The sequence below is a fragment of the Kiloniella majae genome (assembly GCF_002118315.1).
GTDB classification, from domain to species: Bacteria; Pseudomonadota; Alphaproteobacteria; order Kiloniellales; family Kiloniellaceae; genus Kiloniella; species Kiloniella majae.
The window spans coordinates 977,333-1,035,003 of record NZ_MTSZ01000001.1; the positions used below are offsets into that span (position 1 = coordinate 977,333).

At 45.2% G+C, this 57,671-nt stretch carries 55 protein-coding genes (1 of these 55 cut by a window edge); 27 read left to right on the forward strand and 28 right to left on the reverse strand.

Translation table 11 applies throughout. The annotated features are described in order from the left end of the window. The first annotated feature begins 83 nt into the window (after positions 1 to 83). From BKB51_RS04625 to chrA, 6 genes are all read left to right on the forward strand, one after another. Positions 84 to 437 carry a GFA family protein gene (locus BKB51_RS04625; protein WP_085899896.1) on the forward strand — a complete coding sequence of 118 codons (354 nt, stop codon included), beginning with the start codon at positions 84 to 86 and terminating at the stop codon, positions 435 to 437. A 398-nt stretch (positions 438 to 835) separates the two neighbouring features. Then, a complete protein-coding gene (locus BKB51_RS04630; RefSeq protein WP_085899897.1) occupies positions 836 to 1,711 on the forward strand; it encodes an MBL fold metallo-hydrolase in 876 nt (291 codons plus the stop codon). Positions 1,712 to 1,864: 153 nt separating this feature from the next. Continuing rightward, positions 1,865 to 2,359, forward strand: a complete 495-nt coding sequence (locus tag BKB51_RS20870; protein ID WP_198946629.1) for an ArsR/SmtB family transcription factor — start codon at positions 1,865 to 1,867, stop codon at positions 2,357 to 2,359. A 107-nt stretch (positions 2,360 to 2,466) separates the two neighbouring features. Beyond that, positions 2,467 to 3,528: a permease gene (locus BKB51_RS04640; RefSeq protein ID WP_085899898.1), complete on the forward strand. Its 1,062-nt coding sequence runs from the start codon at positions 2,467 to 2,469 to the stop codon at positions 3,526 to 3,528. 196 nt (positions 3,529 to 3,724) lie between these two features. Next, on the forward strand, positions 3,725 to 4,558 hold the full coding sequence (locus BKB51_RS04645; protein WP_085899899.1) for a chromate resistance protein ChrB domain-containing protein: 834 nt from the start codon (positions 3,725 to 3,727) through the stop codon (positions 4,556 to 4,558). A 3-nt stretch (positions 4,559 to 4,561) separates the two neighbouring features. Then, the gene (gene chrA, locus BKB51_RS04650; protein ID WP_218043948.1) at positions 4,562 to 5,914 is read left to right on the forward strand and encodes a chromate efflux transporter; all 1,353 of its coding nucleotides are present in this window, start codon (positions 4,562 to 4,564) and stop codon (positions 5,912 to 5,914) included. Between the two features lie 173 nt (positions 5,915 to 6,087). Here chrA and BKB51_RS04655 read toward each other — a convergent pair whose 3' ends face one another. After that, on the reverse strand, positions 6,088 to 6,972 hold the full coding sequence (locus tag BKB51_RS04655) for an NmrA family NAD(P)-binding protein (protein WP_085899900.1): 885 nt from the start codon (positions 6,970 to 6,972) through the stop codon (positions 6,088 to 6,090). Positions 6,973 to 7,069: 97 nt separating this feature from the next. Between BKB51_RS04655 and BKB51_RS04660 the strand changes: the two genes are divergently transcribed. Further along, positions 7,070 to 7,981 carry a LysR family transcriptional regulator gene (locus BKB51_RS04660; protein WP_085899901.1) on the forward strand — a complete coding sequence of 304 codons (912 nt, stop codon included), beginning with the start codon at positions 7,070 to 7,072 and terminating at the stop codon, positions 7,979 to 7,981. A 100-nt stretch (positions 7,982 to 8,081) separates the two neighbouring features. Here the strand turns inward: BKB51_RS04660 and BKB51_RS04665 are convergent, their stop codons facing one another. Further along, the gene (locus tag BKB51_RS04665; RefSeq protein ID WP_085899902.1) at positions 8,082 to 8,981 is read right to left on the reverse strand and encodes a LysR family transcriptional regulator; all 900 of its coding nucleotides are present in this window, start codon (positions 8,979 to 8,981) and stop codon (positions 8,082 to 8,084) included. 147 nt (positions 8,982 to 9,128) lie between these two features. Here BKB51_RS04665 and nthA point away from each other — a divergent pair, with 147 nt between their 5' ends. The 3 genes from nthA to BKB51_RS04680 are packed head-to-tail and all read left to right on the forward strand — an operon-like array spanning position 9,129 to position 10,835. Beyond that, the gene (gene nthA / locus BKB51_RS04670) at positions 9,129 to 9,773 is read left to right on the forward strand and encodes a nitrile hydratase subunit alpha (protein WP_085899903.1); all 645 of its coding nucleotides are present in this window, start codon (positions 9,129 to 9,131) and stop codon (positions 9,771 to 9,773) included. 46 nt (positions 9,774 to 9,819) lie between these two features. After that, positions 9,820 to 10,482, forward strand: a complete 663-nt coding sequence (nthB, locus tag BKB51_RS04675; RefSeq protein WP_085899904.1) for a nitrile hydratase subunit beta — start codon at positions 9,820 to 9,822, stop codon at positions 10,480 to 10,482. Further along, a complete protein-coding gene (locus BKB51_RS04680) occupies positions 10,479 to 10,835 on the forward strand; it encodes a nitrile hydratase accessory protein (RefSeq protein WP_085899905.1) in 357 nt (118 codons plus the stop codon). Before nthB ends, BKB51_RS04680 begins: the two co-directional genes overlap by 4 nt. A gap of 17 nt (positions 10,836 to 10,852) precedes the next feature. Here BKB51_RS04680 and BKB51_RS04685 read toward each other — a convergent pair whose 3' ends face one another. After that, positions 10,853 to 12,016, reverse strand: coding sequence for an MFS transporter (locus tag BKB51_RS04685; protein ID WP_085899906.1), 1,164 nt, complete (start codon positions 12,014 to 12,016; stop codon positions 10,853 to 10,855). Positions 12,017 to 12,087: 71 nt separating this feature from the next. Here BKB51_RS04685 and BKB51_RS04690 point away from each other — a divergent pair, with 71 nt between their 5' ends. Next, a complete protein-coding gene (locus BKB51_RS04690) occupies positions 12,088 to 12,609 on the forward strand; it encodes an Lrp/AsnC family transcriptional regulator (RefSeq protein WP_085899907.1) in 522 nt (173 codons plus the stop codon). Here BKB51_RS04690 and BKB51_RS04695 read toward each other — a convergent pair. Further along, positions 12,606 to 13,007, reverse strand: a complete 402-nt coding sequence (locus BKB51_RS04695) for a hypothetical protein (protein WP_085899908.1) — start codon at positions 13,005 to 13,007, stop codon at positions 12,606 to 12,608. The two genes, BKB51_RS04690 and BKB51_RS04695, sit on opposite strands and share 4 nt — an antisense overlap. 107 nt (positions 13,008 to 13,114) lie before the next feature. Here BKB51_RS04695 and BKB51_RS04700 point away from each other — a divergent pair, with 107 nt between their 5' ends. Both BKB51_RS04700 and BKB51_RS04705 read left to right on the forward strand, forming a co-directional pair. Beyond that, positions 13,115 to 13,921, forward strand: a complete 807-nt coding sequence (locus BKB51_RS04700; protein ID WP_085899909.1) for a helix-turn-helix domain-containing protein — start codon at positions 13,115 to 13,117, stop codon at positions 13,919 to 13,921. 147 nt (positions 13,922 to 14,068) lie between these two features. Next, a complete protein-coding gene (locus BKB51_RS04705; protein WP_198946630.1) occupies positions 14,069 to 14,587 on the forward strand; it encodes a DUF2867 domain-containing protein in 519 nt (172 codons plus the stop codon). Here the strand turns inward: BKB51_RS04705 and BKB51_RS04710 are convergent. The 5 genes from BKB51_RS04710 to BKB51_RS04730 form a co-directional block, all read right to left on the reverse strand. Beyond that, the gene (locus tag BKB51_RS04710; RefSeq protein ID WP_085899910.1) at positions 14,569 to 15,522 is read right to left on the reverse strand and encodes an AEC family transporter; all 954 of its coding nucleotides are present in this window, start codon (positions 15,520 to 15,522) and stop codon (positions 14,569 to 14,571) included. The two genes, BKB51_RS04705 and BKB51_RS04710, sit on opposite strands and share 19 nt — an antisense overlap. A gap of 115 nt (positions 15,523 to 15,637) precedes the next feature. Then, positions 15,638 to 16,369: an SCO family protein gene (locus tag BKB51_RS04715; protein WP_085899911.1), complete on the reverse strand. Its 732-nt coding sequence runs from the start codon at positions 16,367 to 16,369 to the stop codon at positions 15,638 to 15,640. 3 nt (positions 16,370 to 16,372) lie between these two features. Then, on the reverse strand, positions 16,373 to 16,900 hold the full coding sequence (locus BKB51_RS04720; protein WP_085899912.1) for a hypothetical protein: 528 nt from the start codon (positions 16,898 to 16,900) through the stop codon (positions 16,373 to 16,375). A gap of 4 nt (positions 16,901 to 16,904) precedes the next feature. Next, on the reverse strand, positions 16,905 to 17,390 hold the full coding sequence (locus BKB51_RS04725; protein ID WP_198946631.1) for a hypothetical protein: 486 nt from the start codon (positions 17,388 to 17,390) through the stop codon (positions 16,905 to 16,907). 171 nt (positions 17,391 to 17,561) lie between these two features. Further along, on the reverse strand, positions 17,562 to 18,770 hold the full coding sequence (locus tag BKB51_RS04730) for a response regulator (RefSeq protein WP_143445817.1): 1,209 nt from the start codon (positions 18,768 to 18,770) through the stop codon (positions 17,562 to 17,564). 254 nt (positions 18,771 to 19,024) lie between these two features. On the opposite strand from BKB51_RS04730, the gene BKB51_RS04735 reads away from it, so the two are divergent. From BKB51_RS04735 to BKB51_RS04750, 4 genes are all read left to right on the forward strand, one after another. Then, positions 19,025 to 20,422, forward strand: a complete 1,398-nt coding sequence (locus BKB51_RS04735; RefSeq protein WP_085899914.1) for an aspartate aminotransferase family protein — start codon at positions 19,025 to 19,027, stop codon at positions 20,420 to 20,422. Positions 20,423 to 20,564: 142 nt separating this feature from the next. After that, a complete protein-coding gene (locus tag BKB51_RS04740; protein ID WP_085899915.1) occupies positions 20,565 to 21,104 on the forward strand; it encodes a GNAT family N-acetyltransferase in 540 nt (179 codons plus the stop codon). A gap of 330 nt (positions 21,105 to 21,434) precedes the next feature. Then, a complete protein-coding gene (hemA, locus tag BKB51_RS04745) occupies positions 21,435 to 22,646 on the forward strand; it encodes a 5-aminolevulinate synthase (RefSeq protein ID WP_085899916.1) in 1,212 nt (403 codons plus the stop codon). A 118-nt stretch (positions 22,647 to 22,764) separates the two neighbouring features. After that, a complete protein-coding gene (locus BKB51_RS04750) occupies positions 22,765 to 23,301 on the forward strand; it encodes a hypothetical protein (RefSeq protein ID WP_085899917.1) in 537 nt (178 codons plus the stop codon). Between the two features lie 110 nt (positions 23,302 to 23,411). Here the strand turns inward: BKB51_RS04750 and BKB51_RS04755 are convergent, their stop codons facing one another. Next, positions 23,412 to 24,182 carry a carbon-nitrogen hydrolase family protein gene (locus BKB51_RS04755; protein WP_085899918.1) on the reverse strand — a complete coding sequence of 257 codons (771 nt, stop codon included), beginning with the start codon at positions 24,180 to 24,182 and terminating at the stop codon, positions 23,412 to 23,414. Positions 24,183 to 24,361: 179 nt separating this feature from the next. Here BKB51_RS04755 and BKB51_RS04760 point away from each other — a divergent pair, with 179 nt between their 5' ends. Continuing rightward, positions 24,362 to 24,787 (forward strand): Lrp/AsnC family transcriptional regulator, encoded by a 426-nt coding sequence (locus tag BKB51_RS04760; protein ID WP_085905253.1) that lies wholly within the window; start codon positions 24,362 to 24,364, stop codon positions 24,785 to 24,787. Between the two features lie 61 nt (positions 24,788 to 24,848). Here the strand turns inward: BKB51_RS04760 and BKB51_RS04765 are convergent, their stop codons facing one another. After that, positions 24,849 to 27,020, reverse strand: coding sequence for a CHASE3 domain-containing protein (locus BKB51_RS04765; protein WP_158090149.1), 2,172 nt, complete (start codon positions 27,018 to 27,020; stop codon positions 24,849 to 24,851). A gap of 303 nt (positions 27,021 to 27,323) precedes the next feature. On the opposite strand from BKB51_RS04765, the gene BKB51_RS04770 reads away from it, so the two are divergent. Further along, on the forward strand, positions 27,324 to 29,084 hold the full coding sequence (locus tag BKB51_RS04770) for a methyl-accepting chemotaxis protein (protein ID WP_085899921.1): 1,761 nt from the start codon (positions 27,324 to 27,326) through the stop codon (positions 29,082 to 29,084). Positions 29,085 to 29,092: 8 nt separating this feature from the next. Here BKB51_RS04770 and modC read toward each other — a convergent pair whose 3' ends face one another. Genes modC through pdxH form a run of 6 tightly spaced genes read right to left on the reverse strand, consistent with a single transcriptional unit; the run spans position 29,093 to position 34,220 of the window. Next, positions 29,093 to 30,208 carry a molybdenum ABC transporter ATP-binding protein gene (gene modC / locus BKB51_RS04775; protein ID WP_245813213.1) on the reverse strand — a complete coding sequence of 372 codons (1,116 nt, stop codon included), beginning with the start codon at positions 30,206 to 30,208 and terminating at the stop codon, positions 29,093 to 29,095. Continuing rightward, positions 30,205 to 30,870, reverse strand: coding sequence for a molybdate ABC transporter permease subunit (modB, locus tag BKB51_RS04780; protein ID WP_085899922.1), 666 nt, complete (start codon positions 30,868 to 30,870; stop codon positions 30,205 to 30,207). Before modB ends, modC begins: the two co-directional genes overlap by 4 nt. Positions 30,871 to 30,913: 43 nt before the next feature. Then, positions 30,914 to 31,723 carry a molybdate ABC transporter substrate-binding protein gene (gene modA, locus BKB51_RS04785; RefSeq protein ID WP_085899923.1) on the reverse strand — a complete coding sequence of 270 codons (810 nt, stop codon included), beginning with the start codon at positions 31,721 to 31,723 and terminating at the stop codon, positions 30,914 to 30,916. Positions 31,724 to 31,768: 45 nt separating this feature from the next. Continuing rightward, the gene (locus BKB51_RS04790) at positions 31,769 to 32,560 is read right to left on the reverse strand and encodes an SDR family NAD(P)-dependent oxidoreductase (RefSeq protein WP_179188063.1); all 792 of its coding nucleotides are present in this window, start codon (positions 32,558 to 32,560) and stop codon (positions 31,769 to 31,771) included. 16 nt (positions 32,561 to 32,576) lie between these two features. Further along, on the reverse strand, positions 32,577 to 33,578 hold the full coding sequence (locus BKB51_RS04795) for a cation diffusion facilitator family transporter (RefSeq protein WP_218043949.1): 1,002 nt from the start codon (positions 33,576 to 33,578) through the stop codon (positions 32,577 to 32,579). 36 nt (positions 33,579 to 33,614) lie between these two features. After that, positions 33,615 to 34,220: a pyridoxamine 5'-phosphate oxidase gene (gene pdxH, locus BKB51_RS04800; RefSeq protein ID WP_085899924.1), complete on the reverse strand. Its 606-nt coding sequence runs from the start codon at positions 34,218 to 34,220 to the stop codon at positions 33,615 to 33,617. Positions 34,221 to 34,586: 366 nt separating this feature from the next. On the opposite strand from pdxH, the gene BKB51_RS04805 reads away from it, so the two are divergent. The 3 genes from BKB51_RS04805 (at position 34,587) to BKB51_RS04815 (ending at position 36,685) form a co-directional block, all read left to right on the forward strand. Beyond that, positions 34,587 to 35,054, forward strand: a complete 468-nt coding sequence (locus BKB51_RS04805) for an RT0821/Lpp0805 family surface protein (protein WP_085899925.1) — start codon at positions 34,587 to 34,589, stop codon at positions 35,052 to 35,054. A gap of 236 nt (positions 35,055 to 35,290) precedes the next feature. Beyond that, the gene (locus tag BKB51_RS04810; protein ID WP_085899926.1) at positions 35,291 to 36,244 is read left to right on the forward strand and encodes a DnaJ C-terminal domain-containing protein; all 954 of its coding nucleotides are present in this window, start codon (positions 35,291 to 35,293) and stop codon (positions 36,242 to 36,244) included. A gap of 117 nt (positions 36,245 to 36,361) precedes the next feature. Beyond that, positions 36,362 to 36,685, forward strand: a complete 324-nt coding sequence (locus BKB51_RS04815; RefSeq protein WP_085899927.1) for a chaperone modulator CbpM — start codon at positions 36,362 to 36,364, stop codon at positions 36,683 to 36,685. 65 nt (positions 36,686 to 36,750) lie between these two features. On the opposite strand, the gene BKB51_RS04820 is transcribed toward BKB51_RS04815, so the two are convergent. Both BKB51_RS04820 and BKB51_RS04825 read right to left on the reverse strand, forming a co-directional pair. Continuing rightward, positions 36,751 to 37,740 (reverse strand): questin oxidase family protein, encoded by a 990-nt coding sequence (locus BKB51_RS04820; protein WP_085899928.1) that lies wholly within the window; start codon positions 37,738 to 37,740, stop codon positions 36,751 to 36,753. A 45-nt stretch (positions 37,741 to 37,785) separates the two neighbouring features. Then, a complete protein-coding gene (locus BKB51_RS04825) occupies positions 37,786 to 39,042 on the reverse strand; it encodes a YihY family inner membrane protein (RefSeq protein ID WP_085899929.1) in 1,257 nt (418 codons plus the stop codon). A 184-nt stretch (positions 39,043 to 39,226) separates the two neighbouring features. On the opposite strand from BKB51_RS04825, the gene fabI reads away from it, so the two are divergent. The 3 genes from fabI to BKB51_RS04840 all read left to right on the forward strand — a co-directional run bounded on the left by fabI (position 39,227) and on the right by BKB51_RS04840 (position 43,668). After that, positions 39,227 to 40,066: an enoyl-ACP reductase FabI gene (gene fabI, locus BKB51_RS04830; RefSeq protein WP_047764497.1), complete on the forward strand. Its 840-nt coding sequence runs from the start codon at positions 39,227 to 39,229 to the stop codon at positions 40,064 to 40,066. A 91-nt stretch (positions 40,067 to 40,157) separates the two neighbouring features. Beyond that, positions 40,158 to 41,240 carry a chorismate synthase gene (gene aroC / locus BKB51_RS04835; protein ID WP_085899930.1) on the forward strand — a complete coding sequence of 361 codons (1,083 nt, stop codon included), beginning with the start codon at positions 40,158 to 40,160 and terminating at the stop codon, positions 41,238 to 41,240. 121 nt (positions 41,241 to 41,361) lie between these two features. Next, positions 41,362 to 43,668 (forward strand): spermidine synthase, encoded by a 2,307-nt coding sequence (locus tag BKB51_RS04840; protein ID WP_125911789.1) that lies wholly within the window; start codon positions 41,362 to 41,364, stop codon positions 43,666 to 43,668. A 7-nt stretch (positions 43,669 to 43,675) separates the two neighbouring features. Here the strand turns inward: BKB51_RS04840 and hemH are convergent, their stop codons facing one another. Both hemH and rlmD read right to left on the reverse strand, forming a co-directional pair. Next, positions 43,676 to 44,707, reverse strand: coding sequence for a ferrochelatase (gene hemH, locus BKB51_RS04845; RefSeq protein ID WP_085899932.1), 1,032 nt, complete (start codon positions 44,705 to 44,707; stop codon positions 43,676 to 43,678). 190 nt (positions 44,708 to 44,897) lie between these two features. Continuing rightward, positions 44,898 to 46,229 carry a 23S rRNA (uracil(1939)-C(5))-methyltransferase RlmD gene (gene rlmD, locus BKB51_RS04850; protein ID WP_085899933.1) on the reverse strand — a complete coding sequence of 444 codons (1,332 nt, stop codon included), beginning with the start codon at positions 46,227 to 46,229 and terminating at the stop codon, positions 44,898 to 44,900. A 246-nt stretch (positions 46,230 to 46,475) separates the two neighbouring features. Here rlmD and sppA point away from each other — a divergent pair, with 246 nt between their 5' ends. Next, positions 46,476 to 48,284, forward strand: coding sequence for a signal peptide peptidase SppA (gene sppA / locus BKB51_RS04855; RefSeq protein ID WP_085899934.1), 1,809 nt, complete (start codon positions 46,476 to 46,478; stop codon positions 48,282 to 48,284). A 2-nt stretch (positions 48,285 to 48,286) separates the two neighbouring features. Here the strand turns inward: sppA and BKB51_RS04860 are convergent, their stop codons facing one another. From BKB51_RS04860 to BKB51_RS04890, 7 genes are all read right to left on the reverse strand, one after another. After that, positions 48,287 to 49,732, reverse strand: coding sequence for an ATP-binding protein (locus BKB51_RS04860; RefSeq protein WP_085899935.1), 1,446 nt, complete (start codon positions 49,730 to 49,732; stop codon positions 48,287 to 48,289). 397 nt (positions 49,733 to 50,129) lie between these two features. Continuing rightward, a complete protein-coding gene (locus BKB51_RS04865) occupies positions 50,130 to 50,879 on the reverse strand; it encodes a TlyA family RNA methyltransferase (protein ID WP_085899936.1) in 750 nt (249 codons plus the stop codon). Next, on the reverse strand, positions 50,872 to 52,305 hold the full coding sequence (locus tag BKB51_RS04870) for an MATE family efflux transporter (RefSeq protein ID WP_085899937.1): 1,434 nt from the start codon (positions 52,303 to 52,305) through the stop codon (positions 50,872 to 50,874). Before BKB51_RS04870 ends, BKB51_RS04865 begins: the two co-directional genes overlap by 8 nt. A 188-nt stretch (positions 52,306 to 52,493) precedes the next feature. Beyond that, on the reverse strand, positions 52,494 to 54,431 hold the full coding sequence (gene dxs / locus BKB51_RS04875) for a 1-deoxy-D-xylulose-5-phosphate synthase (RefSeq protein WP_198946633.1): 1,938 nt from the start codon (positions 54,429 to 54,431) through the stop codon (positions 52,494 to 52,496). Positions 54,432 to 54,574: 143 nt separating this feature from the next. Then, the gene (locus BKB51_RS04880) at positions 54,575 to 55,462 is read right to left on the reverse strand and encodes a polyprenyl synthetase family protein (protein WP_085899939.1); all 888 of its coding nucleotides are present in this window, start codon (positions 55,460 to 55,462) and stop codon (positions 54,575 to 54,577) included. Between the two features lie 38 nt (positions 55,463 to 55,500). Next, positions 55,501 to 55,776 carry an exodeoxyribonuclease VII small subunit gene (locus BKB51_RS04885; protein ID WP_085899940.1) on the reverse strand — a complete coding sequence of 92 codons (276 nt, stop codon included), beginning with the start codon at positions 55,774 to 55,776 and terminating at the stop codon, positions 55,501 to 55,503. A 111-nt stretch (positions 55,777 to 55,887) separates the two neighbouring features. Continuing rightward, positions 55,888 to 56,823 carry a histone deacetylase family protein gene (locus tag BKB51_RS04890; protein ID WP_085899941.1) on the reverse strand — a complete coding sequence of 312 codons (936 nt, stop codon included), beginning with the start codon at positions 56,821 to 56,823 and terminating at the stop codon, positions 55,888 to 55,890. 375 nt (positions 56,824 to 57,198) lie between these two features. Between BKB51_RS04890 and BKB51_RS04895 the strand changes: the two genes are divergently transcribed. Next, positions 57,199 to 57,671: the beginning of an efflux RND transporter periplasmic adaptor subunit gene (locus tag BKB51_RS04895; RefSeq protein ID WP_085899942.1), read on the forward strand. The gene runs 730 nt beyond the window's last position; the window shows 473 of its 1,203 coding nt (coding positions 1-473); the start codon lies at positions 57,199 to 57,201; the stop codon falls past the right edge of the window.

Here is a 57,671-nt window from a genome sequence, read left to right on the forward strand (position 1 = left end):
TTTATGAGCTGAAAATTAGAGGAAACCCTTGCTTCTCGTGGATCATCTTAATGATCAGGCACTGATAAAAAGGAGTAGAGAAAATGGAAAAACACTATTCTGGTGGCTGCCAATGCGGTGCAGTATTGTTCGAAGTTGACGTTAATCTCGATCAATCGATCACATGTAACTGTTCAAGATGCCAACCACTGGGTGTCGTGTTGGCCTTTGCTCCACGGGACAAATTCATCCTGCATAACGGCGCAGAAAACTTGACCGAATACCGGTTTAACAAACGTGAAATTGCTCACTTATTCTGTAAAATATGTGGAATTCAGAGCTTCTCTTACGGTCAAATGCCGGACGGAACCAAGATAGCGGCGATTAATGTGAACACCCTCAAAGATGTTAAGCCTTCTGAATTGTCGCCAACGCATTTCGACGGCCGTTCAATTTAATTTGAATATGGTGAGGTAAAACCTCAGTCACCATAAATGAAAGAACTTTAATTCCGCATATGCGGATAGTTCCTGCCGGGACGAAGGGATGCTGACCTAGTAAGGATCGTTGAGACTTATTATTCAATCTTGTGGAGTGACAATGAGGCAGTTTCCCAACGAAGCCCATAATGTGGCGGTGTATACCGACCCCGTAAGGAACCATGTACACGGTGGAGATTAATAAAATAGAAATGATAAGCACCTAACAAGTGAACGATTTTGCTTGCCTTCTCCTAAGCAGCCGTTCGAGAAAATATGACGAATACGGGCATTGAGCCCAATGTGGGCATGATTTTGATTTTTGCCTTCCATTTTTGTCACAATCAAAACTTAGAATATGGGTGACTTGAAATACTATGACACAACGACAAAAGGATGAAACTATTATCCATCGACCGCAGATTGTTGCAGTTGATGATGATTGGTTCGATGTTCAGAAAGTCAGTAATAGGCTATATACTATATCTGAGCCGCGACACTATGAGCACACCGTCATGAATTTGTTGGTCGGCAAGCAACACGCCGTACTTATTGATACCGGTTGTGGAATTGGAAATTTAAGCAGAGTCGTTGAACAACTCACTAATCTTCCTGTTACAGTTGTTAACACACATACACATCTTGATCACCTCGGTAGCAATCATCAGTTTTCCGATATCATTATGTTCGATCACCCAAACTCGCGAAATGTTTCGCAGAATGGTGCGCTTAAAGAAGATTTTGTCAGAGAGCTTCTCGACGAGAAATTCGTGACCCCGCCATGGCCGCGCAGCTTTGAACTTGCAAGCACAACATTGCCACCATTCAAGGTATCACGGTGGATTAAGCATGAAGATATATTAGAACTCGGCGATATTTGCTTGAAGGTTTTACATACACCCGGCGAGGCATCAGACCATATATGTTTACTGGAGCAGAATGACCGCATCCTTTTTACAGGTGACATATTGCTTCATGGTGCTGTTTGGTCGCATCTGGATGGTGGGGATATAGAAGAATTGTCTCATAGCTATGAACTGCTCATGCAATATTACGACGAAATCGATTTTCTTATGCCGTCTCATAACACTTCTTGTTTGGAGAAAAACCTTCTCCCTATAGCCTTGGCGGGTGTGAAGGAGATATTGGATGGAAATGTAGTACCAAGGCAAGGAAAGGATGCTTGGGGCAGATTTTATAATGAGTATGATTTTGGACGAATTTCAATTTTAACAAGGCAATTATCTCGTTAACCGAAAGTGTCTGCCAGTAGGCTGAGAATAGCTTATCCGCGACTGGCCGAACTTGGTCGGTTTGTCCCAACACCTGCCGTTAATTAAGGCTTTCTTTGAAGTCTGCTTTACTTAAATACTCCCACTTGACAATAGGATCGTTGTCAAGGAACTATGGCTATAGCCAATAAGATCAATTTACACCGTGTCTTCACAGAAAAACGCGAAAAAAAATCTGTTGAGCCTTCGTCGAGCCCGATGCTATTGCCAGTTGGTTACCACCTTTTGGTTTCATCTGCACTGAACATGAGCTTGACAAACAGTCCCTCAGACATTATTTCGATAAATGCAGAAATAATGTCTGAGGGTGATATGGAACTGGATAAAGCAGCAGTCTGTCTTTCAAAACTAGGTAACCCGGCACGCCTGGCAATGTTCCGTCTGTTGGTTAAAGCCGGGGACGAAGGGCTTGCTGTTGGCGACATTCAAAAAGAACTGGATATGCCGCATTCCACACTCTCACACCATATCTCCCACATGATGACATCTGGCCTTTTGATCCAGTCGCGCGAAGGTCGGGTTTTGCGTTGCCGACTGGATTATCAACTGACAAACAGTCTGTTGGAGTATCTGATGGAAGATTGCTGCAAAGGGCTTCAAGAAGCTTAGCCTCAGAGCTTAAGCCCGGAACGAATAAGAATATAATTTAAAAGAAGAGATCATGTTGAATAAAGCTTGTGAAAATATTTCGATAATTACAGAAATAAGGTAATGTAATGTCTTTCCTTGAAATCACAAAATGGAACAGCTTGCGGCTGGATAAGGTTATCCTCGCATTTTTTCTCACCCTCGCGTTGATTGCCATTCTTGATCAAAACCAGCTATGGCCTTCGATCGTCTTTGCCGTAAAGAACATTGTTGCCATCCTTCCCTTTATTGCTCTTTCTATTGGTGTTGCGGCCTATACAAAGGCAAGTAACCTCGACAGTAAGATCAATACAACAACATCAGGAAACCCCTTAGTCAGCATTGGCATTGCTGCATTATTTGGCACACTATCTCCCTTTTGCTCCTGTGGAGTTATTCCTTTAATTGCCGGCCTACTCCGTGCCGGTGTTCCTCTGGCTCCTGTTATGGCATTCTGGATCTCCTCTCCCCTGATGGATCCGGAAATGTTTATTCTGACCAGCGCCGTTTTTGGTCTGGAGTTCACAACTTTCAAAACCATCGCTGCCTTTTTGATGGGAACGACAGGCGGCATTATTGCCTATTTGATGGTTCGGGCAGGTTATTTTCAGGAAATCATGCGTCCGCAAACAGCAAGTGGATGTGGATCATCATGCGCCACAAGTTGTGGCGACGATCAAAAAGATGGTGACAAAAAACCAAACACAACTGTTTATTGGAAATTCTGGCAGGATCCCAAACGAACTGAAGCCTTTAAGACCGAGGCCATGACCAATGGTTGGTTCCTTTTCAAATGGTTGGCACTCGCTTTCTTATTCGAAAGCCTGATGGTCGCTTATTTGCCTGTTGATAAAGTTGCCCTTCTTTTTGGGGATGAGCAATGGTGGTCTATTCCACTTGGGGCTCTCATCGGTATTCCGGCATATCTGAACGGCTATGCCGCTATCCCAACCATCAACAGCCTGATTGAACTCGGTATGGGCGCAGGCACAGGCATGACCTTTATGCTTGCAGGATCAGTCTCGTCAATTCCGGCCGCAATGGGGGTATACGCACTGGTCAAAAAGCCAGTCTTCATCCTCTATCTTCTGCTCGGCCTTTTTGGGGCAATCCTATCGGGGTATGCTTTTACGGCTTGGTTAACCCTCTAGGGTTTCCGAACAAGAACAAGGGCCTTAGTTCCAGCTAAGGCCCTTATTCAATTTCCAAACTTAAAATTTCATCAAAGCACGATTGACCTTAGTAAATAACCGCGTAGAATTATGACATGGGGTTGCGAACACCCCGTGAGGCGACAGCCTAAGTTTCGCATCCTAATTCAACACCTAATGTGTGAGAGGATGCGCTATGCCATCACCGAATGAAATTAAAATATCTCAATTGTCACGTCTCGTCGGCACACCGGACTCTCCGGTTATTATCGACTTGCGGATTGACGAAGACTTTGCAGAAGATCCACGATTAATTCCTCAATCTTTTCGTTACCCTTTTCAGAATATCGCTGCCTTGGCACCATCCCTGCATAATCAGCATGTGGTCGTAAGCTGTCACAAAGGAAAAAAGATCAGTCAGGGAACGGCCGCTATCTTGCGTGACCATGGTGTACGAACGGAAAGTCTGGAAGGAGGATTTCTCGGCTGGAAAGAAGCAAACAATCCGCTGGTTCCTATAGACAAGATTCCCGACCGAAACATCGATGGACGAACCGTATGGGTGACCAGATTACGCCCAAAGATTGACCGCTTGGCTTGCCCCTGGTTAATCCGCCGCTTTATCGACCGCAATGCCCAAATTCTCTATGTAACAGCCTCTGAAGTTTTGGACGTCGCAGAAAAGTTCAATGCCACTCCCTTTGATGTTGAAGATGTATATTGGAGCCATCGTGGCCAGAAATGCACATTCGATACGATGATTGAGGAGTTCTGCCTTGAAATAGAATCTCTCAAGCGACTGGCAACAATAGTCCGCGGCGCAGATACAAACCGACATGATCTGGCCCCGGAAGCTGCGGGACTTCTCGCCGCATCACTGGGATTATCGCGTATGTATCGCGACGACCTCCAACAACTGGATGCTGGCATGGCACTCTATGACGCCTTTTACCGCTGGGCACGGGATGCCACCGATGAAAGCCACGATTGGCCAGCCCCTAATTCCCAACGCCCCTCAAAGGGGGACTAAGCCATGTCTTCAATAGAAAATAATATGTCAAAAAATAGCAGTACATCACCCGAGCTCCCCTCTCATGAGGCTGTACCAGCGACCTCTGCTCATCCATCAATGGGGGAACTATTTCATGTCTGGCTTAAAATTGGGCTGCTGTCATTCGGCGGTCCAACAGCTCAAATTGCGTTAATGCATCGCATGATTGTCGAAGAACGGAGTTGGTTAAGCGAACGCCAATATCTCAATGCCCTCAGCTTTTGCATGCTGCTGCCCGGACCAGAAGCCATGCAGCTTGCCACCTATACAGGGTGGCGCTTGCACGGCTTTCTTGGGGGCTTATTGGCAGGATTACTTTTTGTTATCCCCGGTGCGCTGGTCGTGCTGGCCTTTGCCACGATCTATGCCCTTTTTGGAGATGTTCCGCTTGTAAACGCTTTATTCCTTGGCGTGAAAGCCTGTGTCTTGATTATTGTTATCGAGGCCCTTCATCGCGTCGCCAAAAAAGTCCTGCATTTACCAGAACACTGGATTATTGCAGGACTGGCGTTTATCGGTATTTTCTTTTTAAATCTTCCCTTCCCCGCAATCATCATCGTTGCAGCCTTGTTTGGTTTATTGCGTAACAATGCTGATACCACCGCCACTGAAGAAATCAAGAAGCGTACCCGTAATCTTAAGCAAACTTTTGCCACCATTACGCTGTGGCTTGCCATATGGGCGATCCCGCTTGTCCTGCTAGACGTCTTCGCGCCACAGTCAATCCTCAATGATATCGGAATCTTCTTTTCCAAACTCGCAGTGGTTACATTCGGTGGCGCTTATGCTGTTCTTGCCTATATGTCACAGGACGTCGTCATTCATTTTGGCTGGTTAACAGCAGGAGAAATGATGGATGGACTGGGGCTAGCTGAAACCACCCCCGGCCCCTTGATTTTGGTGACAGAGTTTGTCGGGTTCATAGCCGCTTTCCGTGAAGGCGGGTTAGGCCTTGGCCTCCTCGGCGCCCTGGTGACACTGTGGGTGACCTTTGCCCCCTGTTTCCTCTGGATCTTTGTCGGTGCCCCTTACATCGACTGGATCGGGAATCAACCAAGATTACGTAGTGCCTTGAGTGGCATTGCAGCCGCAGTCGTTGGCGTAATCTTAAACCTGTCTATCTGGTTTGGCTTACATGTTTTCTTCTCCAAAGTAGAAGCCGAACCATACGGTCCCTTCACTGTCTGGATGCCTGATTTAAGTTCACTGGACTGGCGGGTTATTTTACTCTCGTCAGTTTGTGGCCTACTAATCCTCAAGCTTCATTGGAGCCTCACCCGGGTTTTACTGATCTCGGCTCTCAGCGGAGCTGGCTTGGTCTGGATTGGGGCATAATAAATACCTCAACAAATCTAAGGCCGATGCTCTATGACAAATGAACATCGGCCTTTGATAAATGCCCCAAAAGATCTGAAATTATGTGCCAAAAATTATACAATTGTGCCTGAGCATAAAAAGCTGAAACCATTGATCAAGCGCATTCTGGGTTTCAAATCAATGAAACAAGCTTATGAGAATATTTGAGTCACGATCTCCTCAAGAGTAATACTGCCTTTCCGGCGATCAACTTTAGTGCTCTCGGAAAAATCAATGTGGCCCGAATTAAGAGCTTGAGTCATTGTAATAAAACCATCTATAGCTGCTGCAGACATTCCTGAACCCAATAGCGCCTTGGCCCAGTCTGATTCAGCAATAGCTTTTACATCCACAGCTTTCCCCAAGCTTTGAGTTAAGCTATTTGATAAATCATTGGGAGAGTATGGCCTCGGACCTTCCAGTTCAATTACTCGTACTTTGTCCCAATGCTCACTTAAAGCTTCGGCAGCAATACGGCCTATGTCATCAGTTGCGATCATAGGAATTTTTCTGTTCAATGGTGCGAGGAAACTGGACAAACTCCCCTGTTTTAATGCCGATTCAATCATAGGGATCCAATTCTCCATAAAATAGGCTGCGCGAAGAAACGTGACGGGTAATCCTGTTTGTTTTAAGCTTTGCTCTAGTGTTCTGTTCATGCTTATCAACCCGACACCTTTTGATCTGTCAGCTCCAATAGAGGATAAGGCAACCAGTTTTGGTAACTGTGCTTTAATTGATGCTTTGGCAATAGTATCAGCCATAATCTCAGCTTGTTTAAAAAGATCATCCTGTGAATATTGTGGTGGGCTAATAATGTAGGCCCCCTCAACACCCGACAGTGCGTTACTTAATGTTGATATATCTGTAAGGTTTGCGACAGCGACCTCAGCGCCCTGATTGGCCCAAACAGCACCATTGGCTGGGGTGCGTACTATCACTCGCACACGTTTACCCGCAGCTAATAAAGTGCGAGCAACGGCAGCTCCGGTACGCCCGGTAACGCCAGTCACCGCATATAATTCAGTTTTAATCATGATTTTCTCTCAATATGATATAATCGTAATAGATTTCGTTTTAAAAAACATATAGATAATACCCCTATTACCCTAATGCATAGAATGAATACCAAAAATGCGCGAAGTGAATTTCTCTCATGTTGACCTTAATCTTCTCAAGTTATTTGACGCTTTAATAAAAGAGCGCAGTGTCACGCGAGCAGGTCAAAAACTTGGCCTCAGTCAACCAGCTGCAAGTCGTGGCTTGGGGCGTCTTCGACGTATGCTGGGAGATAAGCTGGTTATTCCCACAGCTCAGGGTTTAGAGTTGACGCCACGGGCCGCGTTCTTATCAGAGCCTGTAGCAAAATTACTAGAGGAAGCGAAACAAATCGTTGCCCCATCAACTTTTTTGCCTAGTGAGGCTTCTGGCCATATCTCCATTGCGACTACTGACCATATGACATTGTTACTAATGCCAAAATTACTGTCAAAGTTGGTACAGTCTGCACCAAAGCTTAATTTAGAAATTTCCGCACCCTCAGGTGATAATGTAAAATTGGTTACGAAAGGAGAGGTAGATTTAGCAATTGGAGTTTATGATAAATTACCCGCTCGTTTCCATCAGCGATCACTATACAATGAAGATTTTGTTTGCCTTGTTCGACGTGATCATCCTGTACTTGCCAAGCACTGGAATTTGGAATACTTCATCGCTTTATCACATATATCAGTAATAATTACAGGCCATGGTAAAAATGTCGTGGATGAAGCTCTAGAGCAGCTAAATCTGAGTCGGAGAATAGCAGTACGGCTCCCTCACTTTCTTGCCGCCCCGATGTTAGTTACCGAAAGCGATATGATTTTATCTCTTCCACGTCGTCTCGCCTATCGAATTGCAATGTCAATGCCAGTAGAAGTACTTGAATTACCGCTAGAAATAGAGAGTTTTAGCCCATCAATAATCTGGAGTGAGAGACGACACAATGATCCGGCCCATATTTGGTTACGTAACTTGATCATCGAAATAAGCTCTAAAATGAATTGACCCACAAATTGCCCAATAGCAAAAATATCAATTCTCAGCAGGGCTGGATTGGTATGGATTAGGGTATAATAAATACCTCAATAAATCTAAGGCCAATGCTCTATGACAAATGAGTATCGGCCTTTAATAAATGCCGTAAAAGATCTGAAATAAAATCAGAGATCCTGACTAGATTAGCATCGCGCAAAGATGTTTTGCTCACAGCCAGTTCAATCGGATATGGCTTCAAAGGGACAGGACAGTCAGAAAGAAATAAGCGGGACCTCTGCACCAAAACCCGGGCCGCATGTGCAGGAATAGTCGCAACATAGTCCGTGCCAGCCAGTAAAAGATCTGTCGTTGCGAAATGTGTTGTTGAAGCGGCAATTTTACGTCGTCCTCCAGTTACCTTTAAAGCTTCATCAACGGCCCCCACCAGACCTCCAGAAGAGATCAAGAGATGCTCGCGTTCCAAAAACTCCTCTCTGGTGAAACTACTGCCGTTTGCTGCCGGAGTTTCACTTATTGTCAAATAACATGACTGCCCAACGGATTGGCGCTGAAGACGTGAATTTGAAAGTCCGCCAGAACCGATGGCAATATCAAACGATTTATCCAACAGCAAAGTCGCCGTCACATCGCTGAAAGACTGTTTTATAATGGGGCGTATTTCAGGAAACTCTTCTCTCAATGCTTTGATAATTATAGCCCCATAGGCAATTTCAATATCATCTGACATCCCCAGTTTAATAAAGCCAATCGCTTTATCAGCTTGAGACAATTCCAGACTTTTAGAGACCGAGTTTAAAACATCCTGTACATGAGGTTTAATTTCTATTGCCCGCGATGTTGGTGTCAATCCACCTTGGACGCGAACAAATAGTGGATCATTATAAACACCACGCAACCGCCCCAAAGCAGCACTTACCGCCGATTGACTTATGCCAAGCTTCACTGCTGCGCGTGACGCATTTTCCTCTTCGATCAATGCATCAAAGACTTTGAAGAGATTCAGGTCCATGATTTAAACTTCACATTATAAATCAAATTAATAATAGTTATTTACCACAGTTGTTGTATTTGTGAAAATTTTCTCCGCATACTTTCACCAGCTTTATCCCGAAAACAAAAAACCAATACCATAAAACACAGTTAAACAGGATGTACTATGGGGCACGATCACTCACACGACCATACCGATCCACCTTCTGATCCCGCACTCAGAGTCAAAGCCCTTGAATCCCTTCTTGTGGAAAAAGGGTTGGTTAATCCAGCTGCAATAGATGAGATTATTGAGACTTATGAGACCAAAGTCGGGCCAAGAAATGGTGCCAAAGTTGTTGTTCGTGCCTGGACAGACCCAGACTTTAAATCCCTGTTACTCTCGGATGCGAACAAAGCCATTCATTCAATGGGTTATACAGGTCGTCAGGGAGAACATATGAAAGTGGTTGAAAACACAGCCACTCAGCATAACCTCGTCGTATGTACTCTTTGTTCTTGTTATCCTTGGACAGTTCTTGGCTTGCCACCTGTTTGGTATAAGTCTGCCCCCTATCGCGCACGAGCTGTATCTGACCCCAAAGGCGTTCTGGCCGAATTTGGAACAACACTTCCCAAAGGTATGAAAATTTCCGTCTGGGATTCAACGTCAGAAATGCGTTTTCTTGTTCTTCCCCAGCGCCCGGAAGGCACGGATGGCTGGACAGCAGAAGAGCTTGAAAAATTAGTATCACGTAATTCTATGATAGGTGTCGAACAAGCGTTAACTCCCGAAAAACTGCAAGCTATAGAAGCAAACGAAAAGTTCTGATCATAAACATGCAAAAACCAGAAATATTCATGACAGGAGAAACTTTATGAACGGCGCACACGATCTGGGTGGGATGCATGGATTAGGACCAATCAATCCGGAACCAGAACGGGAAGAACCTATTTTCCATGAAGAATGGGAGAAACGTGCCCTTGGCTTAACCTTAACGGCGGGTTGGCTTGGTCAGTGGAACATCGACATTTCCCGCTTTGCCCGTGAACGCCAACACCCCGTGGCTTATCTTTCAAACAGTTATTATGAGAACTGGCTAACTGGTCTGGAAACACTACTGGTGGAACGCGGTGTTATCTCACCTGAAGAACTGGCACAAGGAAAAGCACTTAAGCCAACACCCGTAGAGCTTAAAGAGAAATGCGCCCCCGCTTCAGCGGTTCAGAGTATCCTTTCATCCGGGGGGCCATGCGATATGGCAACTGATGATCTTCAAGAATTTCAGATCGGCGATAAAATCAAAGTCGTACAATTCAACCCCACAGGTCATACGCGCGTACCAAGATATATTCGTGGACATGAAGGTATGATTACCAACTACTACGGCAGCTTTATTTTTCCAGATGAAAATGTGCAAGATAACAAAATAGGCCAGCACCTCTATAATGTATCTTTTGACGGCAACCAATTGTGGGGTAAGGGCAACGATACAACCATACACGTTGATCTCTGGCAAAGTTACATGGAACCAGCATGAGTAATACAACCCAACACTTTTGTAGCAATCTTCCGCAAATTCCAACAGACGAAGATGGGCCTGTTTTTGCCGAACCTTGGCAAGCACAGGCCTTTGCCCTAGCTGTCCGCCTTTGTGACGAAGGCCACTTCACTTGGTCAGAATGGGTAGATATATTCAGTCAGGAAATCAAACTTGCACAAGCAAATGGTGACCCCGATCTAGGTAATACCTATTACAATCATTGGCTCAATGTACTAGAGAAAATTGTCACGCAAAAACAAGCGATAAAGTCAGAAGAAATGATCGCTCGCAAAGAAGAATGGCGACAAGCATACCTTCGCACACCACACGGACATCCTGTTGAATTATAGTGCCCTATATATAGGTTTTAAGTCGGCTTTTCCTCTGTCGCCATGGCTTCGCGCCTGTTAAGAGCACCATCAATAATGGCAGGAACAATACAAAGAGCTGAGAGCAAAGCACAAATTGAAAAGCCAACACTGTCAAAAACAGGTTTGAAAGAAACAGCTCCGATAAAAACACAAAGATATGTCACAGATGAGTTCATTCCAAGAATTGCGCCCTGTTGTGTTTTATCCAAGGCAACCAAACGCCCGACGACAAGGTTTAACCCAAGGTGGTTAACCCCTCCCCAAACAAGACACAGGAACACAAGAGCATAAAAAGAGTATGAAACGAAGGCTAGGGATAAATAAGTCAAAGCCAAACCTGTAAAGACATAAAGAGCAATACGATCTGCTCCATAGCGATCAATAAACCTATCAAACAAAACGGCGCCACCAAAACCGATACCATAAAAGAGAGTTGTAAGTCCTGATGCTGCAGTTGATCGCCCCAAGGCTTCCTGTAGGTGTCCACCAAGATATGTATAAAGACCATAAAAGGCGACCATGTAAGAAGCGCAAACTAATAATCCCCGGCCGATACCGGGAACCCTAAGTGCCGTCAAAGGAGAGGTCGGCAATCCTTTGACGGCAGGGTTTCCCCAAGCTTTTGTTGCAAAAATGCTCAAGGTAACCAAAGCTGCCAGAACAGCCATAAACGTATAGACACCACGCCAATGTACATACTGGGCAATGACAGCTGAAATACTCACCCCCACAATCAAACTGAGTGTCCATCCAGTCAGGATCACACCAAGAGTTTCACTTTCTTTTCCCTTAGGAGCCACCAGTGTTGCCAGGCCATAAGCAGCAGGAAGCGCCATTCCGGCTGCAACACCAGAAAGCCCTTGGGCAAAACACAAAATGGTAAGGGTCGGCGCCATTGCCGATACACCCAATGCTACAGAAAGCAGCAACAAGGACAGCATCAACATCAACTTGCCACCAAACCGATCAACTAATGGCGCAAGAAAAAGCGCTGAAATTGCGGTAAAAACACCATAAACAGCAGAGGCTATCATCACCTCTGAAGCTGTTGCTCCGTCATATGATTGTGCCACCGATCCCGCAATTGGGCTCAAGACCAGGGAATTTGCCCCCACAATCGCCACAGACAGCATAAGGAGTAAAATTGGAAGAGTAAGCATAATTCCAAATCCTTGATAAATAATCTGCTATGAACAATAATTGCAGAATAATTTATTGTTAAGAGGTCAAAATGCAGAATGAAGAAAAAACAGATAAAATTCAGAATTCTACCCAACCTACTCGTGCTCTCGATGTAATTGACCGAAAAATATTAAGCGAATTAACAAAAGATGCCGATACCAGTTACGCTGATTTAAGCACAAAAGTCGGTTTATCAGCCCCAGCTGTTCATGAAAGAGTGAAGCGTCTCCGTTCTTCTGGACGCATAAAGCAAACAGCGGCCTTATTGGATGGGTCAGCAGTAGGAAAACCTCTGCTAGCATTTGTGCATCTGGATACAGAAGGATGGGGCAAAACAGAAGAACTAATGGCTCTCGGCAACCTCCCCGAATTAGAAGAAATGCATTCTATAACGGGCGATTCCTGTATGCTTCTAAAAGTTCGGCTTGAAAACAGTCAGGCTTTAGAAGGTTTCTTAGCGAAACTATATCAGCTACCCGGCGTTCGAAGCACAAAAAGTTACGTTGTTTTAAGTACATACCTCGAACGCCCTGTTCAAGCTGACATCTCAAAAGAGCTAGTAACAACTTAGGCAAGTGCAGTTACCCGTGCCCCCATAAATTGGCCTAGGGCAAAAATGGAGACAAAAATATTCACCCCAACAATAATAGCCACACCTTTAAGCGCGAGAAAATCGTTGAACAGTAGTACGACAACACAGCTGCTCACTACCCACCCAACATCGGCAGCAGAAATAGACATGATTTTTGGTTTGGACAAATATCGGTCCCGAATCAAAACAATCAGACTAATGGCAAAACCCAACAGCAAAACACCCAGTCCGATAAAAACTTCGGTGATCCAGGACACTTCTTTTGTCAACATTGTCTCGGCGATAAGGCCTGGAAAGAAAATCAGAACCAATCCAGTTAAAATAGAAAAACCAGCATTAAGTCCCAAAAAGATACGGGCCCATAAATAGTTTGGCATTTATCTTCTCCTAAATTTATTTCTGCCAACCATTCATGATCTGAAAACAGGATTCAATTACCTCAGAAGTAATAGACTTTAGGTTATTATCCCGAAATAATGCCATCATGAGTTACCAAGCCCCCCATACCTCACAAGCTTTTCCCGAGCTATTAAAAAACTGGCGCAAGAAAAGCCGGTTCAGTCAACTTGATCTGGCGTTAGAAGCAGGTCTGTCACAAAGGCATGTAAGTTTTCTGGAAACCGGAAGGTCAAAACCAAGCCGCTATTCGATCCAACAGCTTGGGCAAGCAATGAATTTACCCGCATCCGAAATCGATATTCTGATGCTAACGGCTGGCTTTGCCCCACGTACAAACAACCGAAACTGGTCAGAGGCAACACGTACCGCTGTCAATTCATCTATCGATCATATTCTGGCAAGCCATAACCCCTACCCGGCTGTTGCCGTTGACCGGATATGGAACCTGCAAAAAGCAAACTCTGCAGCAGGTGTTTTCTTTCAGATGCTTGGCCATGATGGCGACCCCAATATGCTAAGGGCCCTTCTAAAACCGGGAAAGGTGCGCGACAGTCTGAATAACTGGAAGGAAAAAATACAAAGCCTGATGCGCTTGTTTGAACTGGAAGTAGCTCGCCGCCCAAATGACCACGAAGCTTTCGAACTTCTTCAGGAACTAAAGAACCTTCCTGATGTCAATGCCGCTTTGGATCTAAAGACCAAAGAAGATCCACCGCCCCTGCTGACCATGCAATTTAAACTTGAGGAGAACGACATCACATTATTTTCAATGATTACCACCGTCGGCCTGTCAAACGATGCCACGATAGAGGATATTCGAATGGAGACCTTTTTCCCTGCAGATAAGCCAACGGAACAGTGGTTTCAACACAACATCGCACCGCATTTATAAAGCACAATACTTTCAACACTACATTTAACTAATGGGAATAGCTAAATCTATCCAGAGCAGACATTGATTTCAGAGACAAAAGATCATTGAAATTTTGAACGGCAGGCATAGATATAGATTTCAACTCTCATACCTACAGCTAATCTTTTGATAACAAATCACGTTTTTCTTTCCGAGAACTCAAATATTCAACTGCTGGCCCCACGAGAGCAGCTCAATTTTTATGATGCACAATCTGTCGTTCTGCCCGAGGAAATTACGGTGTCAGATGCATGGCGGATGATTGTCTCAAATCCTCTCCCGATAATGAAACTTGCCTTTCAAATTCGTGACAGAATATCGTCCTGTTTTGGCGTCAAACCAATCAAAGGTTTTTCAGGTCAATGGCCGGATAACTTACAAGTCGGTGACCAACTCGACTTCTTTCTGGTCGAGCACATCTCGCTAAGTGTTTTGACGTTAACCGCAAGAGACAAACATCTCGATGTGATGACCTGCATAACAACGGATAAAACCGAACTAACCATTACATCATCAGTTAAAACCCATAACCTGTTTGGGCGTCTGTATATGTTACCAGTCGCTATTGCTCACAGATTGATTGTTCGGTCAGATCTAAAGCGTCTAAAACATAAAATGATTAAAGATCAAAGTCCGCTGGCGTAGGTTTTAGCCAACCATAAAACCAGAGGAATACTAAAGAAGGATACGACAGTCTGTACCGTTGACGTCGCCGCGTAGAGATCCGCATCACCCCCCATTTTCTTGGCCAACAAATAACCGTTCATTGCTGTTGGTACGGATGCGCAGACCATAAGGACGGAGAACGACAGGCCAGAGATTCCGAACCACAAAGCCCAACCAGCCATAACAACCGGCGTGATAAACAGCTTGCCAATCAATCCCACCAGTAACTCTCTTGAGGGCTTGAGAGCGGCCTTTAGACTTAACCCGGCCCCCAAAGCCAATAGCGACATGCTCAAAGCAGCACGCCCCAGAAGGTCCGCCATTGTCATCGCGGGCTCCCAAACCGTTACATCAAGCAGGTTAAGAACAAGACCAGTCAAGACCCCCCATAGAATAGGATTAATGACGATTGTTTTTGTAATTTTTGAAAGTGACGGTCCGGACTGACCATCTGAATCTGAAAAGGTAGCCAGAATAAAAATATTCGTAATCTGTAGAAATGGCACCATGATCGCCATTGCCAGCGCAATCAAGGCACCGCCTTCTTGTCCGTAAAGCTTCAGAACAATTGCCAACGCAATAAAACCATGCCAGCGGGTTGCCGTCTGATAGACCGTGGAAAATTGCCCTCGCCTAGTTCCCCATAATCTTTGAAGTATCGGCCAAAGAGCAAGCGTAAAAAGGCCAAGACTTACCATCATGGCAAGTGCTGTAAAGACATAAGGGCCTAACTCAATCGCAGAAAGATCAGCCTTGATCAGCGTTGTTGCCAGAATACACGGGAAGAATATCCAAAAACACAGTTCTTCGAGAACCCGCCAGTGTTCCTTGGGAACAAAGTTACTTTTGCGCAGGCCAAATCCAAGCAGAATAATTGCGAAGATCGGAAAAATACTCTCGAAAACAACTAGCATAGAGAAAGCCTGAATCGTGCGACAGGGGAAAAGAATACCCCTAACCTTAGATCAGCTTTTCATTTTCACTTCAACCACTTCCAGAATATCCCGACATTAAGAGAATATCCGCACGTTAAGAGCTTCCCGGAAGATACCCTCTAAGACGTTCAGCCATAACATCCCCCTTGGTATCGTAAGGGAAGAGCGTCAGGAACTTACCGTCCCGATCCATCAGGTATGTGAGCGTACTGTGCACAGCGTCATAATTAATCTCAGTATCATGCCCAGATCCATGATTGGTCCCGTGATTAGAATGATCTTCTTCAGACAACAAAATCTTGTGACGCTGTACCCGATAGCTTTTGGCGACCTGACTGATCTTTTCTTCTGTACCAGTCAAACCAACCAAATTTGGGTGAAACGCTGTAACATAATCAGCGAGAACTTCCTGTGTATCTCTTTCAGGATCAACCGTAATAAAGATTGGCTGAATATCCTTGGCAGACTCCCCCAATAGATCTAGGGCATCCGTAATATCGCCTAAAGTTGTCGGGCATATCGCCGGACAGTTTGTATAGCCAAAGAAGATTAACTTAAACTGACCGTCCCAATCACTATCGCGTCTCGTTTTGCCCGTGTGATCTTCAAGCTCAAAAGGACCGCCAAACAAAGCATCCAAGGCTGCAGGCCCTTTGAGGACTTTCTTATCATGTGATGTTGGCTTTTCTTGTGTTGTTGAATGACTTTCGTGGGTCACACTGGTTTCAGCAGCAAAGGTAAAACCTGTAGTCATAACCAATACTGAAAAAGCTGACACAACAGAATATTTCCAACAGGAATATCCCGATATAGAACTACGTTTCATCAATCACTCTTCCACATAAACCAAACCGGGAATGCCAAGCTTGCCGCTTTTCTCAACAATCTTTGCAACGCGAGGATCTTCACGAAACCAGCGCCCAAGCTTTTTGCCCGGATTGGCTGCTTTCCAATTTTTGCCCCATTGGTTGGCTTTCGACCACTCGCCTGTTTCTTCGGATCTGACACGCTGGACAAAATAGATGGTCATCAGAGGATCTTTGATCAAAAGACCATCCACATGCACCATCTTACCGCACTGACCAATCAAATCATCGGTTCCACCGGCAAAGTTTGTTCCGCCTTTAACAACGGGATAAAGCGTCCCGTCTGGCAGAAGAAGACCAAGCTGCCTTTTGCCATCACCACAATTAGACGGGCAATTTCCGGATAACTCGCAAGCCAGATCAACAACTTTACCATCAAGTTCTTTGGCTTCTTCATGCTCTATGCCCCATTCATTCGCGGCATGGGCGGTTCCAAGAGCAACAGAAAGGGAAAAAACTGATGTTACGAGTAATTTTGAAAGGGCTTTCATGTCTCTATTCTCCGAAAGGAATGATGCCATAATCTTCGTGGTTCAGGTTCACCACACCTTTGTCATCAGCAACCTGATCAACAAAAAGATACTTCACACCATCACGTTCATAGAGGTCTCCATCAACCACCACTTTATGTGTTTGAATATTGACAATGGTAGGGTTGGCAACATTTGTATCTTCGCTCTCAACACGCAAAACCATATATACCTGCCCATCATCGCCCAGAATACTGACAGGAATGCCACCAATCGCACACCAGACCGCACAGAGATGATGTGCCGTTCCCTGCGCATCCCCCATGATTTCGGTGACATAGCACCAGGTATCAATAATTTCACCTTCGATTTGTACACGTTGGGGGGCTGTTGCGGCCACCGCAGCAGTCCAAAAAGAAGATAAGACACCTGCAGCAACGACAAAGCCAACAGGTAACAATTTCAACTTTCGTAGCGATGAATGGAAAACATCTGAAACGGTACTAATCATCAAATCACCTTTTTAAAAAGGAGGCCACGCACAAAATTCTACGTTGTTACTCTACTACTTAACTTACCAAATTATTCATTCACATCGCATAAAGTTTCTGTGTTCTTTCCTGAACGCCTTACTTAAGGATATCTTGAACTTAACCCCTACAATCTCATCTGGCCTAATATATTAGTTTGTCAGGTTATTGATTGCCTGTAATAAAGCTTCCGGTGTGATCGGCTTACCAATACACTCATCCATACCCGCTTTTTTATAATTTCTTTGGTGCTCTGCAGAGTAGTCAGCGGTTAAGGCAATGATCGGCATGTTTTGAGCCCATGGCTTATCGAGTTTACGAATAGTTTCCGTTGCCTCAACTCCACCCATTTTAGGCATCATGACATCCATAAGAATAATATCAAAAGCCTTTTCCTGGCAGGCCTTGACGGCATCAACACCATTTTCAACCAAAGTCACATTAAAGGGATGCTCATCCAGAAAACGCTGCACAAGAATTTGATTAATACGATTATCTTCGGCAAAGAGAATTTCAAGGCGTTCCGACCTGGAAACAACTGTCTTCGGAGGAGAAACTTCAGGAACAGAGACAGATGATTGAGGTGAGAAAACATCAATAATATGCTGCACGTCCTGCACAAAGCCTTTCCCTGTAGAGATAAACTCCACGCTATTAGCAAGATCTCTAAAATGATTGTGAGTTTTAGGACGACTGGTTAAGATTGCAACAGGCACATGTTTAAGTTTATCCAAAGCTTGGAAAACCCGCGCCAACTCAATACCGGAAACGAGTGGCAATTCACCGGAAACGATCACGCCATTTGGCGGACTTGCTAAAGCATTTTCCAGAAGATCCAGTGTTCTCCCAAAAGAGATCAATCGCCACCCCGGCTTGCTCAAAGCACTTTCCAGTCGATGGCGATGCAGCTTACTGGACGTTACAGCCATGATCTCTACATCTTCAACGATTGCTTTCTTCTCAAGCTGACTATGCCCAGCAAACCCAGATTGTGGAAGAGATCGCAGAAGTTCATTGGTTTCAGCTTCAGTTAGTAGTTTATCGCGAAAAACGATCCCCCTGATATGATCAAGGTAGATATTCACGTCATTAATTTTATCAATATCCAGCGTTTTTTCTTTCGCCAGATAATCTTCAAGACGATGCGCAATCATTGAGATAACGGGATATCCAAAAACGCTCCCCTGCCCCTTGAGGTTATGCATTTCGCGCCGAATAAGCTCTATGGCGCTTGGAACATCCTGGTTACCATCATAGACGTGATTCAACAGATTTTCGAGTTCATCTGTTACCACTTGGCATTGATCAACAAACTCTATTCTTAAGCGTTCATAGCCTTCGTCCATGGTTTTTGAAATCACCAATGCCTAAAACTTTCGAATCCTGAATAAATTTCAACCGCAGATCTACCTTAAACTTAATACAAAAAGTGTTACCAGAGTTATAAGGTCGGATACTTCTTTTGAAAAAATGAATGCTCGGGAATATTTTATTTAAAGAAGGGAAGACCTCTCCAAAATAAAAGTAAGATCCTGTGATTTCTCAACTTGATGTCTGCACTTGTCTCGGGTGTAATAATATTAAGAAAACAAACACCTTTGAACAGGATTCCAAGATGAGTAATACACCGAGCACCATTGCCCCCAACTCTACCGCAGGTCGCGATGTTGCCTATTGCCTTCATCCCTATACCAATGCTCGTGCTCACGAAGAAAAAGGGCCATTGGTCATTACTCATGGGCAAGGTGTAAATGTATTCGATGATCAGGGAAAATCTTACATAGAGGCAATGGCGGGACTTTGGTCAACATCATTGGGATTTGGGGAAGAACGCTTGATCGAGGCTGCCAACAAACAGATGAAAGAGCTGCCTTATTATCATAGCTTTACCCATAAAACCCCAATCCCTCCGATTGAATTATCAGAAAAACTTCTTTCCATGGCACCTGTTCCCATGTCGAAGGTTTTCTTTGCCAACTCCGGATCAGAAGCCAATGACACAGTGGTCAAGTTGGTCTGGTATTACAACAATGCTATCGGTCGCCCAGAGAAGAAAAAGATCATCAGTCGCATCAAAGGCTATCACGGTGTGACTGTTGCCAGTGCCAGCATGACAGGTCTTCCTGCAAACCACACTGATTTTGATCTGCCGATCGCCAATATACTTCACACGTCCTGCCCCCACTATTGGCGCTTTGGACAGGACGGTGAAAGTGAAGAAAACTTCTCAACCCGTATGGCAGATGATCTGGAAAAGATGATCCTTGAAGAAGGCCCAGAGACCATTGCTGCCTTTATTGGCGAGCCCGTTATGGGGGCCGGCGGTGTCATTGTTCCGCCAAACGGTTATTGGGAAAAGATTCAGGCTGTTCTAAAAAAATACGACATCCTGTTAATTGCTGATGAGGTCATTTGTGGATTTGGCCGTACGGGAAATGCTTTTGGCTGCGAAACCTTTGGCATGAAACCAGATATTATCTCCGTTGCTAAAGCCTTGAGTTCTTCTTATCTACCTATCTCTGCCGTCATGATTACGGACAAGCTTTATCAAGGTATCGCAGATAACTCTGCCAAGATTGGCGTACTTGGACACGGTTACACCTATTCAGGACATCCTGTTTGTGCCGCCGTTGCACTGGAAACATTGAAAATATACGAAGAGCGTGATCTCTTTGGTCAAGCCGCCAGTGTCGGGGCGCACCTGCAAAAGGGACTAGCCCAATTTAAAGACCACCCTCTTGTTGGCGAAGTAAGAGGTGTCGGTTTGATCGCCGCAGTTGAACTCGTTCAAAACAAAGCGACAAAAGCAAGCTTTGATCCCGTAGGAAAAGTGGGAACCTATCTGAACGAACGCGCAATTGAAGAAGGGCTGATTATCAGAAACATGGGGGATTCAATTGCCTTCTGTCCCCCGCTGATCATCACAATGCATGAAATTGACCAAATAATTGACCGTTTCAGGAGAGCTTTGGATAAAACCCTGGATTGGGTAAAAGCAGAACAAATGATCTGATTATTCTTCAAATCTCTTACGCCACAGAAGCCAGTTATTGCTCTGTGGCGTAAAGACCATTGAACGAAAATTTGGGTTAATCAGCGATCTTTGACCAAACCGTAACACGATTAAAACAGCTTTTTTGATGGAGAGAGCGTGCATGAATTATGCTTCTGGTTACCAAGGTCAAGAAGCTGATCTTTATGATCTTTTCTCAACAACTTTTACCGTTTCCGAAGGTGCCGATGAAGGGCGCGTCATTGATAACTTTGTTCAGGATTTGATGAAGACAACACCAGAAAGAGACCTGTTTTGCTTTTCTGCACATGATAATGATTATTTGGTTGGCAGCGTTTTCTTTTCATCTTTGAAATACAAACAAGATGACCGCACAGTTTTTATCTTGTCCCCTATGGCGGTAAAACCTGACAGGCAAAAAAATGGTATCGGCCAAAAATTGATTATCTACGGATTGGAAGAGTTACGCAAAAAAGGTGTAGATATCGTGGTAACTTATGGTGATATTAACTTCTATTCCAAGGTTGGCTTTCAGCAAATTTCAGAAGAATTCGCCCAAGCACCACTGAAGCTCAGTTACCCGGAAGGCTGGCTGGCGCAATCGCTAACAAAGCAAAATTTCAAGACAATCCCTGGCTCACCAACCTGTGTTGATGCTTTGAACAAACCCGAGCTTTGGTAAGCCCGTCCATAACGTCATCTTTTTTGTTCGGGACAAACGCTTCTATTGCGGCCTGCAAAGGCCATAAATTTGCGCCACATGAACAAAATTGACATCGATCAATTACGACCCCTTCAAACTTCGATAACACTGTTGTGTATAGAGAAAGTAAAACTTTGTGCGTCGTTCAGTCGCGTTGGTGTTATAATAACGGCGCATTAGAGTGCGAATTGTTGTTGAATTAAGTTAAACTATTCATTAATTCAACAGCTGATAAGCTTGTTTCAGGATAGCCTGTAAACAAGAAAAACAAGCCGGATTAAACGGCTCACGTTAGGCGAGAAGAGCAATATGAACTACGAAGAGTATTTCAGTACGGCGATAGAGGACCTGAGAGAAGAAGGTCGCTATCGTGTTTTTGCTGACTTGGAGCGTAAGGCCGGTAAGTTTCCCAACGCAACCCACTACGGCACGGACGGTACCCGTCCGGTTACCGTATGGTGTTCCAATGATTATTTGGGGATGGGACAAAACCCTAAAGTGATTGCTGCAATGCATGAAGCATTGGATAAATGTGGCGCAGGTGCAGGCGGTACACGCAACATTTCGGGTAATAATCACTACCATGTCCTACTTGAAAGAGAGCTGGCCGACTGGCATCAAAAAGAAGCCGCGCTGCTCTTTACATCTGGCTATGTATCCAATTGGGCAGCTTTAAGCACCCTGGCCTCAAAACTGCCAGACTGTGTGGTTCTTTCTGATTCCATGAACCATGCCTCCATGATTGAAGGTATTCGCCACAGTAAAGCAGACAGAGTTATCTTTGAGCACAACAACCCAGAAGACCTGGAAGCCAAGCTCAAAGAAATTGATCCCGCTCGCCCCAAGATTATTGCTTTTGAATCCGTCTATTCAATGGACGGTGATGTTGCCCCTATCGAAGCCTTCTGTGATCTGGCAGATAAATATAACGCCCTGACTTATCTGGATGAAGTACACGCTGTTGGCCTTTACGGACCGCGTGGTGGCGGCATTACCGATAGAGAAAACCTAACTCATCGTCTGGATATTATTGAAGGCACTCTCGGCAAGGCCGTTGGTGTTGTTGGCGGCTACATAACCGGATCTGCTAGTCTTGTTGACTTTATCCGTAGTTACGCTTCAGGCTTTATCTTTACAACGTCTCTCCCTCCTGCTGTCGCAGCGGGTGCACTGACATCTATCCGTCATTTGAAAGAAAGTGCTTTTGAGAGAAGCCGTCATCAGGATCGCGCACAGGAAACCCGCAAACGCCTAAAGAAAGCCGGCCTGCCAGTTCTCGATTCGGAAACACACATTGTTCCTGTGATGGTTGGCGATCCCAAGACATGTCGACAGATAACCGACACACTCATGTCTCGCTATGGCATCTATGTTCAGCCAATCAACTACCCGACGGTACCAAAGGGTACAGAACGTTTACGGCTAACACCGTCACCCGTCCACAGTGATGAAGATATTGATTATCTGGTAAAGGCGCTGAAGGAAATCTGGCAGGAATTGCAGTTAAAAATAGCTGCCTAACAATTGCCTTAATTGCGAATAGTTCTCATTTATCTGGACAGATAAAAAACTACGGGATATTTTAGCTGTAGTTTGTTATCTTAATCAGTGACGTCTTCTACCTAGGAGAGAGAACTCTATGTACCGCGATAATACATTGGTCCCAGCAGAAGCAACGCGTCTTCTCGCACTTGGCCTGCTGATGGAAGAACCCATGAGCTATGCCATGTTGGCCCAAACCGTGCGCGGGTTCACCAGCCTTGTTGTTGGTCCGTCACTTGATCTGATTGGTACGCCGCTTGAAGTCTTGAAGGTTGAAGGCCTTGTTAAAACTTCCGAGGGCGAAACACTCTCACTTACAGATGCAGGAAAAGAAGAGTTCGTATATCTCATGGGCTCAAACCTTCGCGCACCAGTTACCGACATGAGCAAGCTCATCATCGCTATAAAAATGCGATTGCTTCGCCTTGCAGATCAGACAACAAAGATAATGCAGGTAAATTTGCTGGTCGATATCTACGAAAGACAACTCAATCGTCTTCTGGAATTAAAGCAAGGTTATTCCACCACAGCAGGCCAGTTTGATAATTGGCTTGACCTTGATATCAAGCATACAACTGAACAGCTCAAAACTTACGAGAATATGGCTGAAGACATGGCAAAAAGTGTTGCCTAGGCAATTTATTTTTTATTAGAGAAGAACATGACAAGAGGCACCGGATTGGTGCCTCTTTACTTTTGAGCACTTTTAAATCTTGCTATACTGGCTCACAAAAGCAACTCCCCCTAATCCGCTACGTATCGGGGATAAGTTTTCTTTGATCTTTCAGCAAAATCTATGTCAACATCTGCAGTCACAAAAGGATTTTCAGGTGTTGCTGTCGCCAGCACATTACCTTCGGGATCAATAATCCAGCCCAGCCCTCCAAGATTATCCCCCTCTCCTTTTGGGTTATAAAGGTTAGAAGACAGGCAATAAGCCCCTGAAACAACAGCCGCTGCACGCCCGCCAGCAAGCCACTTTTCCGTCGAGCCATGCGGCGTGGCCCGTGGAACACACAACAGATGCGCTTTTTGCTTTGCATAGGTTCTTGCATGCTCAAAGAACCACATTTCAGTACAGATCGTAACTCCAATGCGGACGTCATTATAACGTGCTGTTGAAAAGATCTTATCCCCACGGTCATACCAGGTCGCTTCCCAGTAATCTTCTTCGTCTGGCAAGTTCCATTTATCGTGAAACTCGACGAGATCCTGATTTTCTTGCCAGAGATAAGCACGATTTCTTCTGCGCCCCTTATCAAAAGCAGGGCGCGTTCCCATCACTGCCTTTGCCCCAAGTTCATCCAAACGCGCAATCATTTTTTGGTGTGCTTCTACGGCTTCGAACCATGCTTCTGCTGTCGGCTTGTTGGAAGCCGCTAACCATGGCGAAAAAGACATTTCAGGAACGAGAACAAACTCGGAATTATTTTTTTGCACATGTTCCGCCAGGCTTAAAAAGCTGTCTTCAACTTTTTCTGCGCGATTATCAAACTGGCAAACGGTAACTTTCATAACTTCACTCACTTATATAACAGATTAAGAATACCTCCTCTAAGAAGGTGTTTTCCACATCTGGGTTTCTGGTTCGATGAGAAGTATTACGTGGTATCATGCAAACAAATAGATATATATTTGCGTACAAACTGATTAATATCTTTCAAAATGCTCAAACAATAGATCATTATGTACAAATGATAGATAACACTGATCAGGAACTCATTGCTCTTTTGCGACAGGATGCCCGCCAACCTGTTGTATCGCTCGCACACAAGCTTGGCATTTCCCGCGCGACAGTTCAAAATCGTATAGACCGGCTTGTCGAAAAGAAGGTTATTCAAGGCTTCACGATTAAAACCTCTAACGCTGACGCCCAGGCACCTATCAGAGCACAGGCCAGAATTAAAATGCGGTCAAAATCTAACAAACGGATTATGGCTTATCTCGCGGGACGAACCGAGATAGTTGCCGTTCACACGATTAGCGGCCCATACGATATTCTTGTAGATGTCCATACTCAATCATTAGAAAATCTGGATAGTGCCCTAGCGGACATCAGAACTCATGAAGATGTGATGGAAACAGAGACAAACATTCTTCTCGCCACACACTACCAGTAGTCACCACGGATACAAAAAAGGAGAGCCAAAGCCCTCCTTTTGCACATTATGGCAAAGTCCTCTACACCGCTCGGATTGCACTCAGGAAACTCTCAACCTCGCCACGCAAGTTATCTGCTTTGCTATTCAACTCACGCGTAGCGACAGAAACCTGTTCTGATGCAGCACCCGCATCATTTGCAGCAAGACTGACTGATTCAATATTGTTTGTAACTTCACCCGCACCGTTTGCTGCCAACTCAATATTTCTTGAAATCTCAGATGTCGCCGCGCCCTGCTCTTCAACAGCAGAAGCAATAGCAGAAGCAATCTGGTTTATTTCATTAATAGTAGAGGTAATGGACTGAATTGCAGTGACCGCACTCTTGGTATCGGATTGAACAGCATCAATTTGTGATGATATCTGTTCTGTTGCTTTTGCCGTTTGATTGGCAAGGTTTTTAACTTCACTTGCGACAACAGCAAAACCCTTACCCGCTTCACCAGCCCGCGCAGCTTCAATCGTAGCGTTAAGCGCCAAAAGGTTGGTCTGTTCGGCAATATCTGAAATAAGGCTCACGACGTCACCAATTTGATCAGCCGTACTTGCAAGACCTTGAATCTGTTGATCTGTTTTACCAGCTTCTGCAACCGCCTTGCTGGTAATTTCAGAAGACTGGTTAACCTGCTGACTAATCTCTTTAATTGAATAGGATAGCTCTTCGGTGGCACTGGCAACCGACTGTACATTAACCGATGCTTCCTGCGCCGCACCAGATACCACGGTTGCACGATCTTTCGTTTGTTGCGCAATATCAGACATGGAACTCGCTGTACCTTCCATTTCTGAAACCGCTGTACCCACAGATTCCAAAAGAACGGAAACGCCGCTATCAAAGTCTTTGGTCAACGATGAAATTTTATTGGTTCTTTCTTCTCGCAGCTGTTGTACCTCAGCCTGTTCTTTCGCCAATTCTTCTGACTTGATAATATTATCTTTAAAGACTTGCACGGCTGTTGCCATTTCTCCGACCTCATCACCGCGATCTAATCCGGGAATATCAACATCCTTCTCGCCACCAGCAAGGCGTCCCATCACACCAGTCATTTGCTTAATAGGCTGTGCAATACCACGCCCAACAAGTATGCCCAGTCCCCCACCAAGAAGTATCGCAACAACAGTTGCCGAAATAATCACGGTATTTGTCGCGGTAACAGTATCGTCTGTTTCGGCCTTAAGGCTCTCCAGTTGAGCCAGTTCATTTGTTGCAAAGTCAGCCATTGATGAACGAAAAGCGGTAAAATATTCTTCGCCTTTTGCTTCACCAACCCGATCAGCCATGTCGTCCATGGTTTTGGCAGAACCAATTTTTCTTCGAAGTGTAATCAGAGGCTCGACAACTTTCACTTGCCACTCTTGAACTGTGGCCTCTAGTTGTTTGAGCAGTTCAACCTGATCCTTATTATCCTTAAGAGCAGCCTTCAGATTTTCGGTAATCTTGAACAGCTCAACACTACCGTCTGTATATGGCTTCAGAAAATCTTCCTGCCCGGCAAGAAGATAGCCCCGCATCCCGGTTTCCATGTCCACAGCCGCTTTGAAAACCGCATTTGCCTGAATGATAACGCCATTGGTTTCATTCACTTCTTTCAGCATCTTGCCAACGGATTCAGCATCGAGTTTCGTGAACATCAAAACAGCATCAATTTTCTTCTGCCGCTCTGCCCGCTGTGTGACAACCTGCTTGATAAGGCCTTCAATTTGGCTTTGTACCTTTTCAAAATAAACCTTGCCCTTATTTTCTGCCACCAGACGCGCCATATCGTTCATGGTTTCGGCATCACCTATTTGTCGGCGCAGGTCAATCGACGGCCCCGTAACAACATTCTGCCATTCTTTCAGAGTTGCTTCGGCTTCATTTAACAGAGCCAGCTGTTCAGGATTCTCCCCAATATGGTCTTTTAATCTGGCTATCTTCGCATAGGTTTCCTCTTGCCCCTGTTCATAAGGGAGCAGAAAGCTGTCCTGCCCGGCCAACAGGTATCCCCGCATTGATGTCTGCATATCTACAGCGGAGGCAATAACATCTGTCATTTCTTCCAGTGTTTCGTGTGCCGACTCAACATTTCTTGTAGCTGTCGAAATATTACCAATCGAGGTAAAACTAACCAAGCTAATAACAACAAGTAAAACGAGAGGAATAGCCACGCCAATTAGAATTTTAGGCATGGTTTTAAGGGATGACCATTTCATAGAACTACTACCTGGGACATTATTATTTTGCTCAGAACCATAACGAATCATAATTACCAAGATATTAATTCTATTTATTAGATAAAAATTTACCTATTCTTTAATGATTTTGGGTATAAGACGGTGAGCAAAACACCAGATAATGTATACATAAAAAAACACATTATCACTTAAGAACGCTACAAATTTAGTAGTCTGTTAATAAAATTAGTTTAACGACTACATACTATAGCATGTAATTAAAGAAAATATACCTAAATTGCAGCCACTTGAAGTATGTAGCCCACGACGGAGTTTTATGTAGTGAAAAATATAAACAGACCCAAGTTGAGTGTAAGTGCAAAGATATTGGGCGTCATCGCGCTCTGCCTCATGTCCTTGATCGGCGTTTCTGGATTTTCAATCTATCAGATGCAACAGATCGGTACAGAGTTAGAAGGTATAGCTGAACGGGATATTCCACTAACCAACATACTAACAAAAATCACGACCCACCAGTTAGAACAGACTGTCAGCTATGAGCGTGCGTCAAAATATGGTGAGCATCGCAAAGATGATCCTCATCTTGGAAAGCTTTACGATAAAGCTAAAAAACACTTCCAAGAATTAACCATACTCGTCGATGCAGAGATCATCAAAGGCGAAGAAATTGCTGCAATGGCCCTAGCCAATGCACATGGTGAAGTTGAACGTAAAGAGTTTAAACATGTTCTTGATGTATTGAAAAAGATAGAGCAGGAACACCATGACTACGACAAGCATGCAAATGAAATATTCAAGCTGTTAGAGGCAGGTGAGAACAAAAAAGCCATTGTTCTTGAAGAAAACTTTGAAAAGGAAGCTGAGCAGTTAGTACATGAACTTGAAGAACTACTCTTCGAAGTTGAGCAGTTTACTGCCTTGGCTGCTTTAACAGCAGAACAGCATGAAATATTTGCCCTGCGTATTCTTATCATTCTAACAATTGTCGTTCTAATACTTGCTTCATTAATTTCCTATGTTCTTGTCCGAAAAAATATAACCTCCCCCCTGGGAAAGGTTGTTGCCGCCATCGAAAACTTGCTGGCTGGCGACACTAAAACGCCTGTAGAGATTGTCAGTAACGATGAAATCGGTAAAGTCGCTAAAGCCCTCAACATCTTTCGGGAAAAGCTTGCTGAAAACGAAGAGCTTCAAATAGAAGCAACAGCACAAAGAGAACGGGCAGAAAAAGCAGAAGAACAAGCACGGCTCGATATGGCGCAAAATCTTGAAGATACTGTCGGACATGTCATTCAGTCCGTTGCAGCCGCAGCCACAGAAATGAATTCATCTGCTGAAGCCCTGAGTACAATCGCTAAATCAACTGATTCGCAAGCACTCGCAGTCGCTTCTGCTTCAGATCAAGCATCACAGAATGTGCAAACAGTTGCCTCAGCAACAGAAGAGCTTTCCTATTCTGTACAGGAAATTACGCGCCAGATAAACGAATCATCAACGATTACAGAACAAGCTGTCACCGAAGGGGAAAGCGCCAACTCTACGGTCCAAGGTATGGCGGAGATGGCTGATCGTATTGGTTCTGTCGTCAGCCTCATCAACGACATTGCAGAACAAACTAACCTTCTTGCCCTGAACGCAACTATCGAAGCCGCACGCGCAGGTGAGGCTGGTAAAGGCTTTGCCGTTGTTGCCAGTGAAGTTAAAAACCTTGCAAATCAAACCGCCAAAGCAACGCAGGAAATTTCTGAACAGATAGCAGAAATGCAGAACGTTGCCGGGAACACGGCTGAAGCTATCGGAAATATCAGCACGACCATTAATAAAGTGAACGATATCACCAAACAGATAGCCAGTGTTGTGCAAGAACAAGAAGCAGCTACTCAGGAAATTTCACTTAACATTCAACAAGCATCACAAGGAACACAGGAAGTTTCGAACAGTATTTCCGAAGTTAAAAACGGTGCGTCACAAACAGAAACGAACGCACAGGAAGTTTTATCTGCGACTGGAGAGCTTTCGCTACAATCAAATGTTCTGAGCACAGAAATTGATAAATTTCTTGTAAACTTGAGATCAGCGTAAATACGGTGTCAAGAACGTAACGTACCGCCGATCATGGAAACCGATTTCACCTGAGCATAGATATTTTGCCCAACGTGAAAATCAAATTTTCGTAATGATCTCTGCGTGATCCGAGCTAAAAATTTAGCACCAACCTGCTCTTGGTGTCCGACGGACAAAAGTAAATTACATCGGGCACCATCTAACAGGTGAATATCCAAAATACGAGCTGGCACAACATTCAATATAGTGGTTTCCGATGGTTTTCCCTGTGCCAAGCTCACATCGGTCGCAGCAATAGATATCCGGTGTGTACTGCCAACTCCCCCCAATTCTCCGGGAATTTGAAGCGAACCGCCTAGGGCTTGAACTTCTGTAATTCTATCCGCTTCGGAAAATGATATAACCTCAACATCAAGCACAGAAGACGTCTTTGGTCCCTCTGCAATAAACAGGCTTGGATCAGAAAGAACGTCACTTAACTGCCCGGTCGTCACTATCTTTCCCCGATCCATAAGAATCATATGATCGGCCAGTCTCTCAACTTCTTCCGTATCGTGACTGACAAATATCATGGGGATATCAAGTGTCTTAAACAAACGATCCAGATAGGGAATGATTTCATTTTTGCTGAACCTGTCCAGCGCCGCTAAAGGCTCATCCATCAACAAAAGCTCTGGCCCTGATAACAAAGCACGACCAATAGCCACTCTCTGACGTTCTCCGCCAGATAAATGATGCGTAGAACGATCCAGAAGTTCCTTTAAGCCCAGAAGATCTACAAGGTCATCTATTGGCACAATATCAGACCGCGTCCCCGCTCTTTTCTGTCCAAAAAGCAAATTTTCAAGAACAGACAAGTGCGGAAATAAACTCGCGTCCTGAAAGACAAAACCGACAGGTCTTTTATAGGTTGGCAAGAAATGATCATCATCTTGCCAGACCTGCCCTTTAACAGACAAATATCCGTTATCAGCTTGGGAGAGACCAGCCAAGTATCTCAGGACGGTTGTCTTACCACATCCTGAACGACCAAAAAGTGCTGTGACCCCACGTGCAGGAAGCTTGAATTCAACCGTAAGATCAAATTGATCCAAAGGACCAGAAAACTTCGCAACAATGCCATTATCGCTAAAATCCATCATCGCAATCGACGCCCCAGTTTTTTCTCTAGAATCATCATGCTCAGGATAACAAGAAACGAGAAAACAAGAAGCCCTGCCGAGAGAATGTGCGCCTGCCCCCACTCCAACGCTTCAACGTGATCATAGATGGCAACCGAAAGTACCTTGGTCTCCCCCGGTATGTTGCCCCCGATCATCAAGATAACTCCGAATTCCCCAACCGTGTGGGCAAACCCCAGGACTGCACCAGTTAACAAGCCCGGTCTGGCCATGGGTAACGCAACAGAGAAAAAACTGTCCAGCCGCGATGCCCGTAAGGTCGCGGCAACTTCCAACGGACGATCCCCAATTGCCTCAAAAGCATTACGGATCGGCTGTATCACAAACGGCATGGAATAGATAACAGACCCAACAACCAGCCCCGCAAAGGTAAAGGGCAAGGCCCTGCCAAAGAGTGCGGTCGTGATTTGTCCAATCGGACTATCCGGCCCAAGGGCAATCAGCAGATAAAAGCCCATCACTGTCGGAGGAAGAACAATTGGTAGAGCAACAATTGCGGCAACTCCTTCCTTCCACCAGACTTTAGATCGTGCCAGCCACCATCCAACAGGGGTTCCCAACACCAGTAAAATAACTGTTGTGATAAAAGCCAGCTTTACTGTGATCCAAATAGGATCCCACATATATAAAACTCCCCCTGAAAGGCTTTCTTGGTGAAATTAAGCTCTACCTTGGCTCAAGAGTGTACCCGAATTTTTTAATGATAACAGCCGCATCTCTACTTTTCAGATAATCCATAAAAGCCAAAGCAGCTTTGTTCGATTGTCCCTTTTTTAAAAGAACTGCATCCTGCCCCAAAGGTTCATAATCTTCTTGGGGAATAAGCCAACTTTCACCACGCGGACTGCCCAGAACCTGTGCATTGGCAACCACAGCCAGCTCTGCATTACCTGTGTAAGCAAATTGATAGGTTTGGGCGATATTTTCACCATAAACAATCTTCCCCTGAAGTTGTTCATAAACCCCAAGGTTCTTGAGATATTGTTCTGCTGCAAGGCCATAAGGGGCCGTCTTGGGATTGGCAACGGCAAGACGGGTTATTTGGCCCCCCTTCAACAAGCTTGGAATGATCTCAACACGAAACTCCTTATCACCCAGAAGTTTTTCATCCCGTGTCCAAAGAGCAATCTGCCCATAAGCATAGGTAAAGCGAGTAGATGACACGCTGAAACCATCTTGTTCCAACTTACGCGGACGGACACGGTCTGCCGACAGGAAAACATCGAAAGGTGCGCCATGAATAATTTGCGCATATAGTTTGCCCGTTGAGCCAAAGGAAAGAACAGCTTCGTGACCAGTTCTTGCCTTAAAGTCTTCCGCGAGCGCTTTCCCCGTCGCCGTAAAATTGGCGGCAACAGCAATATTAACCTTTTCAGCTAAGGCAGGCGAAACAGTAAATGCTACTCCAGACAGAAAAAGAATAACAAAAGCTAACTCTTTATAAAGCTTGCCCAGATAAGCCCTAATTGCCTTCATCCTCTTGAAAATTCGTTTTTATAATAAGCGTTAAAAACGCAGAATTTAGAATAGATGCTGACCACCTGTGACGAAAATTTCAGTTCCCGTTACGTAACCAAAATTTGGTGTGCACAATTGATAAACGGCTGAGGCAACTTCACTTGGTTCGCCCATTCTATTCATTGGAATTCTAGGGATCAGGGCTTCGTATTCCTCCCCAATCATTGCGGTTTCAATTTCCCCCGGTGCGACCGCATTAACCCGAACCCCGAACTGGGCAAACTCAACGGCGAGTTCGCGAGTAAGAGCAGAAAGGGCAGACTTGGATGTAGAATAAGCAGATCCAGCGAAAGGATGTACCCCATGACCCGCAATAGACGTGATATTAACGACCGCCCCTTCTCCCTTGCCTAAAGCGGACGCAAAACCACGACATAACATCAAAGGAGCAAAGAAATTCAATTCGAAAACTTCCCGCCAGGTATCGACATCCCCATTCAAACAACCTAACCGCTCTTTATAAGACGTTTTTGGGGAAACCGCTGCGTTATTAACCAACGCATGAATGGGCTCGCCATCCAGAATTTCATTCGCACGGTCGATAAAGCTCTGCGTACTGGCAGTGTCATTCAAATCGGTAACGATATGGTCCGCCCAGTTAGGATCGCGTTTACAGTGGTCGGGGACATCCTCGCGGGAACAGGTAATAACTTTCCAGTTTCTCTGACTAAAATACTGAACTGTTGCATGGCCAATTCCTCGGCTCGCGCCCGTCAAGATCAAGGTCTTACGGCTATCTGAATTATTACCATCAGAAGCGTTGTCTTCGGCATTGTTGTTGGAATTATTATTCATAACGCCCAATTTTCCTTTACCCTGCATTTGCAGTTTCGTCGCCGGGGTCGGCATTTTTCTTTTGTATATTTTTCTGGACTTCTATCCCGTAAGGTTCCTGCAGAACAATAATTTCTGCATGCGGATATATCTGGCAAATTTCACGATCTACCTCTTCAGCAATATCATAGGATTGCGCCAAACTGATGGCACCGTCCAATTCCATATGAAACTGAATAAAAAGGTCCGGCCCAGATATTCGGGTTCTTATGTCATGGACCCCGAGAACCTCTTCATGTGCCAGTATCAGACCTTCAATTTTTGTCCGCTCTTCATCATCTAGTTCTCGATCCATCAACATATCCAGCGCCTTTTTCAAAACACCCCATGCATAGGTAAGAATGTACAAAGAAATTACCAAGGCAAAAACCGGATCGATCCAGGGAAGGTCGAAATAAAAGCCCAGAACCAGCGCCAGGATCACAACGCCATTCACGACCATATCCCCGACATAATGCAAGGCATCAGCCTGAATAGCGACTGACCCCGTTTCCCTAACAACATAGTGTTGATATCTGGTCAGAACAAACGTTGTCAGGATAGAGAAAACCATAACGCCAATGCCGACACTGCTATTCTCAACAACATGAGGGCTGGAAAATCTTTCCCCCGCCTGTAACATCAAAAAGATCGCAGATCCGGAAATAAAAGCCGCCTGTGCCAAGGCCGCCAACCCTTCAGCTTTTCCATGCCCAAAACGATGTTCATTATCCGCGGGAGTCAGGGCGTGTCTGATTGCCAAAAGGTTTAAAAGCGAAGCCCCGGCATCTAGCAAGGAATCAACCAATGTTGTCAGAACAGATACAGACCCGGTGTAAGCCCAGGCCGATAGCTTGGCCGCAATCAAAATCAAAGCAGCAGTAACAGCTGCGTAACCAGCCCTTTGCATCAACTGTGCAGTTCGTTCGCGTTGGCTTCTCGTTTGAGGATCACGCATTTTGTTTTTTTGCGGGTTGGACTTTTGAACGCTATCGGTCATGGAACGATCCACTATTCCTAATTCCAGGGTCCTATTTTAGGGGAAAAGACGTTCGGTGTTCCACTGTCCGTTTTGTTTTACGTCTTCCGTTGAGTAGACCAGTCGGTCGTGTAATCTAAACGGACCATCCTGCCAAAACTCAATACGTGTTGGACAGACGCGAAAGCCCGACCAATGCGGCGGACGAGGCACTTTTCCCAAACCATATTTTGCCGCATATTTAGCGACTCTTTTCTCTAACTCAAAACGCCCTTCTAAAGGACGGGATTGGTCACTGGCCCAGGCACCTATTTGACTCTGTTTCGGACGGCTAGCAAAATATTCATCGGCTTCTTCCGGTGTTACTTGCTCGACAAGTCCTTCGATGCGGACAGAACGACGAACAGACTTCCAATGGAACATCAAAGCGGCCTTGGGATGCGCAATCAACTGCTCACCTTTTCGGCTTTCGTAGTTTGTATAAAACACAAAACCCTGACGATCCCAGTCTTTAAGCAAAACCATCCGTGAAGATGGCATCCCGGTTTCATCAACAGTGGACAAGCTCATCGCCGTCGGATCATTGAGTTCTTTTTCCTCAGCCTCTTTTAACCAGGCGTCAAAAACATCATAGGGATCAGAGGGAGTGTTATCGCGGATCATTAAAAACTGCCTTTTTGCGAGAAGCCATACGCAAGAATAGTATTAGAATGCTTTATCAGAACAAGGTAGAAGCCACAACACTATCAAGTGCGACATCTTTGTGAAGTTTTTCTGTAAAACCAAAAAGAAATAATCGTGACACAAAAATCATGATAAAATCCAGCCTGCGACGCAGATCCGAAATACTGGCCCGAAATACAGATCAGAAACACAGATATGTCACAGAAAGGACCTTGGGGCCATAATAGTGCCTCAATTACCTTTTATTTGATATGTTGAAACTTAAGCATTCGTGTGTGTAAGAACAAGATACTCAGCGATTTCTTCACGTACAATGCAGACAGATAACTACAAGAGAGCAAGACGATGAAAGTCAAAGCAAGTATAGCAGTCCTATTGATAGCCTTGTCGACGACAGCCTGTTCAAACGATACCGGAATTAAACAAACCGTTGGCGGTTTAGGTGGCGCCCTGGCTGGTGGCTTACTCGGTGCTCAATTTGGTAAAGGCTCGGGCCAAATCGTCGCTGCCGCGGCTGGTGCTGTAGTCGGTGGTTTTCTGGGAAGCGAGGTCGGACGCTATATGGATGATGAAGACAAGCGCAAAGCAGATACAGCCTACAATCAGGCTCAAGCAGCTCCTGTTGGACAAACCATTGCTTGGAACAACCCGGATTCAGGAAATTCAGGTACTGTAACCCCTGTCCGTGATGGTACCTCTTCCGAAGGTAAATATTGTCGCGAATATCAGCAGACAGTTGTTATCGGCGGAAAAACGGAAGAAGCCTATGGCACAGCCTGCCGTCAAGAAGATGGTTCCTGGGAAATTCAGTAGGCACTCGTAAATAGAAAACCAAACTCAAGCTCAAAGGCCCTGTTCAATGCAGGGCCTTTTTGTATCTGCTTTCAAAGCAGAGGTTTTACAAACACGGCTTAGTCGTCAAAGTTAAAGGAGATTTATTTCTCCCCCTTTTAAACTTATGTTTAATTTATTACATTAGCTTTGCACAAACGTGTATAACACGGCTTATGTATTACCTTTATAACGTTTGAATGGTTTCATCCGCGACAATGAAAGACCTCTATCAAATCCTCGGCACCAGCAGGACCGCTTCTGATGCGGAAATTAAATCTGCATACCGTAAGCTCGCCAAAAAATATCACCCTGATCTTAATCCGGATGACAAGGCTATTGAGCAAAAATTTAAAGAGGTATCTCAGGCATATGGCATTCTTGGCGATGCCAAGAAAAAGCAACAGTATGACCGGGGGGAGATTGATGCTTCAGGGCAACAACAAAATCCGTTCCATTCCGGCTACACACATCAAGGGCATCCCCGAAGTGGCGCCGCAGGGCAAGGCGGAGGTGGTTTTGATTTTGGCCAGGAAATGGACATCGGAGATATCTTTTCCGACCTTTTCGGTGGAAGGAGACAAGGTCCTCGTGGTGCAGGTGGTGCCAGAGGTGGCGTTCCCAAACGTAAAGGCAGCGATGTAAAATACGAATGTACGGTAAACTTTGTCGAGGCGGCTGCCGGCGCAAAGAAACGCATTAACCTTGCCGACGGAAAAACACTGAATGTAACTATTCCCCCTGGGACTGATAACAAACAGGTTTTACGCCTGAAAAATCAAGGATTGCCAGGTAAGGGCGGTGCGCCAAATGGGGACGCACTGGTTGAAGTCAAAATCGAAGCCCATCCGATGTTCACCCGAAAGGGTTATGATGTTCATCTCGATGTTCCCATTACTCTTATGGAAGCCGTCGAAGGAACAACCCTGACCGTGCCGACAGTAACAGGCAAAGTAAAAGTAAAAGTCCCTGCAGATTCAAATACCGGCACTACTTTGCGCTTAAAAGGCAAAGGGGTTGATGATATCAAGGGACATAACCGGGGGGATCAATTGATCCGACTGATGGTGACCTTGCCGAAAGAAACGGATAAGGAGCTTCGAGACTTCTTGCGCAACTGGGCAAAGTCAAAAGATTATGACCCGCGCAAAGATACCGGTATTTTCGATTAACCAAAGCAGCAGATACACAGCTTGCATTTAAAGCGCACAACGCCTAAATAGTGCCGCTGTGATTAATAGATCAGCAACCTGAGGCTATCGCAGCTTTGGATAAAGGACCCAAAAAGTATGAAAACCTTTGATGAAATCGTCATTGATCAGGACGTCAGTGGTTCAGAACTATCCAACTGGATCGAAAGTAACTGGGTTATGCCAACTCAGGAAGATGGCACCCTTATCTTCACTGACGATGATGAAGCACGTGTAAAACTCTTACGTGAACTTATACATGAAATCGGTGCCAACTATGAAGCCATGCCCGTCATTCTTCGTAGCATGGATCAGGTTTATAACCTGCGGAAACTGCTTGGTGCTCTGGCTTCTGCTATTCAGGAACTACCCGCTGATGCCCGTCAGGATCTTGAAAATATTATTCGAAACCAAGGCCTGTAGAGCCTGGCTCTCTATCTTAGGTTACACACTTAAAACAAAGGCGTTTCTACTGAAACGCCTTTGTTTTATTTCGAAAGCCAGCACGAGGCAGCATCCAGGTATCGCACATCGTCGTAATGGCGATATTCTTCCAGACAACTATATACAAACTTAATGTCGTGACTATCCGTTGCCGATACTCCTCGTTTCTTCAATTCTTCTACTGTTAATCTTGTATATTTATGAGACCAGTCATTGGCGGTAAAATCACCATTCGGGATTGTCAAAATCGCTGCAATTATCCCAGAACAAAGTTGTCGCAAAAATGTTGCCTGATTATCGATATAGGGCAAAACAAGTCTAGCTGCATGCGAAGCCGTCACTGTATGCAAGGCTGTGAAATTATTCGTATGAAGAAAGACTGTTAAACCTAGCTGCCTCAACTGATCCAGAGATAGATCAGAGACATTAAAAGCGCGTAAAACATAGGACTGTCTTATTTCGTCCTCTGCGTTGATCCGCATCTGACCGAATATAGCTTCATTACTAGGTAATGGTTCGAGCTCCCCATCCAATTTTTTTGCTAATATTTCTGCGCCCAAATCTTCGACAGTATCATTAGAGAGGGAATTCTCTGCGGTATCATCTGGAACAACTACGAGATGAGAATCAGCCCAATAAGCCAGCCCAGCCGCGACCTCGGAAACATCCTGAGCATCAATTCCATAGGAAGTGCGAATAAGGGCATGAAAAGCACTTGCAGATACCCCTTTGGCAAGAAGATCCAGCTTGGGTAGCGTTTTCCCGATCGCAACATGCTTCTTGAAATATGCTAAATAACCAACATAGTTCTGTCGATTGCCAAGTAGGGTTTCAAAATTATCATCCGCGATCTCAACAACGGTTCGTTCTGAAGAATTACGTTCCAGATATCTTAGCGATCCAGATTTGAAATCCTGCAACTGTTGTTCGCTGCCCCCCAACCTTTTCAACGCGAACGAAGCCATAGGACTGTGGTTGGAGAAATGCGATGGCCCATACTCAGGTGCATAAACTTCAGCATGAGGTTTAGTCATAACACGAATTTTCCTGTTGAATAGATCAATATATCGAAGCTCAACCTACTCAGCTTTCTGTAGGATTTCTTTGAGACTTTTATCCCGTATGTCTTTTGGGTTTTCTTCCAAAACATCAAGAACGTCCCTAACCCCTTCCGGCCACTTACGCTTGGGGTCATAGTTCAAATCCATTTCATGAAGCAGATCACCCAGTGTTACGGTTTCCAAATCACGGCAAAGCACCCAACGTCCTCGCCCTGTACGCTCGGCAATGTGCATATCTTTCAAATCAGACAAAACTTCCGCTGTTGCCTGTAGGTCCGCAGGAAGACCCCGCATCATGACGGTCTCTTTCAAGGTCGCGCCAACCCTTCCGGCACCTTCCAGCTTTTGCAACAAAGCTATCGCCAAAGACAATCGGTCACCAATCCCCTCTCGCTTGATATCTTTGCGCAATGCGGCCCGTCTTTCAGGTAAAGCCGCTGTAATTTCAGCACCCAGCAGTACAACAACCCAGGAAAGATACATCCAAATCAGGAAAATCGGAATTGTTGCCAACGCGCCATAAATAGCCTGATAAGAAGGGAAATATTGCAAATAAAGTCCAAAGCCTCGCTTAAGCAACTCAAACAAAGTTGTTGAGACAATACCACCAACCAAAGCATGAGAAAACAAAACAGGACGGTTGGGTACAACCAGGAAAAGAATGGTAAAAGCTGTACAACCAAGAAAAATTGGTGCGAGCAATGTAACCAACGAACTGGTACGCCCGGATTGATCTGCAAGCTCAGCAATAGCAAAACCATAGCTCGATACGGTTAAGGATGCCCCCAACATCAATGGCCCAAGTGTTAAAAGAGCCCAATAAACCAAAATCAAATTGAAAATAGGGCGGCGTTCGTGAACACGCCAAATACTGTTAAAAGAATTAGAGATTGTGTAAAGCAGCATAATTGCCGTTACAGCCAGCGCCAACACACCGATTGTTGTCATGTTCTTTGCATTATCGACAAAGGCATTCAACTGCTCGCTGATTTCAATTTCGGCTGACGGTAGAAGATTATTAAAAAGTGTGGCTTGCAACTCACCTCTGGAATCTTCGAATCCCGGAAAGGCAGAAAGTAACGCCAGAGCAATCGTCATCATGGGCACAATTGCCAAAAGGGACGAATAACTTAACGATGCAGCCACTCGTGTTCCCTTATCTTTCCCAAAGCGTTTAAAGACATAACTCACAAACAGAAAAGCATCATCCAGATTCTCTTTTTGAAATACCGCGCTCAGAGCCAGTGACAAACGTCGGATTTTCGAATCTACCATCTAAAGTTGCCCTCAAAATTCAACCATTTTGACATTTCTTGTTAACTATCGCTGGCAGAAAGCTAAATTCCCAGCTAAAAGTCAGAAAAAGTACTCTACATGTCGCCAAATCTTTGACCAATCCCGGCAATGTTGTAGGATGCTGCACTTTAGTTTTCAGGACAATCTCACAGTGAGGAACCCGATGTCCAACCCACAACCGTTGATGGCTGGTAAACGCGGCCTAGTAATGGGCGTTGCCAATGACCGCTCTATCGCCTGGGGGATCGCCAAGGCGGTTGCTGACCAAGGCGCAGAACTGGCTTTCACCTATCAGGGCGATGCCTTGAAAAAACGCGTTGCGCCGCTCGCCGAATCAGTTAACTCAGATATTCTTTTGCAGTGTGACGTTACCGATGACGCCAGCGTCAAAGCTGTTTTTAAAGAAATTGAAGAAAAATGGGGCAAACTGGATTTCCTAATCCACGCTATTGCCTATGCTGATAAAGAAGAACTCAAAGGCAAGTATCTCAATACAAGCCGTGAAAACTTCCTTCAGAGCATGGATATTTCCTGCTACTCCTTCACATCGATTGCTCAGCATGCTGCGCCATTGATGACCGAAGGCGGCAGCATGGTCACATTGACCTACTATGGCGCCGAGCAGGTTATGCCGCATTACAATGTAATGGGTGTTGCCAAAGCTGCACTTGAAGCATCTGTACGCTATCTGGCTGATGATCTTGGCCCGGATAACATCCGTGTTAACGCCATTTCTGCAGGTCCGATCAAAACACTTGCAGCTTCCGGTATTGGTGATTTCCGTCACATCCTGAAATGGAATGAGCTGAACTCACCTATGCAGCGCAATGTTAGTATTGAGCAAGTCGGTGGCGCAGGCCTTTACCTTCTGTCTGACATGTCCGGTGGTGTAACGGGTGAAATTCATCACGTTGATTCCGGCTATCACGTCGTTGGTATGATGAATGTGGACAAAGCCCAAGAGCTTTCAGAATTGCTGAGTAATTTTAACCCGCAATCTTAAAATCTCTGCTGAAAAGAAATATATAAAAAGGGAGCGCGGCTGAGCTGCCGCTCCCTTTTTAATTCAAACGATCTAACGCTGCGAGAGCATCATGGCTGGTAATACTTTTGGTGAAATTTTCCGTTTTACAACCTGGGGCGAAAGTCACGGCCCGTCAATTGGTTGTGTTGTCGACGGAACCCCGCCGCTTATCGATATTTCCGAAGAAGAAATCCAGGTCTATCTGGATGCGCGTAAACCCGGTCAAAATCGCTTTACAACACAGCGAAAAGAACCAGATAACGTTAAAATCGTTTCCGGTGTTTTTGAAGGTAAAACAACAGGCACCCCTATCGGCCTGATTATCGAAAACACGGACCAGCGATCCAAGGACTATGGCGATATCGTCAAAAAATTCCGTCCGGGCCATGCCGACTTCACCTATTGGGAAAAATACGGCATCCGTGACTATCGCGGCGGAGGCCGTTCTTCTGCCAGAGAAACAGCCATGCGCGTTGCCGCAGGTGCAATCGCTCGCAAAGTACTGAACACTCAGATTGAAAGGGGCGTACAAATTCGTGGTGCCCTGGTTCAGATGGGTCCTCATAAAATTGATCGGGCGCGGTGGGACTGGAACGAAGTTTCCAACAATCCTTTCTGGTGTCCAGATCCGATTGCGGCAAAAGAGTGGGAAACCTATCTGGATTCAGCCCGAAAAGCCGGCTCTTCACTTGGCGCTGTCATCGAAGTTGTGGCTTCCAATGTACCTGTCGGGTTGGGTGACCCTGTCTATGACAAGCTGGATTCCGATTTGGCAAAGGCCATGATGTCGATCAACGCAGTCAAAGGTGTCGAAATTGGTGATGGTTTTGAAACTGCTGCCTATAGTGGCGAAGAAAATGCCGATGAAATTCGCATGATCGATGGCAAACCACATTTCACGACCAACCATGCTGGCGGTATACTCGGCGGCATTTCCACGGGCCAAGATGTGGTCGTCCGCTTCGCTATCAAGCCGACCAGTTCAATCCTGACACCTCGCAAAACAGTGACAACAGACGGCGAAGAAACCGATATCTTCACCAAAGGTCGCCACGATCCCTGCGTCGGTATTAGAGGTGTTCCTGTTGGAGAAGCCATGATGGCGATAACGCTCGCAGATCACTGGTTGCGCCATAAAGCCCAAAATAGATAATTTACAAACAAAATATAATCTAAGACAGCTTTAATGCACTGTAAGAGGTTGAATTAAAGCTGTCTTAACCTGTGATCAATACTATCCATTACTCTGTATTAGAGGGACAGTTTTGATCACGATGAATAGTAAAAACCACGCCGTAGATACGCAATCGAGCACATTCCTTCGCTATCTTTTTATTGTCACTCTTTGCTCTAGTGCATTTTTGCTATTTCTGATCCAGCCAATGTTTACAAAGTTGGTACTTCCGTTACTCGGGGGCGCACCGGCTGTTTGGAATACTGCGATGATATTTTTTCAATCCGCGTTATTGGCCGGCTATCTCTATGCACACCTTCTGTCATCTGCTTTTAAATTGAGAAACCAGATAATTATTCATCTGTTTTTGATGACAATGGCAATTCTGTTTTTACCAATAACAATTCCAGTTGGCTATGAAACTCCGTCAGAAAGCTGGCCTACGATATGGTTACTTGGCCTTTTTACAGTTGCTATAGGCCTTCCGTTTTTCATTATTTCAGCGAATGCCCCGCTTCTACAAAGTTGGTTCCGCTTTACACGAGACAAAGATTCGCACGATCCTTACTTTCTCTATGCTGCAAGCAATATCGGAAGTATTTCTGCCCTAATAGCCTATCCGCTATTTATAGAGATTAAGTTTGGCCTCATAACCCAAACATTACTTTGGTCCTATGGCTTCGTCGGTTTACTTATTTTAATTTTAATCTGCGGGATTTCATTAAAAAACACGTCTAAAAACCAAAGTTATTCGCTAGAGAATCAGGCAAAAAATAATAACGAATCACCCCCAAAACTAAAAAATTATTGTAAATGGGTAATTTTAGCCTTTGTTCCCTCATCACTTCTTCTTAGTGTCACCAATAAAATTACGACAGATCTAATTTCTACTCCTCTCTTGTGGGTCATCCCCTTGGCTCTGTATCTCTTAACATTTGTGATTGTTTTCTCTCGAAACCCAATTATTCCTCATAAAATAATTACATCTGTCGCGCCATATTGCTTAATTGCAACAGCATTCTTAAGTATGTCAACGACACATGCAGAAACAATATTTCTTTTTGTTATAGGTAATTTAAGTAGCTTTTTCCTACTCGCCCTTTATTGTCATGGGCTTTTGGCAAAAGCTCGGCCAAATGCAAAGTATTTGACAAACTTTTACATTGCTATGTCTTTTGGCGGAGTTTTAGGCGGCATTTTCATAGCAATAATCGCCCCACTAATATTCTCAAATATTTACGAATACGCATTATTATTAGCAACTCTCGGCTTTATGATGCCTGTAAAAGCTCAAACAGCTATTGAGATTATTAACAAAAGGATTGGTAAAAGAGCACATAGCTATCTAGCAGATTTTATATTCTCAATAACTGTATTAGGACTAATTATCCTCGTACAACAGTTACACTCTGATGCGATAGCAAACAAATTGGTAACCATTGCTATTCTAACCATTTTATTCCTACTTTTGCTTGAAAGTACGGGGCGTCCCTTACGACTTACACTATGCATAATAATTGGCCTTTTTATTATTCCATATATAAATGGTGCACTAGGAAAATTCATATTCGAGGAACGTAGTTTTTTTGGTGTTTATACAGTTAAAATTGAAAACAAAGAACATAATAAAAACGATTTACAAGCCCCAGAAATTGTTCATGTAGCAACGCATGGCACGACTGTACACGGCATACAAATACCAGGTAATCCGAGTCCTTTAAGCTATTATCATAACGAAACTGGTTTAGGAAATCTGTTTGAATCGTACAAAATCAACAATAAGGCCATTAAAACAGTCGCTTCAATTGGATTAGGTACCGGGACAACGGCCTGTTACCGTCAGCCAGGACAAAAATGGACTTTTTTTGAAATTGATCCTCTTGTAGAAACCATGGCCAGAAACACTGAACTTTTTACCTATATGAACAAGTGTGCGGGCAACACAGACGTCATCATAGGAGATGCTCGTCTTTCACTTAGAAAAATTCCGAATAAATCATATGACTTGCTAATCGCGGATGCATTCTCTTCTGATGCAATACCCGTTCATTTATTAACAAAAGAAGCTTTTGAACTATATAAAAACAAGATCAAAGACAGTGGTGTTATAATTCTACACGTATCAAATCGTTATTTTGAGCTTGAGCATATTGTGACAACAACAGCAAAAGTATCAAACCTTAAAGCACGTGTTTATCACTACGAACGAAACAAAGAAAACGCACAAAAACACCCTTACCGCTTCTCTGCGTCTTGGATAGCAATGGCTCAAAGCACGGAAACTTTAGATGATCTTATCCCATTGGGCACCCACCCTGAGGGGGGTGGTTGGCAAGAATTAATTGCCAACCCAACAATTAAACCATGGACAGATGACTATTCCAACGTTCTTTCAGCTCTCAAATGAATACAATCTATATCCAGCCCTGAAGTTCACGTACCGTAATCTCTTTAATGACATTCATGCCACCAACGCTATCATTCAAGCATGGAATGAAGGCAAAGTTTTCGCCGCCATTGTCCAAAAAGGCTTCGCGGACTCCAATATCAATTTCTTCCAGCGTTTCAACACAATCAACCGAGAAACCCGGCGTCAGGATAACCAGGTTTTTCACACCATTGCGGGCCATCTCTTCCACAGTTGGCTGCGTATAGGGTTTCAACCATTCCTTTGGTCCGAACAAAGACTGAAAACACAGTTTCAGTTTGTCTTCTGACCAGCCTAACTTTTCACGCAACAAGCGTGCTGTCTTGGCACAATGGCAATAATAAGGATCACCTTTTTCGTGATACTCCACCGGAAGACCATGAAAAGACGCAATGGTTACATCCGGCTTCCAGGATAGCTTCTCTATGCCTTCTTTTACTGATGTCGCCAAAGCATCAATATAAACAGGCGCATCATGGTATGCAGGAACACAGCGAACAGACGGCTGCCAGCGCATGGTTTTCAGGGTATCAAAGCATTTGTCATAAGCCGTCGCGGTCGTGGTCGCAGAATATTGGGGATACAGAGCAAAGAGAAGAATACGATTACACCCTTGCTTCTGAAGGTCTTCTATCCGTTCTTTAACCGCAGGATTTCCATAGCGCCATCCCCAATCAACGATCACATTCGGATATTCTTCTGCGAGAGCTGTCTGTAGTTTCTCTGCCTGATCCCGTGTAATGGTACGAAGAGGAGATTCGTCTTTTTCTTTGTTCCAGATTTCCTTGTAAGCCTCCCCGCTTTTACTTGGGCGGGTTGTCAAAATAATGCCCTGCAGTATTATTTGCCAAAGCCACTTTGGAGCCTCAATCACCCGGGGATCACTCAAAAATTCGCTCAGATAGCGACGCATAGACCAATAGTCTGTGCCATCTGGCGTTCCTAGATTCATTAAGAGAACACCAACTTTTTCAGCCGGTATTTGTGGGTGATTTTCGGGGATAACTTGCATGGTCATAAAATATCAAAGGCCTGAAAATTCTAGAAGGAAGCTCTGCAGATCATCTAATTAAATAACAGTTTTCAAAACCATATAAGTAAATGACAAACCTGCAAAGCTCGGATTTGTTGCTTTTAGCAATCGCGCCAGAATGCCTCATGCAAAGGGATAAATATTATTTAGGAACAGGGCCTGATCCTACAAGCCCTTACCCATCGTTTTCATCTTCATCATCACCAAAATCGTCCAGTTCAAAACACCCCACAACTTCAAGGTGACCGCTCCATATAAATTGATCGACAGGTGTAACTTCTTTAAGGGCATAACCGCCTTCGACCAATATCCTTGCATCACGAGCAAAAGTGTTCGGATTGCATGAAACATAGATAATTGTTCTGATATCAGATTGAGCCAATTCATAACACTGTTCTTTCGCGCCGGTTCTTGGTGGATCCAGTACCACACAATCTCCGCCCTGAAGCTCATCTGCGGTTACAGGGTCTTTAACAAGATCACGACAATCAGAGGTGATGCGATGGAGTGTATCGTTTCGACGCGCAGCTGACGTCAGAGCTGTAATCGCTCGTTCATCCCCTTCTACAGCATGGACTTGTGCACGTTTAGAAAGCGGAAAAGTGAAGGTTCCACACCCGGAAAACAAATCAGCTACTGTTTCCAACTCTTCCGGTAAATATCCCAAAACCAAATCCGTAAGAGCATCCTGCCCTTCCTGGCTTGGTTGCAAAAAAGCACCTTCGGGTGGCAAAACCTGAATATCACCAAATTTTTGATAAGGATTATCCCTGATCGCAACAGGTTCTGGCTCCTGTTTCGGACGTCCCCAAGCAAAACGTGCTACAGAATATTTTTCTGCAAAGGCCGTAATAGCTTCGCGGCCTTCCAACACCAGCTTGGCATCTGTCACAACCAAGATATCTGGTCCCGCCGAAGATCCAATAACTGTAATATCAGCTTTGGTCTGTTCTGGCCCCAGCAATACTTTCAAGAGTTCGCGAAGGGGATCAACCAGTCTGCTTAATTCCGATGTAAGTAACTTACAGTCAACAAGATTAACAACCTTGTGACTTTCCCGTTCATGAAACCCGAGGTCGATCTTCTTACCCCGTGCCGCAGCAGCAAAAACAGCGCGACGTCTCGTGCCCGCTTCAATTTGGATAAGATCTGCAACTTCGCCCCCGCTAAATCCTTTACGGGTTAGTGCCTGAACAACAGCATCTCTTTTCCATGTTCTGTAAAAATCAGAGGCAACGTGTTGCACTGTACAGCCCCCACAGGGACCAAAATGCTCACACGGCGGATCGACATGGTTCGCCCCCAGCTCTTGAAGCTCTATTATTTCAGCTTTAAATCCACCGGACCGTTCGCCGATAAGTTTTACGCGCAATTGATCACCAGGCATCGTCATCGGAACATAAACAGGGCGTCCCTCATGATCGGCAACCCCATCCCCACGCGCACCGAGCGTATCGATTGTTATCTCTATCTGCTTTCCGCCGCCACGGCGCGCCTTACGTCTCATTCTTCCTGACACCTGATTTTGGTTATATTATCACTGCGTTACATGCAGGATCATTTTGCGCCAATCTAACAGTTTTTTGATAAGCCGCAATCGCAAGCATCATCTTTTACAAACAGCCTTGAAGAAATCTCGGTTACATTGAGGTTAAATCCGGAACTCTCCGCATCCGAAGCTTGCAAAAATAGCGTTGGCCTATCATCTTTATCAACAACCATATCACTTTATAAATTCCAGGTTCTTAAATTCATGTCTTTTCTTAGATTTATCTTCAAAGGTATCGTCGGGCTCTTTGCTGCCCTAGGCCTCCTTGTTATTCTCCTTGGTGTACTCATTGGTGTCTCTCTCAACAATGTCGAAGATATTGGTAAGGCAGTGGACAATCAGAGCCTGCCACAGGAAATGATTCTGACAATTGACCTTTCAGAGGGTTTATTCGAAGGCCCAACCAAAGCGTCTTACTTCAGTAATTCATTCCAGCCGGGATTACCCTTGCATGATGCAATTGACGCCCTGTACCGCGCCCAAGACGATAATCGTGTCAAAGGTCTTTTGATAAAAGCAGGTCAGGGACCCTTGCAACTCGCTCAGGCACAGGAACTCAGAAAAGCAATCCGCGCCTTTACCAAAACAGGTAAATGGACAGCTTCATTCGCTGAAACCTACGGCGAAGCCGGGCATGGAACGTTGCACTACTATCTCGCCAGCGCTGCGGAAAGCGTTTGGGTGCAGCCATCTGGTGATCTGGATATCTCAGGTTTTAGCATGGAGAGCCCCTACTTGCGTCCTGTTCTGGATGAACTTGGCATTCTTCCCCAGTTCAGCCAACGCCATGAGTACAAAGGCGTGATGAATATGTTCACAGATGACCATATGCCTGCCCCTGTAAAACAAAATACACAAAGTGTTCTGAATTCTATCTTTGATGTTATTGAAAAAGAAATTTCCATTAGCAGAGAAAAACCGGGTGAAATCGGTAACCTTATGGACAGATCACCATTTAGCGCTGTTGAAGCCATTGATGCTGATCTGGTTGACCGTGTTGGCTATTGGGATGAAATTACAGATGAAGCACTAACAGGCGATCGTGAATTTGTACACCTTGCCGACTACGCCATGAGTACAACACCAGAGATTTCAGAAGGCGCATCCAGAATTGCTGTGATCTATGGTATTGGCGAAATTCATCTCGGGCAAAGCCAAGGCGACCCCTTCTTTGGGGGTGGCATGACCATGGGGTCAGATACCATTGCTCAGGCAATCTCTGATGCCATTGATGACGATTCAATCGAGGCTATTATTCTAAGGATAGATAGCCCCGGGGGATCCTATGTCGCATCAGACGTAATGTGGCGCGAAGTTGTACGGGCCAAGGAAGTTGGCAAGCCTGTGATTATTTCTATGGGCGACGTCGCGGCATCTGGCGGCTATTTTGTATCTGCACCTGCACACAAAATCCTCGCCAATCCAGTTACGATTACCGGATCAATCGGTGTTGCTGGTGGTAAAATGGTTCTCACGGATCTCTGGGATAAAGTCGGTGTAAAGTGGGATGGCGTAAAGGCCGGAGAAAACGCAGATCTCTATAGTGCAAACAAAGCCTTTACCAATGAAGGTTGGGCGCGCTTGCAAGGATCTCTTGATCGCATTTACGAAGACTTCACAGTTAAAGTTGGCGAAGGTCGAGGCAAAAGCCAGCAAGAAATCCACACAATTGCCAAGGGGCAAATCTGGAGTGGAGCTCAGGCAAAAGATAATGGGTTGGTTGATGAGTTAGGCGGTTTTAGAGAAGCTATTCAGGTAGCCCGTGAAGCAGCAATGATCAGCGAAGAGCTTGATCATCAACTTGTTTATTTCCCTGAACCCAAAGATCCCATTGAAGAGCTTCTGGAAAATGCGATGGGCGGGCAAATGATTCTAACAGACCCTGCTGTTGTTAAATCATTAAGCACACTGGTCAAAATAACTTCACCGGTTTTGAAAACCTTTGAGCAAACTGTTCAGGACCCGAGAAGAAATGTTCTAAACTCTCGCGTCACGCCCATAGGACAGCAATAGCATCAAGATGATACCGAAGCTGTTTGTTGAAGCAAAGATGCGCGATCAATCAAACGATCAACCGGGAAATTAATCGTTACGGATGTTCCTTTATCAGGCTCGCTCTCAATAGAGAGTGAGCCTTGATTTCTTTCAATGATTGCCTTCACAATACTCAGGCCCAAACCACTCCTCTCTTCCGCCTCCTCATCCGATTTCCAGAAGGGATCAGTGACAAATGGCAAATCCTCTTCCTTAATACCTGTCCCCGTATCGGAAAAACGAATACTTAGGCCGGAATAGGGATCATAAAGAGCGGTGACATCAACTCTGCCTTCACGCGGGGTAAAGTGGATCGCATTGTTTAAAAGATTGATGATGATCTGTTTGAACCCCTGAGCATTGGTTCGCAGATATGGTAAATCGTCTTGAATGGAACACTCAACAAGAACCCCTTCGTCAGACGCTCGTAAATCAAGTGCGCGCACACAATTCAATACTTCATCACTGACATCCAGCTCTTCATCCTGTAATCCTGCTTCTGCAGATTCCAGCCTCGATATTTGCTGAATATCCGTCACCATCGTCATGAGGCTTGAACCAGCTTCAAAGATGTATCCCAGATACTCTTCGCGGCGTTTCTGATCGACTTTATAGTCATCCTCTTTCATCAAAATTTCTGAAAACCCGATAATGGCATTGAGCGGCGTTCTCAATTCATGACTCATGTTCGCAAGAAAAGAGGTTTTTGCCCGGTTTGCAATCTCCGCAGACTCCTTGGCTTCGGTTAAAGCTCTGTCGTGTTGGTCAATCGTGATCAACATATTGTTGTAGGCTTCAACCGTTTGCCCAAGCTCATCGTCAGATCGCCATTTCACCAACACGGGCTTTTTCTGATAGGCCATTTCGTCAATAGAAGTGGACAGCAGTTTCAAAGGACGACCTATGGTACGATTAATCGCAATCGCCGCTCCTCCACCAAGAGTACTTAGAATCAATAAAAAGATAAAAGCATCAACAAAAACACGGGTCCATACATCTGTATAGGCACGATCTGTCGTATAGCCAACCTCCAGATGCCCCAAAACTTCTTTGTTATCAAAGACAGAATAGATAAGCGGAATACGAATAAAATCGACTTCTGAAAGTTCGACATCTGATGCATTCGGATCTGCTGCCGGATAAAATTCCCCAGCTCCATCTGGCAAAATAATTCTAACCCGAACAAGATCCGGATCTCTCATCAGAGTTTCCAGCACAAGTATCACAGTGCTTTCATCATAATCCCAAAGAGATCGGGTTAAGGGAATTGAAACTTTGGTCGCCACATCGCGGGCGCGTTGCGCGATACGCTCTTCCTCCAACCTGAAAAAGCGCGCTTCAAAAAACAGGAACGGCACCAACCCTGTAACCAAAACACACAGAGTACAAATCACCAATAATTTCGTACGGACAGATTTAAAAGCCATATTGACCTAACGCCTACACTTCCCGGTTTCACTATTATTGAACCGACACAAGTCAGCGATCGTTGTCTTTTTTATACCCAAGCCCCTGTTTGCCATTAAAAGCTGCCCCCAAAGCAATCATCCAATGTTTGTCGGGCACGCCATTAAACAAATGGCAATAGTACCGGGAGAATCTAAATACTCTATCACCCAATACTTTTGCAGATGACAAATTCTATCCAACCCACAACTTACCCGACGATTCTTGTATCTTTGTTATACTGACAAGATACCGCGAGACCGTTAACAGGGGATAAAGATATTAACCTTAAAAAGATTAGTGTTTCAGAGGAATGCGCTTATCTTAACAGCCTCAGAGAAAAGGCTTGATTAACCATCTTCTTTTATATGGAAACTGTTATATAAATTTACGGGCCGCAATCAAAAATTCGATATTTCCTTCGGGACCTTTAATCGGGCTTTCCGTTAGCCCCAGAACAGCCCAATCAGTTTCCTCGTTCAACCAGGTTTCAATACGGTCACAGACTTCACGGTGCAGTTCCGGTTCACGTACAACACCACCCTTGCCAACACGACCTTTACCAACTTCGAACTGTGGTTTGATTAACGCAATCATAAGTGCCCCAGATCCAGCTAAGGACATTGCCGCCGGCAATACAGTCTCTAACCCGATAAAGCTTGCATCGCAGACAATCATATCAAGAGTTTCGGGAATTTGCTCTGCTGTCAAATGGCGTGCATTTGTACGCTCCATCACAGCAACACGCTCATCTTTACGTATTTTCCAGGCAAGCTGCCCATGCCCAACATCAACGGCATAGACCTTCTTAGCACCATTGGTCAGCAGAACGTCGGTAAAACCACCTGTCGATGCGCCAACGTCCATACAAACCTTGCTTGTGGGGTCAATGTCAAATTCCTTGAGCCCTTTTTCAAGCTTCAAACCACCACGGCTTACCCAAGGATGGTCCTCTCCCTTTACAGTGAGCGGCGCATCCTCTGCCAAGGGTTGACCGGGCTTGTCAATCCGTTTGGTTTCGGTATAAACCTGTCCAGCCATGATCCGTGCTTGTGCCTTGGTCTTGCTTTCGACCAATCCCCGATCAACCAGTAACTGATCAGCTCTTTTTTTCCCGACTTTAGCCACGTTCCATGCTCTTGTAGTTCATTAATCCCAGGCGTTCGCGCCATGCGAAACGTATTACAAAGACCACTGCCACAAAAGCAAGGCCTGCTGCAAGGCCTAACCAAATGCCTGTACCACCACCACCAAGAATAAAACCGCCATAATAAGAGATTGGCAAACCAAACACCCAGTAACCCATAATGGCCAGTATCATTGGGACTTTGGTGTCACTCAATCCCCTCAAGGCCCCCGCGGCAACAACCTGACATCCGTCAACCAGCTGGAAAAGTGCCGCAACAGCCAGATACGAAACAGCAAGCCCAAGAGATATCTGATTTTCAGGCACATCAAGATCCAGATAAAATCCGATAAAAAACGTGGGTATCAACCAGAAAGCCAGACAGGTCGTGATCATGAAACCTGTTCCCATGACGATCGACACCCATCCTGCTTTTTTAATACCTTCAGGATCATTCTTACCCAGCGCCAGACCAACACGGATTGTCGCCGCCTGACTGATCCCTAGGGGCACCATAAAAGCAACTGACGCACATTGCAGGGCAATCGCATGAGCCGCCAGTTCATTTGTACCAAGCCAGCCCATCAAAATCGTTGCAGCGGCAAACAAACCTGTTTCTGCCGTCAAGGTACACCCAATTGGTAGTCCGATACGAAATATCTCTTTAAAACGCGCCCAGTCAGATTTCCATAAGCGTACAAGAATAGCATATCGTTTGTACCGCTTATGGGTCATGATATAGCCGAGTATCAGCAAGAACATCAGCAAGTTCACCAAGGTCGTGCTTATCCCTGCACCTGCCAACTCTAACCTTGGGAAGCCCCAATTGCCGAACATCAGCGCGTAGTTACAGATTGCATTTACGACAATACCAATAATCGTAATATTCAAAACGACTGTTGTTTTCCCGTGAGCAGACAACAGACACCGCAACACAAGGAATAAAAATGATGGAAAGAAATTCCATACGGCAAAGCGAATGTACCCTTGCGCCAGAGCTGCATTTTCCTCGGTTTGACCAAGTAATAGGAAAAACACCTCGGCGTTCCATATCAATGCAATAAGAACAGCTGCGACAACCACTGAAACCCAAAAGCCCTGCCGTGTCGTGCGGCGAACAGATTTAAAATCACGTGCCCCAATCGCCTGCGCCATCATTGGCGCAACTGCAGTGATAAGACCGATACCAAAAAGGAGAAAAGGACTCATTAAGCTGGTCGCCAATGTTCCAGCAGCCAGAAACTTTGGGCCCAACCAGCCCATCATAATAACATCGGTCGTAAAGAGAGCCATTTGCGCCACCTGTGCAACCACAAGCGGCCAAGCAAGGTGAAAGCTTGCTCTGACTTCATCAGTCCACCCGATAGAAGGCGGCAATGGCTGGCCAGAAGCCTTAGAGGCTCTGCCTGCAAACAGTCCGGTTGACATTAGACGGATCCCAAAAATTGAAATTTGCCAACGCACGCAGCCGATTATGCGGTTGTTCGTCGTCCCTTTGGGTAAGGCAAACCTAATACGAAGAAGAATACCCTAGCGACTTGAAAGTCAGTTGTATAGAGCTTTTATAAAGTTACCTAAAGTCGCGGTATAAAACCATAAATCCTGCATATGCGATTTTACGCAATCGAAGAAGATGATTTCGTGACTTCCTGACCTAACGCACCCATTGCCTTGGCAAAGATACCATCCGCATCCAAACCAGCCTGTTCCAACTGTTTAGCTGGACTGTCATGGTCGATAAAGATATCCGGCATACAGACAGGACGGAATTTCAGTCCATTATCGAACAGACCTTCATTTGCCAGTAAATTGGAAACAAGCGAAGAGAAACCACCAATAGAGCCCTCTTCCACTGTCAGGAAGACCTCATGATTGGATGCAAGACTTTTCACCAACTCTGCATCAAGCGGTTTGGCAAAACGTGCATCAGCAACTGTTGCACTAAACCCATGCGCCGCAAGCTTATCTGCCGCTTCCAGACAATCAGCAAGACGCGTGCCCAAAGCCAATATAGCAACATGCTTGCCTTCGCGAAGAATACGACCTTTACCTATTTCGATAACAGAACCACGCTCTGGTAATGTGACTTTACCCGTTGCTTCGCCGCGGGGGAATCTAATCGCACTTGGCTTGTCATCAATGATGGCAGAGGTTGCCACCATATTCATCAGTTCAAGCTCATCTGAAGGCGCCATAATAACCATATCGGGAATACAGCCGAGATAAGCCAGATCATAGCTTCCCTGATGCGTAACCCCATCAGCACCAACCATGCCGGCGCGGTCAATAATGAACCGTACGGGGAGGCTTTGGATGGCCACATCATGGACCACCTGATCATAGGCACGCTGTAAAAAGGTAGAATAGATCGTTGCGTAAGGTTTATAACCATCACAAGCCATTCCGGCGCAGAAAGTCACCCCATGCTGTTCTGCAATCCCAACATCAAAGGTACGATCAGGGAATTCTTCCTGAAACAGGTTCAAGCCCGTCCCTGATGGCATCGCGGCCGTCATGGCAACAACCTTGTCATCATGTTTGGCTTCGGCAATCAATGCCTTGGCAAAAACATTCTGATACAACGGTGCTTTAGGTGGTGTTTTTTCCTGTTTCCCACTCACCACGTCAAATTTTGAAACACCATGATATTTATCCGCAGCCTTTTCGGCTGGCTCATAGCCCTTACCTTTTTGTGTAACTGCATGGATAAGGACCGGGCCATCAAAACCACAATCACGAACGTTTTTCAGAACAGGTAAAAGGTGGGAAAAATCATGCCCGTCAACAGGACCGATATAGAAAAAGCCAAGTTCTTCAAACAGCGTTCCACCTGTAAAAAATCCGCGTGCATACTCTTCTGCGCGTTTAGCAGCAGTCTCAATACGCGGCGGAAACTTACTAATAATTTCTTTCGCCAGGTGTCGCATGGATTGATAAGGCTTGGCAGAAATCAAACGCGACAGATATGCACTCAACGCACCAACCGGCGGTGCAATTGACATATCATTATCGTTCAGTATCACCACTAACCTGGAGTTCATCGCACCGGCATTATTCATGGCTTCATAAGCCATGCCAGCAGTCATCGAACCATCGCCAATAACCGAAATAACATTATTCGTTTTACCTGCGAGATCGCGGGCCACGGCATAGCCTAGCCCAGCAGAAATAGATGTCGAACTATGCGCAGCGCCAAAAGGATCGTAGATAGATTCCTTACGCGTCGTGAAACCGGATAGCCCACCACCTTGCCTAATAGTACTCAGTTGGTCGCGACGCTCTGTCAGAATTTTGTGCGGATAGCACTGATGTCCAACATCCCAGATGAGCTTATCGTCAGGAGTATTAAAAACGTGATGGATTGCGACAGTAAGTTCAACAACACCCAAGCCAGCACCCAGGTGTCCACCTGTACGAGAGACAGCGTTCAACATGTCCAGACGTACTTCTTCAGCCAGCTGTGGAAGCTGACTTTCATCCAGCTTGCGTAGATCAGCCGGATTATGAATTGTGTCCAACAACGGGGTCTGACGATTGTGCCCGAACTGACTCACCCTTATCTCCATCACATCTTTTCTCAACAATCTTCATACGAAGTTTTGAGATAATTTCATGTCCCGCGACAGCCAGCCCAAAAGTATAATTCTTTTTGGGTTAACAATTCTATAGGAACAAATCAGGTCTTAAAATTTTGACTTCAAGACCTACGTTCAACAATAAATGTGGCCGTATCGCGAAGTAACTGCGCCTTTCCTGCGAAAATATCAAGTCTAGATTTTGCAGAATCAATTAATTCGTTTGCTTTTTCACGGGCATTTTCCAGTCCAAGCTGCCCCACAAATGTCGCTTTACCTGCATCATTATCAACTCCGGTGGGTTTACCCGTTTCTTCAGGTGTGGCTTCATGATCAAGCAAGTCATCAACAATTTGAAAGGCAAGACCAATGTCTTCGGCGTAAAGGCTTAACGCCCGATATTCTTCAGATCGGGCATGTCCCAATATCGCACCTGCCTCACAGGCATAGCGAATCAAGGCTCCTGTTTTCAGTGCTTGTAAGCGCGTGATGCCTTCTAAATCCAAACTCGCCCGAGACGGAGACAGATCAATCATTTGTCCGCCGACCATCCCTCTAGAACCCGCAGCGACCGCCAATCCAGATACAAGTTTTAATCGAACCCCCATATCAGGATGCGTCGCCTGATCTGCCAAAACAGCAAAAGCTTCGGTAAGAAGCCCGTCTCCCGCAAGAATAGCCGTCGCATCATCCCACTTTTTATGAACGGTCACTCGACCACGTCTAAGATCACTGTCATCCATGGCTGGCAGATCATCATGCACAAGACTGTAGCAATGCACCATTTCCAGTGCCGCAGCGACCTGAAGCGCACAGGCTTTATCAACATCAAAAAGCTTTGCTGTTTCCATAACAAGAAAAGGACGTAAGCGTTTCCCGCCGCCCAACGCACTATAGCGCATAGCTTCGACGACTTCACCTTCTGGAGTTCTAATTGTCGGCAAAAGCTCATCAAGTTTTTCTTCGACTGCGTGCGCGCAGTCAGCCAAAGCGATAGAAATATCAGACATGTAGACGCGTATCCGTTATGGCTTTGAACGAATGAATGTCAGGAAACATCAAAGGGTTCTGTACGCGGTTGCCCATCGGGCCCCATGGCGATTTTTTCAATCTTTTCCTGAGCTTCGCGAAGTTTTGTTTCGCAATGGGCCTTCAGCTTGGCACCACGATCATAAGCATTAATTGCTTCATCAAGCTTGCCTTCGCCTTGTTCAAGACGCTCAACAATTGTTTTCAATTCAGCAAGAGCAACCTCGAAACTCATGGTGTTGATATCAGCCAGATTGTCGCCAGCCAAACTGTCACCAGATTGTGTATTTTCCATAGAGAAACCTCAAATTACATATTCCCCTGCACTCTACGTCTTCATCCCCCGGCAAACAAGGATAAGTCATGACTTTTGAAGCATATTTTCCTGTGAAAAAATGACGCGTAGCTATTCAGCCGCGTTCATCAATGCCTTTACATGCAGCGCGACAGATCTCGCAAGAGCATCTGTGTTATACCCCCCCTCAAGAACCGAGACCAAACGCCCCCGGCATAGATCCTGAGACAGTTCAACGATGCGTTTACTTACCCAACCAAAATCTTCATCTTCCAGATTTAAGGATGCCAAGGGATCTTCGCGGTGCGCATCAAAACCAGCAGATACAATAATAAGTTCCGGCTCAAAATCCTGAACCGCAGGAAAGATCTTGTCCTCCATAGCCTTACGAAATTCAAAAGACCCGGCACCACTTGGTAAGGGACAATTCATAATGTTCCCTGCAACACCTATCTCCCCCCCGCTCCCGGTCCCCGGGAAAAGAGGTGATTCGTGTGTTGAGCCATAAAACATGTCGGGATCATTCCAGAAAACATCCTGCGTGCCATTGCCATGGTGAACATCAAAATCAATCACTGCGACTTTCTTTAACCCATGCGTATTCCGTGCCTGATACGCCCCAATAGCCGGATTACAGAAAAGGCAAAACCCCATGGCCCGATCACGTTCAGCATGATGTCCCGGGGGACGGCTCAGACAAAAAGCGTTATCGACCTCGCCTGTTATAACAGCATCAACAGCAGCACAAATCCCCCCCGCAGCACGCAACGCTGCTTCGTCGGAATCCTTACAGATAACAGTATCGCCGTCTATGGCAACATATCCGGTATCGGGAATGGCATCAAAAACTCTGGCGACATGCTCTTCTGTGTGTGCCCACAATAATTTGGCATTATCAACAACGGGCGCTTCACGACGATCCAGTCCATCAAAATCAGCATCGGATAATGCCTTGAGCGTTTCTTCAATTCTACGAGGAGATTCAGGATGATGAATACCCGTATCATGCAAGAGGCTGACAGGATGATTAAAAAGCGCCGTCGTCATAAATGTCTCCTCATAAAAATACCATGCATCATAGAAAATTATTGGGGATCAACTTGCTACTTCTATAGCTATAACATTATTTGATCCAGAACGACGGAAAAATTAATGCCATTCGTTTAAAAGAACAGAGCATAATCAGTTCTTTATAAATTTGGAAAATGTAAATAAATGATTTAATGCGATGACGAACCCTTTACAGATCAAGAGATCATCAACTACAGTACAAAAAGAGAACGGCATCGCAATTTAGTGCAATGCCGCGTGCTTTCCTATAACATCGCCAGTGGTGTTGAACATATTCTCAGCAACCACAGGATTAAATCGTTTCAAATATCGATCAGGCAACTATGTCTGGTTTCATGTCAGGAGGCCGGTTTGCGCCAGCTGTTTGTCACTTCTTATCTTCTGATAGCCGCAAGCTTGATGATTGCTCCCCAATATGCTTCAGCACAGCAACCCTCGCTGGTTGGTGTTGATAAAGTACGCATCGAGTCCATGAGCCAGACAGTTCCTGTTATTGGACGTTTGGTTGCGAGACAAACGGGAAATGTGTCAGCCAGAATAGCTGGTCCAGTCGATGAAGTTCTCGTCGAAGTCGGCGACAAAGTCAGCGAAGGACAAGTCATCGCGCGTCTGAATGCAGCGACCTTGAAAGCCGAGCGAGATCTGGCGGCCAGTGAAGTTGCCGCTGCCAAAAGCAAACAGGGTACCTTTCAGGCAAGACTAAAGCTCGCGGGACAAGAGCTACAGCGTATGGAGAGACTCAAAAAATCTGCAGCGTTCAACAAATCACGCTACGAAGATGCGGTTCAAAACAGCTCGATTGCCAAGGCCGAAGTATCTCAGGC

Coding starts and splice junctions, on each gene's coding strand:
- BKB51_RS04625 (WP_085899896.1), top strand. CDS start 84: ATGGAAAAACACTATTCTGGTGGCTGCCAATGCGGTGCAGTATTGTTC.
- BKB51_RS04630 (WP_085899897.1), top strand. CDS start 836: ATGACACAACGACAAAAGGATGAAACTATTATCCATCGACCGCAGATT.
- BKB51_RS20870 (WP_198946629.1), top strand. CDS start 1,865: ATGGCTATAGCCAATAAGATCAATTTACACCGTGTCTTCACAGAAAAA.
- BKB51_RS04640 (WP_085899898.1), top strand. CDS start 2,467: ATGTCTTTCCTTGAAATCACAAAATGGAACAGCTTGCGGCTGGATAAG.
- BKB51_RS04645 (WP_085899899.1), top strand. CDS start 3,725: ATGCCATCACCGAATGAAATTAAAATATCTCAATTGTCACGTCTCGTC.
- chrA (WP_218043948.1), top strand. CDS start 4,562: ATGTCTTCAATAGAAAATAATATGTCAAAAAATAGCAGTACATCACCC.
- BKB51_RS04655 (WP_085899900.1), bottom strand. CDS start 6,972: ATGATTAAAACTGAATTATATGCGGTGACTGGCGTTACCGGGCGTACC.
- BKB51_RS04660 (WP_085899901.1), top strand. CDS start 7,070: ATGCGCGAAGTGAATTTCTCTCATGTTGACCTTAATCTTCTCAAGTTA.
- BKB51_RS04665 (WP_085899902.1), bottom strand. CDS start 8,981: ATGGACCTGAATCTCTTCAAAGTCTTTGATGCATTGATCGAAGAGGAA.
- nthA (WP_085899903.1), top strand. CDS start 9,129: ATGGGGCACGATCACTCACACGACCATACCGATCCACCTTCTGATCCC.
- nthB (WP_085899904.1), top strand. CDS start 9,820: ATGAACGGCGCACACGATCTGGGTGGGATGCATGGATTAGGACCAATC.
- BKB51_RS04680 (WP_085899905.1), top strand. CDS start 10,479: ATGAGTAATACAACCCAACACTTTTGTAGCAATCTTCCGCAAATTCCA.
- BKB51_RS04685 (WP_085899906.1), bottom strand. CDS start 12,016: ATGCTTACTCTTCCAATTTTACTCCTTATGCTGTCTGTGGCGATTGTG.
- BKB51_RS04690 (WP_085899907.1), top strand. CDS start 12,088: ATGCAGAATGAAGAAAAAACAGATAAAATTCAGAATTCTACCCAACCT.
- BKB51_RS04695 (WP_085899908.1), bottom strand. CDS start 13,007: ATGCCAAACTATTTATGGGCCCGTATCTTTTTGGGACTTAATGCTGGT.
- BKB51_RS04700 (WP_085899909.1), top strand. CDS start 13,115: ATGAGTTACCAAGCCCCCCATACCTCACAAGCTTTTCCCGAGCTATTA.
- BKB51_RS04710 (WP_085899910.1), bottom strand. CDS start 15,522: ATGCTAGTTGTTTTCGAGAGTATTTTTCCGATCTTCGCAATTATTCTG.
- BKB51_RS04715 (WP_085899911.1), bottom strand. CDS start 16,369: ATGAAACGTAGTTCTATATCGGGATATTCCTGTTGGAAATATTCTGTT.
- BKB51_RS04720 (WP_085899912.1), bottom strand. CDS start 16,900: ATGAAAGCCCTTTCAAAATTACTCGTAACATCAGTTTTTTCCCTTTCT.
- BKB51_RS04725 (WP_198946631.1), bottom strand. CDS start 17,390: ATGATTAGTACCGTTTCAGATGTTTTCCATTCATCGCTACGAAAGTTG.
- BKB51_RS04735 (WP_085899914.1), top strand. CDS start 19,025: ATGAGTAATACACCGAGCACCATTGCCCCCAACTCTACCGCAGGTCGC.
- BKB51_RS04740 (WP_085899915.1), top strand. CDS start 20,565: ATGAATTATGCTTCTGGTTACCAAGGTCAAGAAGCTGATCTTTATGAT.
- hemA (WP_085899916.1), top strand. CDS start 21,435: ATGAACTACGAAGAGTATTTCAGTACGGCGATAGAGGACCTGAGAGAA.
- BKB51_RS04750 (WP_085899917.1), top strand. CDS start 22,765: ATGTACCGCGATAATACATTGGTCCCAGCAGAAGCAACGCGTCTTCTC.
- BKB51_RS04755 (WP_085899918.1), bottom strand. CDS start 24,182: ATGAAAGTTACCGTTTGCCAGTTTGATAATCGCGCAGAAAAAGTTGAA.
- BKB51_RS04760 (WP_085905253.1), top strand. CDS start 24,362: ATGATAGATAACACTGATCAGGAACTCATTGCTCTTTTGCGACAGGAT.
- BKB51_RS04765 (WP_158090149.1), bottom strand. CDS start 27,020: ATGAAATGGTCATCCCTTAAAACCATGCCTAAAATTCTAATTGGCGTG.
- modC (WP_245813213.1), bottom strand. CDS start 30,208: ATGATGGATTTTAGCGATAATGGCATTGTTGCGAAGTTTTCTGGTCCT.
- modB (WP_085899922.1), bottom strand. CDS start 30,870: ATGTGGGATCCTATTTGGATCACAGTAAAGCTGGCTTTTATCACAACA.
- modA (WP_085899923.1), bottom strand. CDS start 31,723: ATGAAGGCAATTAGGGCTTATCTGGGCAAGCTTTATAAAGAGTTAGCT.
- BKB51_RS04790 (WP_179188063.1), bottom strand. CDS start 32,560: ATGAATAATAATTCCAACAACAATGCCGAAGACAACGCTTCTGATGGT.
- BKB51_RS04795 (WP_218043949.1), bottom strand. CDS start 33,578: ATGACCGATAGCGTTCAAAAGTCCAACCCGCAAAAAAACAAAATGCGT.
- pdxH (WP_085899924.1), bottom strand. CDS start 34,220: ATGATCCGCGATAACACTCCCTCTGATCCCTATGATGTTTTTGACGCC.
- BKB51_RS04805 (WP_085899925.1), top strand. CDS start 34,587: ATGAAAGTCAAAGCAAGTATAGCAGTCCTATTGATAGCCTTGTCGACG.
- BKB51_RS04810 (WP_085899926.1), top strand. CDS start 35,291: ATGAAAGACCTCTATCAAATCCTCGGCACCAGCAGGACCGCTTCTGAT.
- BKB51_RS04815 (WP_085899927.1), top strand. CDS start 36,362: ATGAAAACCTTTGATGAAATCGTCATTGATCAGGACGTCAGTGGTTCA.
- BKB51_RS04820 (WP_085899928.1), bottom strand. CDS start 37,740: ATGACTAAACCTCATGCTGAAGTTTATGCACCTGAGTATGGGCCATCG.
- BKB51_RS04825 (WP_085899929.1), bottom strand. CDS start 39,042: ATGGTAGATTCGAAAATCCGACGTTTGTCACTGGCTCTGAGCGCGGTA.
- fabI (WP_047764497.1), top strand. CDS start 39,227: ATGTCCAACCCACAACCGTTGATGGCTGGTAAACGCGGCCTAGTAATG.
- aroC (WP_085899930.1), top strand. CDS start 40,158: ATGGCTGGTAATACTTTTGGTGAAATTTTCCGTTTTACAACCTGGGGC.
- BKB51_RS04840 (WP_125911789.1), top strand. CDS start 41,362: ATGAATAGTAAAAACCACGCCGTAGATACGCAATCGAGCACATTCCTT.
- hemH (WP_085899932.1), bottom strand. CDS start 44,707: ATGACCATGCAAGTTATCCCCGAAAATCACCCACAAATACCGGCTGAA.
- rlmD (WP_085899933.1), bottom strand. CDS start 46,229: ATGAGACGTAAGGCGCGCCGTGGCGGCGGAAAGCAGATAGAGATAACA.
- sppA (WP_085899934.1), top strand. CDS start 46,476: ATGTCTTTTCTTAGATTTATCTTCAAAGGTATCGTCGGGCTCTTTGCT.
- BKB51_RS04860 (WP_085899935.1), bottom strand. CDS start 49,732: ATGGCTTTTAAATCTGTCCGTACGAAATTATTGGTGATTTGTACTCTG.
- BKB51_RS04870 (WP_085899937.1), bottom strand. CDS start 52,305: ATGTCAACCGGACTGTTTGCAGGCAGAGCCTCTAAGGCTTCTGGCCAG.
- BKB51_RS04880 (WP_085899939.1), bottom strand. CDS start 55,462: ATGTCTGATATTTCTATCGCTTTGGCTGACTGCGCGCACGCAGTCGAA.
- BKB51_RS04885 (WP_085899940.1), bottom strand. CDS start 55,776: ATGGAAAATACACAATCTGGTGACAGTTTGGCTGGCGACAATCTGGCT.
- BKB51_RS04890 (WP_085899941.1), bottom strand. CDS start 56,823: ATGACGACGGCGCTTTTTAATCATCCTGTCAGCCTCTTGCATGATACG.